The 51,011-nt window shown below is 69.7% G+C and carries 51 protein-coding genes; 21 read left to right on the forward strand and 30 right to left on the reverse strand.

Annotated features, from left to right (window positions below):
- Positions 1-123 precede the first annotated feature (123 nt).
- From H5J31_RS27185 to H5J31_RS27195, 3 genes are all read left to right on the forward strand, one after another.
- Positions 124-810: a VOC family protein gene (locus tag H5J31_RS27185; protein WP_181775495.1), complete on the forward strand. Its 687-nt coding sequence runs from the start codon at positions 124-126 to the stop codon at positions 808-810.
- A 10-nt stretch (positions 811-820) separates the two neighbouring features.
- A complete protein-coding gene (locus tag H5J31_RS27190; protein WP_236005410.1) occupies positions 821-1,900 on the forward strand; it encodes a hypothetical protein in 1,080 nt (359 codons plus the stop codon).
- A gap of 125 nt (positions 1,901-2,025) precedes the next feature.
- Positions 2,026-4,410 carry a chitinase C-terminal domain-containing protein gene (locus H5J31_RS27195; protein ID WP_181775496.1) on the forward strand — a complete coding sequence of 795 codons (2,385 nt, stop codon included), beginning with the start codon at positions 2,026-2,028 and terminating at the stop codon, positions 4,408-4,410.
- 305 nt (positions 4,411-4,715) lie between these two features.
- On the opposite strand, the gene H5J31_RS27200 is transcribed toward H5J31_RS27195, so the two are convergent.
- The 21 genes from H5J31_RS27200 to H5J31_RS40260 form a co-directional block, all read right to left on the reverse strand.
- Entirely contained in the window at positions 4,716-5,294 is a 579-nt protein-coding gene (locus tag H5J31_RS27200) for a 1,2-dihydroxy-3-keto-5-methylthiopentene dioxygenase (RefSeq protein WP_181775497.1), read from the reverse strand.
- Between the two features lie 22 nt (positions 5,295-5,316).
- Positions 5,317-5,928 carry a methylthioribulose 1-phosphate dehydratase gene (gene mtnB / locus H5J31_RS27205; protein ID WP_181775498.1) on the reverse strand — a complete coding sequence of 204 codons (612 nt, stop codon included), beginning with the start codon at positions 5,926-5,928 and terminating at the stop codon, positions 5,317-5,319.
- Positions 5,925-6,641, reverse strand: a complete 717-nt coding sequence (gene mtnC, locus H5J31_RS27210; protein WP_181775499.1) for an acireductone synthase — start codon at positions 6,639-6,641, stop codon at positions 5,925-5,927. Before mtnC ends, mtnB begins: the two co-directional genes overlap by 4 nt.
- Positions 6,638-7,654, reverse strand: coding sequence for a s-methyl-5-thioribose-1-phosphate isomerase (locus H5J31_RS27215; protein ID WP_181775500.1), 1,017 nt, complete (start codon positions 7,652-7,654; stop codon positions 6,638-6,640). The genes mtnC and H5J31_RS27215 overlap by 4 nt, the downstream gene beginning before the upstream one ends.
- The gene (locus H5J31_RS27220) at positions 7,654-8,784 is read right to left on the reverse strand and encodes an acyl-CoA dehydrogenase family protein (protein WP_181775501.1); all 1,131 of its coding nucleotides are present in this window, start codon (positions 8,782-8,784) and stop codon (positions 7,654-7,656) included. Before H5J31_RS27220 ends, H5J31_RS27215 begins: the two co-directional genes overlap by 1 nt.
- A complete protein-coding gene (locus H5J31_RS27225; RefSeq protein WP_181775502.1) occupies positions 8,781-9,509 on the reverse strand; it encodes a nucleoside phosphorylase in 729 nt (242 codons plus the stop codon). Before H5J31_RS27225 ends, H5J31_RS27220 begins: the two co-directional genes overlap by 4 nt.
- Positions 9,506-10,363 (reverse strand): ABC transporter permease, encoded by an 858-nt coding sequence (locus tag H5J31_RS27230; RefSeq protein WP_181775503.1) that lies wholly within the window; start codon positions 10,361-10,363, stop codon positions 9,506-9,508. The genes H5J31_RS27225 and H5J31_RS27230 overlap by 4 nt, the downstream gene beginning before the upstream one ends.
- Complete coding sequence (locus tag H5J31_RS27235) at positions 10,360-11,364, reverse strand: ABC transporter permease (protein ID WP_181775504.1); 1,005 nt, start codon at positions 11,362-11,364, stop codon at positions 10,360-10,362. The genes H5J31_RS27230 and H5J31_RS27235 overlap by 4 nt, the downstream gene beginning before the upstream one ends.
- The gene (locus H5J31_RS27240) at positions 11,361-12,878 is read right to left on the reverse strand and encodes an ABC transporter ATP-binding protein (RefSeq protein WP_181775505.1); all 1,518 of its coding nucleotides are present in this window, start codon (positions 12,876-12,878) and stop codon (positions 11,361-11,363) included. The genes H5J31_RS27235 and H5J31_RS27240 overlap by 4 nt, the downstream gene beginning before the upstream one ends.
- On the reverse strand, positions 12,859-13,896 hold the full coding sequence (locus H5J31_RS27245; RefSeq protein ID WP_236005411.1) for a BMP family ABC transporter substrate-binding protein: 1,038 nt from the start codon (positions 13,894-13,896) through the stop codon (positions 12,859-12,861). Before H5J31_RS27245 ends, H5J31_RS27240 begins: the two co-directional genes overlap by 20 nt.
- A 264-nt stretch (positions 13,897-14,160) precedes the next feature.
- A complete protein-coding gene (locus H5J31_RS27250) occupies positions 14,161-15,252 on the reverse strand; it encodes an ALF repeat-containing protein (protein ID WP_236005412.1) in 1,092 nt (363 codons plus the stop codon).
- Between the two features lie 165 nt (positions 15,253-15,417).
- Entirely contained in the window at positions 15,418-16,785 is a 1,368-nt protein-coding gene (locus H5J31_RS27255) for a replication-associated recombination protein A (protein ID WP_181775506.1), read from the reverse strand.
- A gap of 43 nt (positions 16,786-16,828) precedes the next feature.
- A complete protein-coding gene (locus H5J31_RS27260) occupies positions 16,829-17,677 on the reverse strand; it encodes an SGNH/GDSL hydrolase family protein (protein ID WP_181775507.1) in 849 nt (282 codons plus the stop codon).
- 75 nt (positions 17,678-17,752) lie between these two features.
- Positions 17,753-18,940 carry a phosphotransferase gene (locus tag H5J31_RS27265; RefSeq protein WP_181775508.1) on the reverse strand — a complete coding sequence of 396 codons (1,188 nt, stop codon included), beginning with the start codon at positions 18,938-18,940 and terminating at the stop codon, positions 17,753-17,755.
- Positions 18,941-19,019: 79 nt separating this feature from the next.
- Positions 19,020-19,961 carry a DUF389 domain-containing protein gene (locus tag H5J31_RS27270; RefSeq protein WP_181775509.1) on the reverse strand — a complete coding sequence of 314 codons (942 nt, stop codon included), beginning with the start codon at positions 19,959-19,961 and terminating at the stop codon, positions 19,020-19,022.
- Positions 19,961-21,733, reverse strand: a complete 1,773-nt coding sequence (gene aspS / locus H5J31_RS27275; RefSeq protein ID WP_181775510.1) for an aspartate--tRNA ligase — start codon at positions 21,731-21,733, stop codon at positions 19,961-19,963. Before aspS ends, H5J31_RS27270 begins: the two co-directional genes overlap by 1 nt.
- A gap of 111 nt (positions 21,734-21,844) precedes the next feature.
- On the reverse strand, positions 21,845-22,426 hold the full coding sequence (merB, locus tag H5J31_RS27280; protein WP_181775511.1) for an organomercurial lyase: 582 nt from the start codon (positions 22,424-22,426) through the stop codon (positions 21,845-21,847).
- Positions 22,427-22,703: 277 nt separating this feature from the next.
- Positions 22,704-24,611 carry an intein-containing Rv2578c family radical SAM protein gene (locus H5J31_RS27285; RefSeq protein WP_181775512.1) on the reverse strand — a complete coding sequence of 636 codons (1,908 nt, stop codon included), beginning with the start codon at positions 24,609-24,611 and terminating at the stop codon, positions 22,704-22,706.
- Between the two features lie 133 nt (positions 24,612-24,744).
- Positions 24,745-25,692, reverse strand: a complete 948-nt coding sequence (locus H5J31_RS27290; RefSeq protein ID WP_181775513.1) for a sucrase ferredoxin — start codon at positions 25,690-25,692, stop codon at positions 24,745-24,747.
- Positions 25,693-25,777: 85 nt separating this feature from the next.
- Positions 25,778-26,959 (reverse strand): cupin domain-containing protein, encoded by a 1,182-nt coding sequence (locus tag H5J31_RS27295; protein WP_181775514.1) that lies wholly within the window; start codon positions 26,957-26,959, stop codon positions 25,778-25,780.
- Positions 26,960-27,091 (reverse strand): hypothetical protein, encoded by a 132-nt coding sequence (locus tag H5J31_RS40260; RefSeq protein ID WP_268880756.1) that lies wholly within the window; start codon positions 27,089-27,091, stop codon positions 26,960-26,962.
- A gap of 171 nt (positions 27,092-27,262) precedes the next feature.
- Between H5J31_RS40260 and crcB (H5J31_RS27300) the strand changes: the two genes are divergently transcribed.
- Both crcB (H5J31_RS27300) and crcB (H5J31_RS27305) read left to right on the forward strand, forming a co-directional pair.
- Positions 27,263-27,673 carry a fluoride efflux transporter CrcB gene (crcB, locus tag H5J31_RS27300; protein ID WP_181775515.1) on the forward strand — a complete coding sequence of 137 codons (411 nt, stop codon included), beginning with the start codon at positions 27,263-27,265 and terminating at the stop codon, positions 27,671-27,673.
- Complete coding sequence (gene crcB, locus H5J31_RS27305; RefSeq protein WP_181775516.1) at positions 27,670-28,044, forward strand: fluoride efflux transporter CrcB; 375 nt, start codon at positions 27,670-27,672, stop codon at positions 28,042-28,044. Before crcB (H5J31_RS27300) ends, crcB (H5J31_RS27305) begins: the two co-directional genes overlap by 4 nt.
- A 1-nt stretch (position 28,045) precedes the next feature.
- Here crcB (H5J31_RS27305) and H5J31_RS27310 read toward each other — a convergent pair whose 3' ends face one another.
- A complete protein-coding gene (locus H5J31_RS27310) occupies positions 28,046-28,471 on the reverse strand; it encodes a MarR family winged helix-turn-helix transcriptional regulator (RefSeq protein WP_181775517.1) in 426 nt (141 codons plus the stop codon).
- An 86-nt stretch (positions 28,472-28,557) separates the two neighbouring features.
- On the opposite strand from H5J31_RS27310, the gene H5J31_RS27315 reads away from it, so the two are divergent.
- A complete protein-coding gene (locus tag H5J31_RS27315; RefSeq protein ID WP_181775518.1) occupies positions 28,558-29,634 on the forward strand; it encodes an NAD(P)/FAD-dependent oxidoreductase in 1,077 nt (358 codons plus the stop codon).
- A gap of 80 nt (positions 29,635-29,714) precedes the next feature.
- On the opposite strand, the gene H5J31_RS27320 is transcribed toward H5J31_RS27315, so the two are convergent.
- Genes H5J31_RS27320 through H5J31_RS27330 form a run of 3 tightly spaced genes read right to left on the reverse strand, consistent with a single transcriptional unit; the run spans position 29,715 to position 33,654 of the window.
- Positions 29,715-30,668, reverse strand: coding sequence for an LLM class F420-dependent oxidoreductase (locus tag H5J31_RS27320; protein ID WP_181775519.1), 954 nt, complete (start codon positions 30,666-30,668; stop codon positions 29,715-29,717).
- Positions 30,665-32,779, reverse strand: a complete 2,115-nt coding sequence (locus H5J31_RS27325; protein ID WP_181775520.1) for a S9 family peptidase — start codon at positions 32,777-32,779, stop codon at positions 30,665-30,667. The genes H5J31_RS27320 and H5J31_RS27325 overlap by 4 nt, the downstream gene beginning before the upstream one ends.
- A gap of 20 nt (positions 32,780-32,799) precedes the next feature.
- Positions 32,800-33,654: a PPK2 family polyphosphate kinase gene (locus H5J31_RS27330; RefSeq protein ID WP_181775521.1), complete on the reverse strand. Its 855-nt coding sequence runs from the start codon at positions 33,652-33,654 to the stop codon at positions 32,800-32,802.
- A gap of 156 nt (positions 33,655-33,810) precedes the next feature.
- On the opposite strand from H5J31_RS27330, the gene rocD reads away from it, so the two are divergent.
- Together rocD and H5J31_RS27340 are read left to right on the forward strand one after the other, a co-directional pair.
- Positions 33,811-35,013, forward strand: a complete 1,203-nt coding sequence (rocD, locus tag H5J31_RS27335) for an ornithine--oxo-acid transaminase (protein WP_181775522.1) — start codon at positions 33,811-33,813, stop codon at positions 35,011-35,013.
- A 31-nt stretch (positions 35,014-35,044) separates the two neighbouring features.
- A complete protein-coding gene (locus tag H5J31_RS27340; protein WP_181775523.1) occupies positions 35,045-36,406 on the forward strand; it encodes a DUF2252 domain-containing protein in 1,362 nt (453 codons plus the stop codon).
- A 202-nt stretch (positions 36,407-36,608) separates the two neighbouring features.
- Here the strand turns inward: H5J31_RS27340 and H5J31_RS27345 are convergent, their stop codons facing one another.
- Positions 36,609-37,517, reverse strand: coding sequence for an FAD-dependent oxidoreductase (locus H5J31_RS27345; RefSeq protein ID WP_236005413.1), 909 nt, complete (start codon positions 37,515-37,517; stop codon positions 36,609-36,611).
- Positions 37,518-37,603: 86 nt separating this feature from the next.
- Here H5J31_RS27345 and H5J31_RS27350 point away from each other — a divergent pair, with 86 nt between their 5' ends.
- Positions 37,604-38,212 (forward strand): phosphatase PAP2 family protein, encoded by a 609-nt coding sequence (locus tag H5J31_RS27350; RefSeq protein ID WP_181775524.1) that lies wholly within the window; start codon positions 37,604-37,606, stop codon positions 38,210-38,212.
- Here the strand turns inward: H5J31_RS27350 and zapE are convergent.
- Entirely contained in the window at positions 38,166-39,200 is a 1,035-nt protein-coding gene (gene zapE / locus H5J31_RS27355) for a cell division protein ZapE (protein ID WP_181775525.1), read from the reverse strand. The genes H5J31_RS27350 and zapE overlap by 47 nt on opposite strands.
- A 98-nt stretch (positions 39,201-39,298) precedes the next feature.
- Here zapE and H5J31_RS27360 point away from each other — a divergent pair, with 98 nt between their 5' ends.
- The 10 genes from H5J31_RS27360 (at position 39,299) to H5J31_RS27405 (ending at position 46,230) form a co-directional block, all read left to right on the forward strand.
- Positions 39,299-40,045: a pyrimidine reductase family protein gene (locus tag H5J31_RS27360; protein ID WP_181775526.1), complete on the forward strand. Its 747-nt coding sequence runs from the start codon at positions 39,299-39,301 to the stop codon at positions 40,043-40,045.
- Positions 40,042-40,599 (forward strand): RNA polymerase sigma factor, encoded by a 558-nt coding sequence (locus tag H5J31_RS27365; RefSeq protein ID WP_181775527.1) that lies wholly within the window; start codon positions 40,042-40,044, stop codon positions 40,597-40,599. Before H5J31_RS27360 ends, H5J31_RS27365 begins: the two co-directional genes overlap by 4 nt.
- Positions 40,599-41,024: an Asp23/Gls24 family envelope stress response protein gene (locus tag H5J31_RS27370; RefSeq protein WP_181775528.1), complete on the forward strand. Its 426-nt coding sequence runs from the start codon at positions 40,599-40,601 to the stop codon at positions 41,022-41,024. Before H5J31_RS27365 ends, H5J31_RS27370 begins: the two co-directional genes overlap by 1 nt.
- Before the next feature lie 309 nt (positions 41,025-41,333).
- Positions 41,334-41,795 (forward strand): Asp23/Gls24 family envelope stress response protein, encoded by a 462-nt coding sequence (locus H5J31_RS27375; protein ID WP_181775529.1) that lies wholly within the window; start codon positions 41,334-41,336, stop codon positions 41,793-41,795.
- A complete protein-coding gene (locus H5J31_RS27380) occupies positions 41,795-41,971 on the forward strand; it encodes a hypothetical protein (RefSeq protein WP_005157087.1) in 177 nt (58 codons plus the stop codon). The genes H5J31_RS27375 and H5J31_RS27380 overlap by 1 nt, the downstream gene beginning before the upstream one ends.
- On the forward strand, positions 41,968-42,351 hold the full coding sequence (locus H5J31_RS27385; RefSeq protein ID WP_181775530.1) for an Asp23/Gls24 family envelope stress response protein: 384 nt from the start codon (positions 41,968-41,970) through the stop codon (positions 42,349-42,351). The genes H5J31_RS27380 and H5J31_RS27385 overlap by 4 nt, the downstream gene beginning before the upstream one ends.
- Before the next feature lie 13 nt (positions 42,352-42,364).
- On the forward strand, positions 42,365-42,901 hold the full coding sequence (locus H5J31_RS27390) for a DUF6286 domain-containing protein (protein ID WP_181775531.1): 537 nt from the start codon (positions 42,365-42,367) through the stop codon (positions 42,899-42,901).
- Complete coding sequence (locus H5J31_RS27395) at positions 42,898-43,485, forward strand: Asp23/Gls24 family envelope stress response protein (protein WP_181775532.1); 588 nt, start codon at positions 42,898-42,900, stop codon at positions 43,483-43,485. Before H5J31_RS27390 ends, H5J31_RS27395 begins: the two co-directional genes overlap by 4 nt.
- Before the next feature lie 28 nt (positions 43,486-43,513).
- Positions 43,514-44,593 carry an ATP-dependent DNA ligase gene (locus tag H5J31_RS27400; protein WP_181775533.1) on the forward strand — a complete coding sequence of 360 codons (1,080 nt, stop codon included), beginning with the start codon at positions 43,514-43,516 and terminating at the stop codon, positions 44,591-44,593.
- A 71-nt stretch (positions 44,594-44,664) separates the two neighbouring features.
- Positions 44,665-46,230, forward strand: coding sequence for an alpha/beta hydrolase (locus H5J31_RS27405; protein ID WP_181775534.1), 1,566 nt, complete (start codon positions 44,665-44,667; stop codon positions 46,228-46,230).
- 112 nt (positions 46,231-46,342) lie between these two features.
- Here H5J31_RS27405 and H5J31_RS27410 read toward each other — a convergent pair whose 3' ends face one another.
- Positions 46,343-46,585, reverse strand: a complete 243-nt coding sequence (locus tag H5J31_RS27410; protein ID WP_181775535.1) for a DUF2630 family protein — start codon at positions 46,583-46,585, stop codon at positions 46,343-46,345.
- A 93-nt stretch (positions 46,586-46,678) separates the two neighbouring features.
- Between H5J31_RS27410 and H5J31_RS27415 the strand changes: the two genes are divergently transcribed.
- A complete protein-coding gene (locus tag H5J31_RS27415; RefSeq protein ID WP_181775536.1) occupies positions 46,679-47,035 on the forward strand; it encodes a thioredoxin family protein in 357 nt (118 codons plus the stop codon).
- An 89-nt stretch (positions 47,036-47,124) separates the two neighbouring features.
- On the opposite strand, the gene H5J31_RS27420 is transcribed toward H5J31_RS27415, so the two are convergent.
- Positions 47,125-48,054, reverse strand: coding sequence for a proline dehydrogenase family protein (locus H5J31_RS27420; RefSeq protein ID WP_181775537.1), 930 nt, complete (start codon positions 48,052-48,054; stop codon positions 47,125-47,127).
- An 18-nt stretch (positions 48,055-48,072) separates the two neighbouring features.
- Complete coding sequence (gene pruA, locus H5J31_RS27425; RefSeq protein WP_181775538.1) at positions 48,073-49,710, reverse strand: L-glutamate gamma-semialdehyde dehydrogenase; 1,638 nt, start codon at positions 49,708-49,710, stop codon at positions 48,073-48,075.
- Between the two features lie 129 nt (positions 49,711-49,839).
- Between pruA and H5J31_RS27430 the strand changes: the two genes are divergently transcribed.
- Positions 49,840-51,011: PucR family transcriptional regulator (locus tag H5J31_RS27430; RefSeq protein WP_181775539.1), on the forward strand; the 1,172-nt coding region annotated here is incomplete at its 3' end.

The raw sequence follows: 51,011 nt of genomic DNA on the forward strand, positions 1-51,011 counted from the left end.
CACACCAGCAGTCACGCCGACCGCGCGTGAAGGGCCAGGGTGCCGCGCCGTAGTCGGTCAAGGGGCTCGTGAGTGGTAAGGGCGGTTAGAACCGTCCTTACCACTCACGAGTTAGGGTCGCGTATGACCGCCACCTTGCACGCGCTCTGTTTCGACGCGAACGACCCGCGCGGTCTCGCGCGGTTCTGGGCGGGAATCCTCGGCTGGGAAACGGACGGCGCCGAACTGGTCCCGACCGACGGCACCGGTTTCCGGATCCGCTTCGTCGCCACCGAGGAACCGAAAGCGGGCAAGAACCACGCGCATTTCGACCTGACGAGCGAGTCAGGCGAAGACCAGCGGAACACCGTCGCGAAGGCGCTCGACCTCGGTGGCCGTCACATCGACATCGGGCAGAGTCCCGAGGAAGAACACGTGGTGCTCGCCGACCCCGAGGGCAACGAGTTCTGCGTTATCGAGCCGGGCAACGACTTCCTCGCCGAATGTGGCTTCGTCGGCGCCCTCGCCTGCGACGGTTCGCAGGAAGTCGGCTACTTCTGGAGTAAGACGCTCGGCTGGCCGCTGGTCTGGGACGAAGACCAGGAGACCGCGATCCGTTCACCGCACGGCGGCCCGAAGATCACCTGGGGTGGCCCGCCGTTCGACGCCAAGACCGGAAGACGCCGGGTGCGTTTCGCACTCGACGGAACACTGACGGAAGTGGAGCGCCTCGTCTCGCTCGGAGCGACGCGTCTCGGCGCGGAAGAGAACGGCAGCGTGGAAATGGCCGATCCCGACGGAAACGAGTTTTCTGTCGTGGTTTCTCGATAACCTCCGCCGTATGGACATGAGAGCCGCGGCCGAGACCTTGGCCGCCGGGGAACGTTTCAGCGCCTGGGATCTGGACGAGGCCGGCCCGGAGGATCTCGCCGAACTGCGCGAAATCCGGCGAACCGGAGGACCGGCGCTGCGCAACGCGGTACGAGCGCTGCTCTATGCCGTGGGTGGGCCGGAGGGGCTCGGCGCGTACGACCTCGCGCTCGTCCGCCGCCTGATCCGGAGCAAACTCGCCGACGACGTCCCGGTCCCGATGGACTGCTGCGAGGTCTGGTACGCCATCCCGACCACCGATCAGGCGGCGGTGCTCGACGCGTTCGGCCTCTCCGACGCGGAACCGGTGACCATGTCGCTCGGCACCGAGATCTGGGCACAGCACTATTCCGCCGTCGGGCACCAGCGGTGCGCCCAGGTCTACGTCAGCCCGGCCCTCGACGGCTGGACTCTCGTCTTCGGCTCCGCGTCACAGGATCAGCATCCTCCCGGCATCGTGCAAGAGCAGGCCTGGGACACCGAGCCCCGCGACATGTACGCGAACATCCTCGCGAACGAGGCCGTCTGGCGCCGGGTGACCCAGGAGCGATGCGTCGAACTGAGCCGCCGATTCGGGACGGCACATTTCTACTTCAACAGTCACGGCGACTCCAGGACGTCCTGGTGTATCGCGGAAAAGGGCGAGCCGGTCCGGTTCTACGACGTCTCCGTCCCCGAGGAATCGGTCGGCGAACTCGCGGCCGAGAACGGCTACCTGCTCCCCCATGAAGACACGCCGTTGCCCAAAGGGTGGGCCGACGACATCGAGCACACCGAAAATCCCCTGGACTGGCAACGGGAATGGCTCCGGCGGTACCGGCGGCTGACCACGGAACTCGGAATCCCGGAACACTGCGGCGCGGAAACGCTCGCCGAGGCGCTTTCGGTGTATCCCGGCAAGATCGGCCCGCACACCCGCGTCGAAGGGCACGGGGTCATAGCACTCACCGGATGTGGCCGGGAGTATGGCCATCCGCGAACCTTGTTGACCGGCCTCGCTTACACGCCGCCACCCGAACGGCCCTCGATCTTCGACGAGGACCAGACCTGACGAAGCGCAGGTACGCCCGGTCTTACGGCACCGGATGGAAATTGGTCTACACCTATTGACGCGCGCCTGGTGAGCGGCCAAAGCTGCTGGGACCGAGGGCCATCTTCCACTGTCGGAGGTTCGGCGTGCCAAGGAGAACCAGGAAACTACTCCCGCTGCTGGCGTCGCTCATCGCGCTGGCCGGACTCATGATCGTCGTCATCACCCCGTCCACGTCGAGCGCGGCAGGCCATGAGGACTGTCGCCCCGACGGGCTGTACCGGACACCCGGCGTCGATACCCCCTACTGCACCGTCTACGACACGAACGGCCGGGAATCACTGGGAGACGCGCATTCCCGCCGCGTGATCGGCTACTTCACCAGCTGGCGCACCGGAAAGAACGGCGCACCGGCCTATCTGGTCAACAACATCCCGTGGTCGAAGGTGACCCACCTCAACTACGCGTTCGCCCACATCGACGCGCAGAACAAGGTTTCGGTCGGCGAACCGGGCGCGAACAACGAGGCCATCGGCATGGAATGGCCGGGCGTGCCCGGCGCCGAGATGGATCCGTCGTTGCCCTACAAGGGACATTTCAATCTGCTGACCAAGTACAAGAAGCAGAACCCGAACGTGAAGTCGCTGATCTCGATCGGCGGCTGGGCCGAGACCGGCGGCTTCCTCAACCCGGACGGCACGCGCAACGCGTCGGGCGGGTTCTACAAGATGACGCAGAGCCAGGCGAGTATCGACGTCTTCGCGGATTCCGTCGTGAAGTTCCTGCGCGACTACGGATTCAACGGCGCCGACATCGACTACGAGTACGCGACCTCGGCCAGCTACGCCGGAAACCCGGACGACTACTGGATCGCGCAGGCCAACCGCGGCACCCTGTGGGCGGGCTACGAGAACCTGATGCGCACGCTGCGCGAGAAGATCGACCGGGCCGGTGCCGCCGACGGCAAGCACTACCTGCTGACCGCGGCGGTGCCCGCGTCCGGCTGGCTGCTGCGCGGCCAAGAGGTCTACGGCGTCACGCGGTATCTCGACTACGCCAACATGATGAGCTACGACCTGCACGGCGCGTGGAACCAGTTCGCCGGGCCGAACGCGGCGCTCTACGACGCCGGGAACGACGCGGAACTCGCGCACTGGCAGGTGTACACGACACCGCAGTACGACGGGCAGGGCTATCTCAACACCGACTGGGCCTATCACTACTTCCGAGGCGCGATGCAGGCCGGCCGGATCAACATCGGCGTCGGGTTCTACACCCGCGGCTGGCAAGGCGTTTCCGGTGGCACGAACGGGTTGTGGGGCAAGGCTCCCCTGCCGGACCAGAAACAGTGTCCACCGGGCACCGGATCCCAAGTCGGCTCGACGGTGCCGTGCGGTAACGGCGCGATCGGCATCGACAACCTCTGGCACGACCTCGGTCTGGCCGGCGGCGAGGTGCCCGCGGGCGCGAACCCGATGTGGCACGCCAAGAACCTCGAGAACGAGATCACCCCGGACTATCTGGAGGCGTACGGACTCACCCCCAAGACCGACCCGACGGACCGGGTTTCCGGTACCTACAACCGGCACTACGACAACACGATGGTGACACCGTGGCTGTGGAACAACGACAAGAAGGTGTTCCTGTCCACTGAGGACGAACAGTCGCTCGCCACGAAGGCCAAGTACGTGGCCGACAAGGGCATCGGCGGCGTCATGATCTGGGAGCTGGCCGGCGACTACGCCTTCGACGAGGCCAAGGGCCAGTACTTCATGGGCGACACGCTGATCACGAAGATCAACGACGGCCTGCGCGGTGCCGCCCCGTACGGCAACACCAAGTCGTCGCGTCCCGCACCGTCGTCGGTGCTGAACGCGAACGTCAACCTGACCGGATTCGCGCTGGGCGACGCGAACTACCCGATCACCCCGCGGATGCGCATCACCAACAATTCGACCACCACCATCCCCGGTGGGACGAAGATCGAGTTCGACTACGGCACGAGCGCACCCGGCAGCATGTCCGACCAGTCCGGCTTCGGCCTGACGGTCACGAGCAAGGGCCATAGCGGGCCCAACGTCGGCGGGATGAAGGGAGACTTCCAGCATGTCGCGGTGACCGTGCCGACCTGGCAGACCATCGCGCCGGGCGCCACGGTCGAGATCCGGCTGAACTACTACATGCCGATCGCGTCGCCGTCGAACTTCACGTTCACCTTCGGCGGGACGACCTACGCCATCGCGTCGGACTACCCGCGCGGCGGCGCCCCGCCGACGACCACCACCACACCCACCACCGGCACGACGACCACGACACCCACCACGACGACCAGTCCGACGACGACGCGGACGACGACCACCACGCCCACGACGACGACCACGGCGCCTTCGGACGCCTGGAAGCCGGACACCACCTACGCCACCGGCGCACGGGTGACCTACAACGGCACGGCCTACGTATGCCGTCAGGGTCACCGATCCCTGCCCGGCTGGGAGCCGCCGAACGTACCGGCTCTCTGGACACCCGCCTGACCGAAGGCGGTGCGGCCCTGGGTTCGTCCATGAAGGATTCAGGACACTCGACGTCCCAATTCCTTCATGGACGCGGGGCAGCGAACCGAGAACCCGGACAGCAAGCTCTCACGACCACCGCCGCAAGTCCGTGAAGGCCTCCTTGAGGGACCCAGAGTCCCTCAAGGAGGCCTTCACGGACTCGGGACACTCGGCTGCGGCCGCAGAAACTCGACCTTCCCCAGTACGCGGCACCGAGTGCGTCAAGCTGGTCGTGAGTGGCGATTCGGGTTCTAACCCGAATCGCCACTCACGACCCCGAGGCGTCAGCGGCGTCCGGCGGTCAGCGTGTCGAAGTCCGGGAAGTCGTCGGCGAGGGTGGCGCCGGTGAAGTTGCCGACCCAGCCGCCGTCGTCGTGGAAGAACCGGATCGACACGTAGTCGGGCCGCGTCCCCATGTCGAACCAGTGCGTGGTGTTCGCGGGCACGCTCAGCAGGTCGCCCGCCTCGCACAGCACGGCGTACACGCGCCCGCCGACGTGCAGGTAGAACACTCCGGAACCGCGGGCGAAGAAGCGGTCCTCATCGTCGTCGTGCGTGTGCTCGGCGAGGAACTTCTGCCGGGCTTCGGCGGCCTCGGCCGTCCAGCCGGGCTCGTCGGACGGCGTCATGCGGACGGCGTCCACGAAGGTGTAGCCCTCGGCCGCCGAGACCTTGCCGATCGGCTCTTCGTAAGCGGCCAGCACCTGCTCCGGCGTCACGTCGCGCGGCAAACCGGAGACGAGCTCCCACCGTTCGAACCGGACGCCGAGCCGCCCCAGTTCCGCGGCGATCACGGCCGCGTCCTCGGTCCTGAGCGCGATCTCGTCGGGCCGGTCGTCCGGCCACACCGTCAACAGGGTCATCGCACTCCCCTTTCTTCGCCCATCAGCGGAGTCTCGTCTCTACCCGGAACCGGAGCAACCACTCCAAACATTCCAGACGATGACGCGCGTGGCGCAGGTCATCGCCCCAGACGTAGATCCCGTGCCGCGCGACGATCACCGCCGGCGTGTCGGCCCGGAACCCGGCCTCGAACGCGTCGCCGAGCACGCGCATGTCCTGGCTGTTGGCGATCACCGGGATGGTCACCAGGTCGTCGTGCGCGGCGCGGCCGAAGCCCTTGAGCATCTCCAGGTCCCGCAGCTCGACGCCGTCCGGCCAGTGTTCGGCGGCCACCACCGGGGCGAGCGCGTGCACGTGGAGCACCGCGCCCGCACCCGACACCGCCGCGATCCGGGCGTGCAGCCCGGCCTCGGCCGACGGCACCTTGTCCGGATGCGGTTGCTCGGGCACGGCCAGCCCGTCCTCGCCGACCACCACGACGTCGTCGCTGGTCAGCTCACCCTTGTCCCGTCCGCTGACGGTGACGGCGACCCGCAGCGGATCGCGGCCGAGCACCACCGAGAGGTTGCCCGACGTCCCCCGCATCCAGCCCAGCCCGGCGAACCGAGCGGATTCCTCGGCGAGCGCGCGGCCGGCGAGTTCAAGGAGAGTCATCGAGGAACGACCTTCACCTCGTCGAACGTCCGGATCGCCCGATGTGTCCCGAAATCCGCGTCTCCGAACGGTTCGCCGTCGCGCGCGAGCCCGACGGTCTGCCAGCCGTCGGCGGCGGCCCCGTCGAGTTCGGCCGGGACGTCGGAGAAGAACACGACGTCTCCCGGCTCGGCCTCCAGCGCGGAAGCGATCGCGCGATACGACGGCGCCTCCCGCTTCGGCCCGGCGTTGACGGTGTCGAAATGCTTCTCGAACAGGCCGGTGACGTCGCCGTCGGTGGTCCGCGAGAACGACGCGACCTGCCCGGCGACCGAGCCGGACGAGAACACCGCGAGCCGCAGCCCCGATTCGTTCCAGGACCGCAGGGCCGGCGCGACGTCGGCGAAGAACTCCGTCGTGAGGTCACCCTCGGCGTACCCGCGCTGCCAGATGAGCCCCTGCAACGTCTTCAGCGGCGCGATCTTCTGGTCCGCGTCCATCCAGCCGTGCAGCACCCGCACGACGTCCACTGTGGACGCCGCCGCGGGAAGCCCGCCGAGCTCCTTGATCCGGGCGACGGCGTCGACGACCTCGGGGTCGTCCGGGTGTTCGTCGATCCACGGGCCGAGGCGCGGGCGCGCGTAGTCGTAGAGGGTCACGTGGACGTAGCTGGTGGCGGTCAGCGTGCCCTCGATGTCGAGGACCACCCAGCGGGCGGTCAGCGTTGCGGTCACTGGTTCGCTTCCCCTTCTGCGTAGTACTCGCGGAGCCGTCCGGGTTCGAAGGCCCCGCGATCGGTCACCACCGTGGTGACGAATCGCGGTGGTGTCACGTCGAAGGCCGGATAGTGCCCCCGGACGCGTTCGCCGGCGACGCGGTGGCCGAGCGCGCTCAGCACCTCGTCGCCGTCGCGGTATTCGATCGGCACGTCGGCGCCGGTCGGCGCGGCCTGGTCGGGTGCCTGGACCATCGCGTGGAACGGCACGCCGAACGCGTCCGCCGCCACCGCGAGCCCGAGGGTGCCGATCTTGTTGACGACGTGGCCGTCCATGGTGACCCGGTCGGCCGCGGTCACCAGCGCGGCGACCTCGCCGGAGGCCAGCACCGCGGCACCCATCCCGTCGGTGATCAGCCGGGTGTCGGCGCCCATCTCGGCGAGGGTTTCGGCGGTCAGCCGCGCACCCTGCAGATAGGGCCGGGTTTCCGTGCAGAAGAAGGAGAACTCCTTGCCCTGCCTTCGCGCGGCCAGCACCAGTTCGACCAGGTAGAGATCCGCCCAGCAATGCGTCAGGACGGTCGCCTTGTCCGGCACCAGCTCGGCCGCGTGGGTCCCCAGCGCACGGCTGCGCGAGCGGTACAACTCGTCGCCCGCTCGCGCGCCCGCCGTCGCGGCTTCGACCGGATCCCCTGCCGATTTGTCTACTTCGGACAGTACGGCGGCGACGGCCTTGCGCAGGTGGTTGTTCGTCCTGCGGGTCGCGATGATCCGCTCCCCCGCCCGCTCCAGATACGCGCGGGCCTCGGCGGGCGCGAGCCCGGACGCCTCGCGGGCGGCGAGCACCATCGCGCCCAGCGCGGCGAAATACGGACCGGACGACTGGGTGACCATATCCTCGATGGCCACCGCGACCTCTTCCGAAGTCCGGCACCGCACCCATTCCCGCGCGAACGGGAAGACACGGCGGTCGAGGATGTGCACTCCGTCGTCTTCGAGGCGGACGCTTTCGGCGAGGATGGGCAGCGTCATCAGCTGTACCCCGAAAGGCACGGCGGGATCCCGTTGAGGAAGTGGTCGCCGACCTCGCGTGCCTTGTAGCTCACGGGATCGTGCAGGGTCAGCGTGCGGGCGTTGCGCCAGAAGCGGTCGAAGCCGTACTTGGTCGCCGTGGCCCGAGCGCCGGTGAACTCGAAGACCTTGCTCGTGGTCTCGACGGCCGCCCGGCTCGCGACGATCTTCGCCGACGAAATGGCGATCGCCGCTTCGGCACGTTCGGCCGGGGCGAGGTCGAAACCGCGCTCGTCCGCCTCGCCGAGCGCGGCAACCGCCGCGTCGACGGCGAATCCGGCCGCTCGCGCCGTCGCGACCAGCTCACCGTATCCGGCCAGGATGTACGGATCCTGCGTCGCTTTGTCTACATCGGACAGTGTCCAGGCCCGCGCGGTCTCCCGCGTGTAGACCGCCGCGGCGTCGAGGGCGCCGGACGCGAGGCCGACGTAGACCTGCGCCAGCATGAGCTGAAACCCGATCGCCGCCAGGGAGATCCGGGGCACCTTCGGGTCCGCTTGATCCTCCGGCTGGACGCCGAGGACGTCGTCGTGCGCGATCCGGACGGCCTCGAACCGCACCGCGCCGCTCGCGGTCAGCCGCTGGCCGATGTTGTCCCAGTCACCGGGGAAGGTGATCCCGTCGGCTCGCGCGTCGACGACGAAGGTGAGCTTGTCGCCGTTGTCGGTCCTCGTCGCGCTGACCACCAGGCGATCGGCGACCGCCGCTCCGGTGGCGAAGGTCTTGGTGCCTTCGACGGTGAACCCGCCGTCCACCGGGGTCAGCAGCAGGGCGGCGTCGAGCGGATTGCTCACGCCCGCCCAGAACCAGCCCGGTTCACTCGCCGCTCGCGGCCCGAACAGCCCGGTACGCCACAGCTGTAGGTAGTGGTAGCCGAGCAGGTGCCCGACCGACGCGTCCGCGGCGGAGACGATCCGGGTGGCCTGGTTCGCGGCAGCCCAGCCCGCCGTGTCGAGCAGGGACAGCAGGCCGGATTCGCGCAGCAGACCGACCTCGGCGACCGGGAGACGTCCGGCGAGATCCCGCTCGGCCGCGTCAGCCGTCAGAGTGTTCGCCAGCTCGATCGCCGCTTTGCGCCACACTTCGGTCATTCCGCCCCTTCCGACTCCACCAGCGCGTCCAGCGCCACCCGGGTCGCCCTCGCCACCCCGGCGGCCACGACTTCGCGATGCGGGTCGTAGGCCGACGGATCGGGGTGCTCGGGCCGCGCGTCGCCGTCGATCACGAGCACACCACCGGCCCGCAGACCGCGCAATGCCGCGAACACCAGCAGCGTGGAGAGTTCCATCTCAATGGCGATCACCCGTGCGGCCAGGTAGTCGGCCATCGGGAGGGTGAGCACCAGCGGGCTGAACGCGGCCCGTGTCCACACCACGCCCCGGTGCGCTTCGGGAGCCGCGCGGCTCAGCGCCACGACGGCCTCCGGGGTGGCGAACGCCGGGTATTCGGGGTAGATCAGCTGCTGGGTGACACCGTCATCCCGGACCGCGGCCTCGGCGATGACGAGGTCGCCGTCGGTGATCCCGTCGGCCAGCGAGCCGGCGGTGCCGAGCCGGAGGAAGGTGCGGACGCCCGCTTCGGCCAGCTCGCCGAACTGGCACAGCGCGCCGGGACCGCCGACGCCGTGCGAGGACACGACGACCGGGACGCCCTTCCAGGTGCCGGTGTAGCTGCGGTACTCGCGGTTCTGCCCGACGAGGACGGAATCCTCCAGCGACTCGGCGACCGCGGTCGCGCGGTCCGGGTCGCCCACGACGAGGGCACGCGGCGGCAGTCCGTGCCGGGGGATCTTGGTGATGGGCAGGACGTCGCTCACGCGGGCTGTCCCTTCTTGCGTTTGAAATTGGACAGGAACAAGGCCACGAGCGTGACGACGTAAGGCGCGGCGTCGGTGGCCTGCTGCGGGAGGCCGATGCCCTGGAGCCGGAAGCCGAACGCTTCCGCGAGGCCGAACAGCAGCGCCGCGAGGAGCACCCCGAGCGGATGCGCGCGGCCGAGCATGACCGCCACGACGGCGATCCAGCCACGTCCGGCGGTCATGTTCTCGGCGAACAACGTCACCGAGCCGAGCGCCAGTTGCGCCCCACCGAGACCGCACAGCGCTCCCCCGGCGAGGATCACTCCGTAGCGGTACTTGGTCACGTCGACACCGAGACTGGACGCGGCCTCCGGTCGTTCGCCGACGCCGCGCAGCCGTAGTCCCCACGGGTGGCGGTAGAGCAGCACGGCGAGCGCGGGCACGGCCAGCCAGGACAGGTAGACCAGCGGCGACTGGCCAGGAATCGGGCCGAACTGTCCCAGGCCCTGGAGGGTGGGGTCGCTGAACGAGCCCTCGGTGCCGAAGACCGTACGGATGAGGAAGCTGGTCAGCCCGACCGCGAGCAGATTGCTCGCGACGCCCAGCACGATCGGGTCGCCGTCGAAGGTGATCGAGCCGATCGCGAGGATCAGCGAATACGCCGTCGCCGCGAGCACCGCCACGACGACGCCGATCCAGGCACTGCCGGTGTACCAGCTGCCCGCGACGGCGCCGAAGCAGCCGACCAGGAGCGAGCCTTCGAGGGAGATGTTGAAGACCCCGGCCCGCTGGCAGAGCGCGCCCGCGAGTGCGGCGAACAGGATGGGCGTCAGCGCGGTGAGCGCCGAGGAGAACAGGCTCGCGTCGATCATGCCCGCCTCGCCTTCCGCTTGAAGACCCCCGAGGTGGCCGCCAGGAAGATGATCAGCACCGCCTGCAGGACCGCGGTCAGTTCCCGCGGGACCTGGGTGGCGCGTTCCATCGCGAACCCGCCGCTGGTCAGCGCCGCGAAGAAGACCGCCGCGAGCAGCGTCCCGAGCGGGCTCGCCCCGGCGAGCAGCGCCGCGAGCAGGCCGATCCAGGTGTACTGCGGCGTGATCAGCGCGCCGTCGATGAACCGGTACGGGAAGCCGAGGACGGCGATCGCGCCGACCAGTCCGGCCGTCCCGCCCGAGAGGGCCAGCAGCCGCACCGTGAGCTTCGGCCGGTCGATGCCGGCGTAGGTGGCGAATCGTGGCGCCCAGCCGGTCACCTTGGTCTCGAACCCGGCGGGGGTGCGGGCGTCGATCACGGCGTAGACCGCGATCACCGCCACCACCAGGAAGATCCCGGTCGTCACGCCGTCCAGTTCGGGCAGTCGCGTGCCTTCGGGCAGTTGCGGGCTCTGCGGCAGGCTGGAACCGGCGTCCTTCAAGGGGAACCGCACCAGGTATCCGGCAAGTGACATCGCGGGGTAGCTCAGCAGCAACGTGCTGATCAGCAACGGAACGCCGAAGCGGTTCTCGCAGACCGCGGCCAGCGCGGCATACGCGGCTCCGGCGACGACACCCGCGAGCAACGCGAGGACGACCTTGACCGGCCCCGGGCCGGGGACGTACAGCCCGACGGCGAGCGCGCTGATCGCGCCGAGCACCAGTTGTCCCTCACCGCCGAGGTTCACCATGCCCGCGCGCAGCGGGATCGCGAGCGCGGTGGCCATCCCGGCGACGGGGACGGCGTAGGCGAGGGTGTCGCCGATGCCGTCCGGGCCGAACGCGCCCGAGACGATCGCACCGTACGCGGCCAGCGGGTCGGTTCCGGTGGCCAGCAACAAGATCGCGCCGAGTAGCAGCGCCGCGGCGACCGGGACGGCGACGAGGCGGACGCGGGTCATCCGGCACCTCCGGCCATCGCCAGGCCGACCGTGTGCCGATCGGCTTCGTCCTTGGTGAACTCCGCGACGATCCGGCCTTCGAACAGCACCAGCACGCGATCCGACAACGCGAGGACCTCGCTGAGTTCGGCGGAGATCAGCAGGACCGCGTGTCCGGCGTCGCGATGGGCGACCAGCCGCGCGTGGATGTTCTCGATCGCGCCGACGTCGACTCCGCGGGTGGGCTGCTCGACCAGCAGGAACGGGGCGTCGTGGGTGAGCTCGCGGCCGAAGATCGCCTTCTGCTGGTTACCACCGGACAGCGTGCCCATCGCGGCGGCGGGACCTGCCCCTCGGACGTCGTAATCCTGGATGATCGCCGACGCGTGGTCGTCGATCGCCTTACGCCGCAGGAATCCCTTGCGCACCAACGGCTGCTTGCGGTGGAAACCGACAGCCAGGTTCTCCCGGAGGCTCGCCGTGGGCGCCGAACCGACCTCGGCACGGTCTTCCGGGACATGCGCGAGCCCGGCGTCTCGTCGCGCGCGAACCGACAGCCCGTCGAGGCTCTGTCCCTTGAGGACGATATCGCCGTCCGTTTTCAGGAGACCGGTGATCGCGCCGGAAAGCTCGGCCTGGCCGTTGCCCGCGACCCCGGCGATGCCGACGATCTCCCCCGCGCGCACGGTCAAGGACACGTTGTCCAGCAAGGGTTTCCCTTCCACACCAGGCACGGTCAAGGCGCGGGCTTCGAGGACGGCGTCGCCGGGCGTCCCGGCCGGATGGATCCGGCCGAGGTCGATCTCACGTCCGGTCATCGCCGTGGCGAGCCCGGCGGCGGTCTGCTCCGCCGTGCGCCCGCGAGCACTGACGCGACCATCACGCAGCACCGTCACGTGGTCGCTGACGGCGAGGACTTCCTGGAGTTTGTGCGAGACCAGCAGGATCGTGCGGCCTTCCCCGGCGAGCGTGCGCAAGACGCCGAACAGCCGCTCGGTCTCGGGCGGGGTCAGCACGGCGGTGGGTTCGTCGAGAATGAGGACATCGGCCTCGCGGTACAGGAGTTTGAGGATCTCGACGCGTTGCCGGAGCCCGACGGGCAGGTCGCGGACGCGGTCGCCGGGACGCAGGCGCAGTTCGTGCCGTTCGATCAGCTCGGTGACGCGGGCGGTCGCCGCCTTGCGATCGAGCAGGCCGCGCCGGGTCGGCTCACTGCCGAACACGACGTTCTCGGTGACGGTGAGTTCGCCGAACAGCGCGAACCCCTGCTGCACCATGCCGACACCGGCGTCGATGGCCCGCGCGGGCGAACCGAAGGAGACTTCCTCGCCGTGCAAGGAGATCGTGCCCTCGTCGGGGCGGTGCAGGCCGTACAGCACGGACATCAGCGTCGACTTGCCCGCGCCGTTCTCACCCATCAACGCGTGGATCTCGCCCGCGCCGACGTCGAGGTCCACGTGGTCGTTCGCGAGCACTCCGGGGAACCGCTTGACGATCCCCCGGAGTGAGACGGCGTCAGGATTCGGCGGGGTCATCGACGACGATCGCGCCCGAGATGATCTGGTCCCGCAGTTCGCCGACCTTCGCCAGCACGTCGGGATGCTTCGCGACGACGCACTGCGATGTCGACGCGTCCGGTTCCAGCCCGGTCAGGGAGATGCCCTTTTCCTTGACGCCGTAGGACTTCGTCTCGCCGGCCTTGCCGCCGAGGATCGCCTCGACCCCGTCGCCGATGACTACGTTGGTGCGTTTGATGACGTTGTCCACGACCTGGCCCGGGCTGGCCGGGCACTGGTTGGCGTCGACGCCGAACGCGAAGAACCCGCCCTGCTTGGCCGCTTCGAAGACGCCGAGGTTGCCCGCCGCGGAGGCCGCGCCCATGACGTGGTCGACACCCTGGCCGGCGAGCGTGGCGGCCAGCGCCTTCGCGCGGGCCGGGTCGTTGAACGGGTTCGCGCCGCCGATGAACAGCGGGGCGAGCGTGGTGCCGGGCTTGGCCTTCTCCGCACCCTGTCCGAACGGGATCGAGTACCGGTGGAACTGGGGCGCGTCGAGCACGACGACCGCGCCGACCTTGCCGGACCTGCTCAGCAACCCGGCTTCGGCGCCGGCGAGGTAGGTGCCCTCGTGCTCGCGGAACACCGCGCAGGTGACGTTCGGGAACGGCTTGGTGGTGCAGGAGTCCACGAACAGGAACTTCTGCTCGGGATTGCGCTCGGCCTCGGCCGCGATCGCGTCGGCGAAGTTGAAGCCGACGGCGACGATCACGGCGGGCTTCTCGCGCACCGCGGCGGCGAGGTTCTGCTGGATCGACGCCGGATCGGTGCTCTGGAACACCTTCTGCGTCCCGTTGTGCTTCTTGGCCGAGTCCTCGATGCCCTGGACCGCGAGCTTGAGGAAGTCGTTGACCCCGACCGGACTCGGCGTGATCAGGACCAGCGCGGGCCCGGCGGCGTTCTGGGCGGCCGGATCCTTGGCCGAGGCGTTGCACGCGGCGAGGAGCGCGACGGCGGAAACGGCCATGACGGCCCGCAGGAGGGTTCTCGGCGACATGTCCCGGACCTTATGTCGGTCGTCCACGATATGGCACCGAGTCCCGCCCCTTGAGAAATGGCTGGCGGAAGCCAGAACCGGTAAGGGCCACAGCGTCCAGGCACCTACCGGCCGGCGGGTCGGGATCACAGGTCCGTGAAGGCCTCCTTCCCTACCTTGAGAGTAGGGAAGGAGGCCTTCACGGACTTCGAAACGCCACCTTGCCCCGGCCACGACGCGGTGACGTATAGGCCGTTATACGTCAGGCGTTGCGGGGTGAACCCGTCAGGGCTTGTCCGCGGCGGCGGCGGTGAAGATGTCCGTCTCCAGGAAGGTTCGCCACTGGGCGGGCGATCCGCTCTGCAGGGCACGGTAGGCCGCGGCCTGGACCTGGCTGCCGGACCTCGCCCTGTTCCGGATCTCCCGGATCAAGGCGTCTTCCTGGAGGTACTTGGCGTATCCGGCGTCGATACCGACGACGGCGGCGGCCCGCACCTTGATGGCGTTCACCTTGTCCTTCGCCGCGGCCTCGAAGATGCCGGTGTCGATGAAGGCCCGCCACTGTTCCGGCGTCCGGCTCAGGTACGCCTGGTACCACACCTCGGAGTCCTGAGGTGCGAGGCCGCCGGTCCAGATCTGCTCCACGAAGTACTCGTCCGTCAGGTACGCGGCCAGTGCCGGGTCCATGCCGACGACGGCGCCGGCCTTCACTCGCGCCTCGCGAAGCTTCTTTTCCGCGGCCTCCTTCTCCGCCGCCTCCTTCGCCGCGTCCAAGTCGCGCTGGTGCTCGACGAAGATGCCGCGAAGGATGAACTCCTTGTGCTCCACGGGCGTTCCGCTGTAAACGGTGCCCGCGGCGGCCTTGACGAACGAACCCTTGGCGGCCCGCTCCCACAGCGCGAAGACGAAGTTCTTGTCATCCTGGGCCAGCAGGATCGTGGTCAGCTCGAATCCGAGCAGTGTCGCGGCGGGCTGCCGCTCCCCACGCCGGACCTGGTAGACCGCTTCACGGTCCAGATCCCGCTGATGGGCCTCGTAGATCCAGGTGCTGAGGAACGACGAGGTCCTGCCGCTGTTGTAGGCGTCGAGCGCCTCGAACTGAACCTCCCGCGCGATATCGCCTTGCTGCTTCGCGGCCTGGTAGATCGCGTAGACGAAGTCGCGTTCACTGATCCGCAGCAGGTCCGGGGTGATCGTGAGCCCGACGACGGCGGCGGCGTTGGTGCGTAACTCTTCGGGCGTCTGCGCCGCGGAAGCCGAAGTCCCGGCCGGAGCAGCGGTCGCCACCGCCGGGGCGAGAACCCCGGTCATCACGGTCACCGCGGCAAGAACGGCGACGGAGGAGGACAACAGGTTGCGTACCTTGGAATTGACCATAGTCGTCATAGTTGAGGCTGTCAGTTTCGTGCTGCTCGCCGACGTGGTCGAGCACGAGGGACCCCCCACCCAGATCGACAACCCGGTGATCCCCCCGCCACCGGGGATATAGCCCCATGATCGACGAACGTTACCGATTTTCCCGGCGTTGCTCCGAACGCGAAACTAACGTTCCCCACGGACGGTTCGCCGCAGCTTCGGCACCCGCTCGTGCAAGGTGCGTTCCGCGCCTCGCTGCGTCGGTTCGTAGTAGTCCCGCCCGACCAGTTCGTCCGGCGGGTACTGTTGCGCCAGAACACCTTCCGGCACTTTTTGCGGATGCCGGTAACCCTTCGCGTTCCCGAGTTTCTCCGCACCCGCGTAGTGCCCGTCGCGTAGATGCGGTGGCACGGTCCCGATCCGCCCGGACCGGACATCGGACAGGGCCGCGTCGATCGAGGTGACGATGGCGTTCGACTTCGGCGCGGTCGCCAGGTGCACGGTCGCCTGCGCCAAGGCCAGTCGTCCCTCGGGCATCCCGATGAACTGCACCGCGTGCGCCGCGGCGATGGCGGACTGCAGCGCCGTCGGATCGGCCATCCCGATGTCCTCGCTCGCGTGCACGACCAGGCGCCGGGCCAGGAACCGCGGGTCCTCCCCCGCCTCGATCATCCGCGCCAGGTAATGCAGCGCGGCGTCCACATCGGACCCTCGGATCGATTTGATGAACGCGCTGATCACGTCGTAGTGCTGATCGCCGTCGCGGTCGTAACGCACCGCCGCTTTGTCCACTGTGGACTCGACGATGGCGAGGTCGATCGTCTTGTGCTCGGTCGCGCTCGCGGCGTCGGCGGCGGCTTCCAGCGCGGTGAGCGCGCGCCGGGCGTCGCCGGTGGCCAGCCGCACCAGATGCGCCCGCGCCTCTTCGGTCAGGGTGAGCTCACCGCCCAGACCGCGTTCGTCGGTCAGCGCGCGCTCGATCAGCGCGACGATGTCGTCGTCGGTCAGCGGCCGCAGCTGCAGCACCAGCGACCGCGAGAGCAGCGGGGCGACGACGGAGAACGACGGGTTCTCGGTGGTGGCCGCCACCAGCAGCACCGTGCGATCCTCGACCGCGCCGAGCAGGGCGTCCTGCTGGGTCTTGGAGAACCGGTGGACCTCGTCGATGAACAGGACGGTGTTCTCGGCGTTGTAGTTGCGGCGGCGCCGGGCCTCTTCGATGACCCCGCGCACCTCCTTCACGCCCGCCGACAACGCCGACATCGCCACGAACCGGCGTCCGGTCGCGGCCGAGACGAGGTTCGCGAGCGTGGTCTTGCCGGTCCCCGGCGGGCCGTAGAGCAGCACGGACGCGGGAGCGGCGCCCTCGACGAGCCGCCGCAGCGGCGCGCCCTCGCGCAGCAGGTGCTGCTGGCCGACGACCTCGCCGAGCGTCCGCGGCCGCATGCGCACGGCCAGCGGCGATCCCGCGGGTACGGCGGGCTCCCTCGGCTCGTCCGCTTCCGGAGGCGGCCCGAGATCGGGGTTCACGGTGAAGAGTTCGTCCTGTGCCACGGTGTCGACGGTAGCCGTAGCCACCGACGGTTCCGGCCACAGGTCAGCGCAGCCGCTCCCGGAACGAGTGCCACATGATGACGGCCGCGTACGGCAGGAACTCGCGGCCCCGCCGCCACACCCACGGGACGCCCTTCAGCACCAGCCAGCCGACGTGCCCGGCGGCGCTCGGCTCGACCCCGCCCGCGCAGGTCAGGCTGACCGGACGCGGCACCGCGAACCCGGCTTCGGCGAGCCGTTCGGTGAACCCGGTCGCCAGCATCCGGTGGCCGAGTTCCGACGGGTGCAGCCGGTCGACGCTCCACGCGGTGAGGTCGTAAGCGCCGGGCAGCAGCTCCAGGTCGAGACAGGGAACGCCCTCGCGTTCGACGACGCCGGCGACGGCCTCGTTCAGTTCGGCGACCCGGTCGCTCAGCGCCCGCCGCAGCGACCGCGGGAGCCGGAACACCTTGCCGTGGTCGTGGTAGCGCACCGGCACCACGGTGGTGCCGACGGCCGCCAGCGACCGGATCACCTCGGTGAGGTCCGCGGCGATCTTCTCGGCGCTGAAATCGGGGCGCAGTGTGTCGTTCATTCCCGCCACCAGCACCGCGACGTCCGGGCGATGCGCCACGGCCGCGGGAAGCTGCTTCGTCAGCACGCACCCCATGCGCGCCCCGGCGAACGACGGATTCAGGTAGCCGTCCGGTTCGACGCCGAGCGCGTCGGCGACGAGCGGGCCGACACCACGCCAGCCGCCCCGGCCCGGCAGCGGGTCGCCCAGGCCCACCGCCGTGGAATCGCCGAGAACGACCATTCTGCGAGCGAGCCGGGATGCGGCTGGAGCAGGAGGAAGGAGGGGTTCGGGACTCGGAGTGACTTCGACACTGATCACGGTCACGGTAGACACCATCGGCCACGCAGACTCACCTGCGGTGATGCCTGGGTAACGCGACGAGGACAGGCGAGCGAAAAGTCCGTGCGGCGGTTACCGGAACGCGGGATAGAACGCCAGGTCCGCGTGCGGCCCCAGCCGGGCACCCAGCGCCGCGGCGACTCGGGTGGCGTGCTCGGAGATATCCGTCAGGCGGGCCCGAAGCGAGTGTTTTGCCAGCTCACGCCACCAGGTCACCAACGCGGCCTCGCGGCTGATCGGCGTCGCGTGCCGGGTCAGGTCCAGCTCCGGAAGGATCTCCCAGGTGACGATCCACAACAGCAGCAACTGACCGTCCATCAGATGCTCGGCCAGCGCGTCCTCGTCCGAGAGCCCCGGCCAGACCGAAACCACCTCGGACCGCCAGGCCGCGATCATCGCCTCGCTCATTCCGGGCGGCAGCGCCAGCGCGTCCGCGCTGGAGGCGAACGGCAGCCGCAGGTACGCCGCGTCGACCAGCGCGCTGCGCACGCGGCCGCGTTCGAAATCGAGGAACCGGACTCCGCCGCTGGTCACGAGGTTGTTGTCCGGGGTGAGGTCGACCGGGCTGAACGCGCGGTACGACGGCGTCCCGGCCCGTTCGGCGACCTCCATGACCCGTTGCTGCACCGGCTCCGGCGTCTCGACGTCGAGCAGTTCTTCGAGCAGCCCGGGCAGTTGCGCGCAGACCGCGGGCAGCGGCGCGTCCTCGTTCTTGACCGGTCCGCCGAGACGGCGCAGCAGTGCGTTGAAATCGGCCTCGCGGCTCGCGGTGCTCGCGTGCAGCCTGCCCAGCGACCGCGCCCAGGACAGCAGTGCCCGTTCGGCGCCGCGGGCGTCGCGCGCGTGGAGTTTGTCGTGCAACGTCGGAACGCGGCCCAGGTCCTCGATCACGAGGACGCGGTCGCGGCCGTCGTGCGCGAGCAGTTCCGGGCACATCCGGTCTTCGGGCGCGAGCGCGGTGAACAGCTGGTAGCTGACCGCCTCCTGCGCGAACGGGTCGGCCCGGCCCGGCTCCGGTGGATCGGGGTAATGCTTGATGACGAGGGTGCGCGGCAGCGCGAACGGCGACGACGCCACCCGCGCCCGCACCACCGTCGCCGGACCACTGCCGGCGAGGTCTTCGGGGGCGACGAGGGTGATGGCGCTGCCGAATCGACGGGAAAGAACCGTCTCACCGGCAGCTACCGCCGCTGCGACGGCGAGGGTTTCGGCTCCAGCTCCGACTGTGGAATCGTCGGCAGAGGAGGTATCGACTGTCATTGCCACCGACCCTACTCGTGACTGAGCAACCATGACCACTGAGATCCGGGCAATCGCGCGCACTGACGCGATATGGGACTCATCCGCGTGAAAGCGGACGTTCCGTTACCCTCGTACGTTGCCCACGGCGGCGCAATGTCAACACAATGGCCGCAGCTGCAACGATTCCGATGAGATTGACCAGCAGCTGACCGGCGGAGTAGAGACACCGGTCCCACTGACCGGCAACGGCCGCGACCACGGCGTAACCCGCCGCGGGCACCGTCGTCACCGAGATGAAGACGCCCACGAGTGCGGCGGATTTGGCCGAAGTCATGGAAAGCATCCCCGCCGCGCCCGCGAGCAGTGCGACGATCAGCGACGCGATTCCCACCTGATAAACGAAATCGACCTCGTGGTTGTCCGCGAGTTTGCTGACCTCGAGGGTCCCGGTCGCGTTACCCACCAGCACCACACCGAGCGTGATCACCATGGCGATCGGGAATCCGCCGAGCAGCGCGATTCCGCCCTGCTTCACGAGATCTCCCCGCCGCAGCACCAGCCCGACCGCGATCGCCGCCAGCGGGCCGAATTCCGGCCCGACCACCATCGCGCCGACGATGGTGACGGACGAGTTCGTGATCACGCCGACCGAAGCCAGCAGGCACGCGATGGTCAGGAACGCCTGAAAGGTCCAGGTGAGCCGGGACTCCTCGCCGCTGCGGCCGACCAGTTCCTGCCACACCACCGCGTCCGCGGCCTCGCCCGGGGCGTTCTCCTCGGCCTCGTCCGCGGCGTCGGACACCGCGGTGTCGAGCGCCTCCAGCGTGATCCCGCCGGTGTGGTCGAGGTCGAGACCGCACAGCGACTCGATGATCTCGTCCGCCGCCTCGCGGGCGATGTCGGCTTCGAGCAGGTCGCCCTCGGGGGAGACCGCCACCCCGTGATGCACGACGAGGTGCGCGGTCCCGGCGTGTTCCCGCAGGATCCGGATCGCTTCCTCGGTCCGGTCCGGCGGGCACACGGCCCTGAGATGGAGCATCAGTTCTTCACGGGCGGCGCGGGCTTGGCGTCGATGCCCGCCTCCTTGCGCTGCTCCGGCGTGATCGGCGCCGGAGCCGCGGTCAGCGGGTCGAACCCGCCACCGGTCTTCGGGAACGCGATCACGTCACGCAGCGATTCGGCCTTGGCCAGCAGCATGACGATCCGGTCCCAGCCGAACGCGATACCGCCGTGCGGCGGCGGGCCGAAGGCGAAGGCGTCGAGCAGGAAGCCGAACTTCTCCTGCGCCTCCTCCTCGCCAAGGCCCATCAGCTCGAAGACCTGCTTCTGCAGTTCCTGCTGGTGGATACGGATCGAGCCGCCGCCGATCTCGTTGCCGTTGCAGACGATGTCGTAGGCGTAGGCCAGCGCGTTGCCGGGGTCGTCGGCGAGTTTGCCGATCCACTCCGGGGTCGGCGAGGTGAAGGCGTGGTGCAGGGCCTTCCACTTGCCGCCGCCGACGGCGACGTCGTCGGACTCGTCGGCCGAGATGAACATCGGGAAGTCGACGACCCACACGAACGACCAGGCGTTCTCGTCGATCAGGCCGAGACGGCTGCCGATCTCCAGCCGCGTCGCGCCGAGCAGCGAACGCGCGTCGGAGGGCTTGCCGGCGGCGAAGAAGACGCAGTCGCCGGGCTTGGCGCCGACGGCGTCGGCGACGGTCTCCCGCTCCTTCTCCGACAGGTTCTTCGCGACCGGCCCGCCGAGCGTGCCGTCCTCGTTGACCAGGATGTAGGCGAGACCGCGGTGACCGCGCTGCTTGGCGAAGTCCTGCCAGGCGTCGAGGGTGCGGCGCGGCTGGTCGGCCCCGCCCGCCATCACGACGGCACCGACGTAGGGCGCCTGGAACACGCGGAACGGCGTGTCGGCGAAGAACGCCGTCATATCCGTGAGTTCGAGGTCGAAGCGCAGGTCCGGCTTGTCCGAGCCGTACTTCTCCATCGCCTCGGCGTAGGTGATGCGGCGGAACGGCCGGGGGATCTCGGCGCCGATCAGCTTCCACAGCGCGGTGACGATGTCCTCGCCGAGGGCGATGACGTCGTCCTGTTCGACGAAGCTCATCTCGATGTCGAGCTGGGTGAACTCCGGCTGCCGGTCGGCGCGGAAGTCCTCGTCCCGGTAGCAGCGCGCGATCTGGTAGTACCGCTCGAGCCCGCCGACCATGAGCAGCTGCTTGAACAGCTGCGGCGACTGCGGGAGCGCGTACCAGGAGCCGGGCTTGAGCCGCGCCGGGACCACGAAGTCGCGGGCGCCCTCGGGGGTGGAGCGGGTCATGGTCGGGGTCTCGACCTCGACGAACTCCTGCGCGTGCAGCACCTCGCGGGCGGCGCGGTTGACGTCGCTGCGCAGGCGCATCGCGGCGGCGGGGCCGCTGCGGCGCAGGTCGAGGTAACGGTGCTTGAGGCGCACCTCTTCACCGACGTCGACGCGGTCGTCGATCGGGAACGGCAGCACGGCCGCCTCGGAGAGCACCTCGAGCTCGGTGGCCAGCACCTCGATCTCCCCGGTGGGGATCTCGGCGTTGGCGTTGCCGTCGGGACGCTTCGAGACCTCGCCGACGATGCGGAGGCAGTATTCGGAGCGCAGCTGGTGGGCGCGCTCGGCCATCTCGCCCTCGCGGAAGACGACCTGGCTCACGCCGCTGGCATCGCGCAGATCGATGAAGATGACGCCGCCGTGATCGCGCCGCCGAGCCACCCATCCGGTGAGGGTGACCGTCTGACCGGCGTGCTCGGCACGCAAGGTGCCGGCTTTGTGGGTGCGAAGCACTGCGGGTGCTCTCCTTCGGCATCACGTTCTGCGATTCGACGGCTTTTCGCCGACGTCAAAGGCTAACGAATCGCCACGGATGCCTCGCGACCAGGTGCGAGCCGCGTGTCGTCAGATCGTCGGCCATGCCTCCAGCGCGGCGACCATGCGCCGGGTGTGGGCCAGGTAATCGGGTACGGACAGCACCCGGCCGTCGATGTTCTCCAGCAGCCAGCCTGCCGCCGCCTCCTTGGAGGCGAAGAACTGGGTGCAGACCAGTGCCTCGACGTAATCCGCTCCGAGGGTGAGGTCGATGCCGGACAACCGCGACGCGGCGACGACGGCGTGCGGAGGATCGACGCTCAATACCCTGTCGCGGGTGAAGTGGACGCGGACGCGTGCTCCCGTCGCCGGGCAGGTCGAATCCGCGTGCACGGGTTCACCGGTCGCGATGGCCAGCAGGAACAGGTCGACGCGGTACCGGTCGGAACCGGCCCGGTCGGCCGTGCCGGGACGCGAGCCGCGGTCCATCAGGACGAGGCCGTCACGGATGACGAAGCCCATCAGGTCCATCAGCCGGTGCGCCTCGTCCGGGTTCATCCCGACGGTCGCGGCGAGTCTGCCGATGGCGATGGGGTGTCTGCCCGCTCTGGTCAGCTTGGTCGCCGCCCAGGCGATGCGAACAGCGGCGGTGCGATCCGTCCGGGTGGTCAACAGGCACCTCCTCGCCTTCCTCTTCTTTGAGATTAAGCACGAAACGGAATTCAGCCAAGTGACTGGGCCGAACGGCCGAATCCGTTGTTACGTAAGAAGATTCACAGTGCGCGGAGTGCATCGGCGAGGGATTTTCCGGAACCGCCCGAAAAGCGGCGGGCTTTCGGACGCGTGCGTCGAAAGTGGCGGGGTGAGGAGCGGACCGGCTGGTCGTGAGCGGGGATTCGGATGAGAACCCGAATCCCCGCTCACGACCAGGCCTTTCAGTGCCGGCGACTCACAACAACTTGAGTTGTTCCGCCGCCGGGACGACGGGCTCCCCGGTGCGCTGCACGGGCATCGTCACCTGCATTCGTTCGCCGTCATCCGCACGGGCGGCGAAACCGTGCCTGCGCAGCAGAGGACCGACGCGTGCACCCAACCGTCGGCGGTACGACTTCGGGAGATACGCACCGCGCGAATACAGCTCGCGGTACTTCGGCACCAGCTCCGGGTACTCCCGGCCGAGCCAGCGCGCGAACCATTCCCGCGCACCCGGCCGCAGATGCAGCGGCAGGACGGTGACCCGCGTGGCGCCCGCGTCGGCGAGCCGCGCGAACAGGGCGTCGAGCGCTTCCACCGAATCGGTCAGCCACGGCAGCACCGGCGCGACCAGTACCGAACACGGCAACCCGGCGTCGCGCGCCTTGCGGATCAGTTCGAGCCGGGCTCGCGGGCTCGGCGTCCCCGGTTCGAGGCGGCGCTGCAGATCCTCGTCGAGCAGCGCGAGCGAGATCGCGAGACCGGCGGGCACGTCCTTCGACACCGATTCCAGCAGCGGCAGATCCCGCGCCAGCACCGTCCCCTTGGTCAGGATGGACAGCGGAGTACCCGAGTCCGCGAGCGCGGTGATGATGCGCGGCATCAGCTTGTACCGGCCTTCGGCGCGCTGATACGGATCGGTGTTCGTGCCCATCGCGACGTGCTCCCGTGTCCAGCTCGGCCGCCGCAACTGCGCGGCCAGCACCTCGGGCGCGTTGACCTTCACGATCACCTGCGTGTCGAAGTCCCGCCCGGAATCGAGGTCCAGGTACGTGTGGGTGTTCCGCGCGAAGCAGTTGTGCGTGACCATCCCGTCGGCGATGAAGTCGCCGGTGCCGGTGGTGATGTCGAACAACGGCAGCTCGATCCCGAGCGGTTCGATGGCCGCGACCCGGCGCCGGGTCCGGCCGATCGCGAGGCCGTCGAGCGAGCGTTTCCAGCCGACGGCGGGATCGGCGAGATGGAAGAACCGCATCTCCTCCGACGGCCCGCCGAGCAGCTGAACCGTCCACAACGGACGGAACTTGACGTTTTCGGTCCGTACGTATCGGAAACCGAAATTGTCGAGCGCGGAGCAGAAGGTCGAGACGATGTCCTTCTCGTCGTGGGTGACGCGCAGCGCGCCATGCCGGTAGCTGCCCGCGAGGTCGAACAGTCCGGCGAGGAATCCGCGCTGCCAATGGGAATCCGGCGACGGCGGCACCTGGACGAAACCGACCGACGCGCCGAAGTCCGGCAGGTACTTGAGCGCGCGGTCCGCGGCGTCCTGCTCGGCCGAGAATCCGCCGGAACGCAACATTCCGCAGAGGAATCCGGCGCGATAGCCGATGGTGTCGTCCGGGGTGCGGGTGACCTTGCCGACGCCGACGAGTTCGGTGCCCCCGACCAGATGCGGCCGTTGTGCCGCGCCGAACCTGCTGCCGGTGACATGCTTCCAGCCGCGTCCGGTGAGGAACCGATGGTCGCCACTGGCCACGATGGACGTTCCGTCGTCCAGTGTCAGGCGGTAGGCGGGTTTGAGCGTCGACCAGTGCGCGAGAACGGTGGTGGGCACCAGCCTGCGCCCCGCGCCGCGCCCCCGGGTCCCGTAGATCGCGTCGCCGGGCGCCAGGTCGGCCAGCGGTTTCGTCCGGCCGTCGGCCATCAGGACCGGGGTCGCTCCCTCAAGGCAGTACGTGCACGCGTGGGAACAGCCGCGGTAGGGATTCACCGTCCAGCCGAACGGGACCCCCGATCCCTCGGGCACCTTGTTCAGTACCGATTTGGCGTGCACCTCGTGAAAGGTGACGCCGTCGAACTCGGGTGCGCGCACCGAACGCAGCACCCCGTCCAATCCGGGCAGCACCGGCTCGCCGCCGTCCGCCCGCTGTCGATCCCATCGCACCCGGCCAGTCGAACACACGTTCTAACCACGTGTCAAACAGGTGTTCGAACGAGGGTGATCTTTCCCGCATTTAGTCCTCTGGTTGCGGTAGTTGCACACGCAACTACCGCAACCAGAGGACTAAATGCAGAGGTCAGAGCTTGGTGATGTTCTCCGTGACGTACCCGGCGGGCTGGATCAGGCCGGAGCAGCGGCTCTCTCCGCGCGGCGTCGCCGACCGGCGGCGCACCGTCACGGAGTAGAAGTCCTCGCCGCCGCGCACGGTGACCACGCGCGCGTCGGATTCGAGCAGCGGCTCCTCCTGGACGGCGATCACGTCGTCCAGGCCGGACAGGTTCGTCTGCCGCCGGATCGCGATCTCGGCGAACTGCGACCACGCCGTCCGGGCCGACGTCCGGCCGCGGAGCTGATCCGGCTCGACCTGCCCGCGCAACGCGGATTTGGCGACGAGCGCCGCCTCGGCCGGGTTGAGCTGGCCGTGGAGGAAACCGTCGGGGACGACGAGGAGGTTGCCCGCCCAGCGATCGCCGCCGACGTGGCTGACCTCCCAGGATCGGCCCGGGTGGTTGGTGTTGAGCGCCGCGGCCAGCGGCCGGCCCAGTACCGCGCAGCACATGTCCTTGGTGCCGTGCGTGCAGACCAGGAACAGCGGCCCGAGCACGGGTTCGCCGAAGCCGCCGAGCCCGTCGGCGACGGCTTGGAGGTCCAGCTCGGCCAGTTCCGCGAGGTCGCGGATCTCCAGGCGTTCCAGCCAGCGGTTGCCCGGTTCGCCCCCGCCGACGTAGACGACGCGGGGACGGTCCGGGTCACGCTGATGCTTGCCGGGACGCCGGATCAGCAGCGGGCGGAGCCCATGGGACCGTCTCAGGTTCTCGAGCAGCTCGCGGCGCTCGGCGGGGAATGCCTCGTCGAGAATGTTTTCCAGCGCGTCCGCGGGCCAGGGGCCCGGCTGCTCGATCAGCAGCCAGCAGCGCATGTCGGCCGCGGTACCGGCGGGGCTCGCGCCCAGCATGCGCGCGACGGTCGCGCAGCCCGGCAACGCGGCGGGCGGCGCTTGCGTGTCCGAGAGCTGAGCGGTCATCGGCTGACCACTCCGGACTTGACCTTAGGCATGCCTTAGCTTACCCCGCCCGGTCTCCCTTCACACTCCTCGTCCCTTGTGACATTCAGCCGATCGAGAGAAGTCCCTGCGTGGCGAGCTCACCGAGAAGCGCGCGCACGGTCCCCCGATCGAGTCCGGACACCTCGGCGAGTCGCTTGACCGCCCGCGGAGTGCCGTCGAGCAACGCCTTCAGCACCGGGCTCGCGGCGTCCGCGAAGACGAACCGGTTCCCGGCCGCGAGCAGGGTCACCCGGCCATCGCCTTCTTCGAGCACCGCCCTCGGGACGAGGAACCGGACCTCGGTCTCGTCACCGTCCGGCAACAGGCCGGGAGTCGCCGCCCAAGGAAGTCCGACGCGCGGATGCGCCGGGGCCGAGGAGTCTCGATCGGCGAGGAACCTGGCGACGACGTCGGAGGTCAGTGCCGCGTCGAGTTCCTTCCGAAGCGCTTCGGACCGGGCTTCGCGCTCCGCGTCCGTCGCAAACCTCGGCAGGTCCTGGCGGAACGTGGCGCTCGCACGCAGCTTGTCGGCGAGCCAGGCCACCAGATCGACCCCGGTCGCCGGACTGAACCCGAGCGTGAGGTGCAGCGACATCTCCCCCACCGCCGTGACGTCGTGCCAGTGCCCTCGCGGGACATAGAGGACGTCGCCGTCTTCGAGGATGAAGTCGTCGATCGGCTCACCGGGCTGCTCCGGCTGTTCGACGTCGCGGTGCAGCGGAGCGGTCCTGGTCGGGCCGTGCATCCGCCAGCGTTTGCGGCCGGCCACCTGGATGATGAAGGCGTCGTGGTCGTCCCAGTGCACGTCGAAGCCGTGGGTCACGCCCCAGCCCGCGTACAGGTTGACCTGGACGCTCTCGCGGAGGTCGTGCTCCAGGCTCCGGGCGAGGTCTCCGATCGGGTCGCTGAGTTCCTGGATGGCGTCGAGCACCATGGTCGCGCCGCCTCGGAGGTGCTCCGTGAACGGAGCGGCCTGCAGACGGGGAACGGTGCCACTGCGGCGAGTGGGGACGAGGTCGGTGTAGCTCTCCATGGGCACCGGCTGCCCATCGAGTGCCAGGCGCAGCCGCGGGAACTCCAGGCGGTGCTGCCGGAGGATCGCGTTCAGCGCCGGCCACGGCAGCAGGTCGGCGAACCGGCCCGCGCCGCCTTCGAAACGGCGGTAGGTCTCGCCCTGGACGTCTTGGAAGAACTGGCTGACCCCGAGCGGAGCCACGAGGTCAGCCAGTGTCGGCGTTCCGGGCACTCAGCCGTCGTTGCCGTCGTTGTCGGCGGCGGCGCCGTTGGCCTTCCCGCGATCCGTCGCGGTCGGGATCTTCTCGACCTCCAGCAGCAAACCGCTGACGGGAGCCTGCGTACCTGACTGTTCCTGAGCCATCCTGCCACCTTCGGTTAGACGAGCGGACGGACCGAAAATCGGTCTGGAGCGTCGCCAAGCCTACGACACGTTTCGAGAAAATTCACCGCTCAGCAGGGAAAAACGGCCTTGTGAGCGATCTTCGACACCGTCGTCGGAGTTCACCCGGACAGCGGTTCTAAGCTGCTACCCATGGCTGAACCGGCATCCGTCCCCGCCACCCGGTGGGACGTCCTGGCGGCCATCGGCGCGGGCGGCGCGCTGGGCAGTCTGGCGCGCTACGGCCTCTCCGTCGCACTCCCCCATTCCCGGGGCCAGTTCGCGTTTTCCACCTTCGCCGCCAACGTTTCCGGCTGCCTGCTGATCGGCGTCCTGATGGCACTGCTGACCGCGGCGGCCGACCCGCACCGGTTGCTGCGGCCGTTCCTCGGGGTCGGGATCCTCGGCGGTTACACCACGTTTTCGACCTACGCGACGGACACACTCGATCTTGTGACGACGGGCCGTCCGTTCACCGGATTGTCGTACGCGCTCGGCACGGTGGCCTGCGCACTGTTGGCGACCTTCGTCGGACACGAAGTCACCCGCGCGGTGCGGAAATGACCGTTCTCTTCGTGGCTTTCGGTGGCGGCCTCGGTGCGATCCTGCGCTATCTGACCGACCTGCGCGTGCGGGAACGGCGAGGGTCCGCGTTCCCCTGGGGCACGGTGACGGTCAACATCGCCGGCTCGGCGATCCTCGGGGTCCTGACCGGCTGGGCGCTGCACGGCGGCCAGCCGGACGCGGTCCGCTCGCTGCTGGCGATCGGTTTCTGCGGCGGGCTCACGACGTTCTCGACGTTCGGGTACGAAACGCTGCGGCTGTTCACCGAAAAGGCGCGCCCGCGGGCCGTGCTGAACGTCGTCCTCACGGTGGTCGCCGGGCTGGCCGCGGCGACCGCCGGACTCCTGCTCGCCGCCGCCGTCTGGCACTGACTCAGTCTTCGGGCGCCATCCGCCACGCGGCCGCCGCGATCGCCTCCCGCTGTTCGACCGGGAGACCGGCCGCCATCTCCTCCAGCTTCTCGACGACGCCTTCGTGAGCGGCGTTCGCGAGCCGGAGCCCTTCCGCGGTCAGCGTGATCTTCAGCGCGCGGCGATCGCAGGAATCCGCGACGCGCTCGACGAGTTCCCGCCGCTGCACGCGGTCCACCAGGCCGGTGACGCTGGATTTCTCCAGGTTCAGCATCCGGCCGAGATCGGTCATCCCGACCCCGGTCTCGCCCTGCGCCAGCACGCAGAGCAGCTGCGCCTGCTGCGGCGTGAGGTCGTACGAGCGGCCGACGTCGATGAACGCGCGCTGCACGAGATGCGAAAGGCGTACCAGCGCGGTGGCGAACCCGAGGTCTTCGGCCGTGGTCATGACCGAAGTCTACTTGACGGTGGTTCGGAGTACGAACTAATGTAGTTCGCAGTACCAACATTCCGTACTACGAACTAGGGGGTACCATGACCACGACAGTGGCCGTCATCGGCGGGGGATACGGCGGCACGACCGTCGCGAAGGAACTGGACGCGTTCGCCGACGTCGTCCTCGTCGAGCCGCGCGAGGACTTCGTCCACCACGTCGCCGCGTTGCGCGGGCTCGTCGATCCCGAGTGGACGGACCGGCTCTTCTACCCGTACGCGCGGCTTCTCGACCGAGGCCGGGTGATCCGTGACCGCGCGGCGCGCGTGGACCAGGGCGGCGTCACCCTCGGCTCGGGTGAGCGGCTGACACCGGACTACACCGTGCTCGCGACCGGCTCGGCGTACCCGTTCCCGGCGAAGATCGATTTCGAGGACAGCGCCGCGGCGAAGGCCAAGATCCGTGCCACGCGAGAAGACCTGGCGAGCGCGGAGAAGGTGCTGCTACTCGGCGCGGGTCCGGTAGGGCTCGAACTGGCAGGCGAGATCAAAGCGGTGTGGCCGGAGAAGGGCGTGACGATCGTCGACCCGGCGACGGGAATCCTGCCCGGCTTCCCGGACGAGTTCCGTGCCGAAGTCCGCCGGCAGCTCGACGAATTGGGCGTCGAACTGCTGCTCGGGACCTCGCTGACCGAGTCGCCGGTCTCCGAACCGGGGCAGGCGAAGACGTTCACCGCTTCGTTGACCTCGGGCGGCGAGGTGACCGCCGACCTGTGGTTCCAGTGCTTCGGCGGCGCGCCGCACACGGCGTACCTCGACGGCGACCTGTCCGCCGCGCGCCGGCCGAACGGCCAGGTGGAGGTGACCGCCGAACTGCTGGTGCCCGGACAGCGGCGGGTGTTCGCGCTCGGCGACATCACCGCGCTGCCGGAGGCGAAACTGGCGAAGTCGGCCGGTGACCACGCGGAGGTCGTCGTGGCCAACATCCGGGCGCTGGCCGAGGGCGGCGAGCTGCGGACGTACACGCCGGGCGGGCCGATGATCTCGCTCCCGCTCGGGCCTTCCGGAGGCGCGACCTACGCGGAGGAGGTCGGCGTCCTGGACGCGGCGACGACGTCGGAGATCAAGGGGTCGCACATGATGGCTTCGCGGTACGAGGAGCTCTTCGGTCTCAAGTGAGTGCCGTCGCGCGTGCAATGAACGACCCGTTACTTGCAAATTTTGCGAGTAACGGGTCATTCATTGCACTTAGGGACGCGTCAGGAGCGCGGAGCCAGACCCCGAACGTGAGCGAAGGGATCCTCACCCGTCGGAAGCAACGCGATGATCGGCGTCGTCAGCCCGTTGTCCACATAGGACTGCACCTGCTCGCGGCACGAGTCGAGGCTGCCGTGGACGATCAGGTCGTCGACGACCTCGTCCGGGATCACCTGGTTGGCCTTCTGCCGGTCGCCCGCGGCCCACGCCTCGTGCATGGGGGCCAACACCTCGCCGCGGCCGAGCCAGTCGTGGAACGCCGCGTACACCGGGACGGTCAGGTAGCTCGAAATGAGCATCCGGCCGAGTCCGCGCGCGGCGGCCTTGTCTTCGGTGGGGCAGACGAAGATCCGCGCGGCCAGCTCCGTGTCCGGCCCGATCTCCTCGCGCACCTTGGGCACGTCGGAGGCGGCGAGCCAGTTGGTGATGGCGCCGTCGGCCTCCTTCGCGGCCAGCCGCAGCATGCCCGGCCGCAGCGCGGCGAGCATGATCGACGGCGGCGGGTCGGTGGGCCGCTCCAGCCGGAACTTGCTGACGGAGAACGACTCGTAGTCCTCGGTGACCTTCTCCCCCGCCAGCGCCGAACGCAGGAACCGCAGGGTGTCACGGGATCGCGCGAACGGGGCCTCGAACTCGGCGGCGTTCCAGTTCTTCACGATCACCGGCGACGACGCCCCGATGCCGAGGACGAACCGGCCGGGCGCGAGTTCCGCGACGGTCGCCGCGCTCATCGCCAGCAGACCGGGGCCACGCGTGTACACCGGCACGATCGCGGTGCCCAGCCGCAGCTGCGGCGCCCACTGCGAGGCCAGCACCAACGGGGTGAAGGCGTCGTTGCCCGCCGTCTCGGCCGACCAAGCGTCGGTGTAGCCGAGGTCGGGCAGCTGCTCGACCATCTCCTTGTGCGCCGCGAGCGGCACCCCGGTCAGCGGAATGGTGATGCCCCACCGTTTCATGCGTTCTCCTCGCTCTTCACCGCGTCACCGGACAGCTCACGCACGATCCAGTCCACCTGCGTGCGCATCAGGTTCTCCGCGACCTCTTCGGCTTGCGGCGTCATATGCGTCGCGCCGGCCAGCGGCAGGAACACATGCGTGCGTCCCTTGGCCAGCAGTGCCGACGACAGGCGCAACGAGTGGGCGACGAAAACGTTGTCGTCGGCCAGGCCGTGCACAATGAGCAGTGCCCTGGACAGGTCACCGGCGCCGGCGATCAGCGAGTTGTGCTCGTACGACGCGGTTTCCTCCTGCGGCAGCCCGAGGTAACGCTCGGTGTAGTGCGTGTCGTACAGCGACCAGTCGGTCACCGGCGCACCCGCGATACCGGCGTGGAAGACGTCGGGACGGCGCAGCACGGCCAGCGCGGACAGGTAACCGCCGTAGGACCAGCCGCGGATCGCGACCCGCTCGGTGTCGAGTTCCGGATGCAGCGCGGCGGCCGCCTGCAGGGCGTCGACCTGGTCGGCGAGGGTGACGTCGGCGAGTTTGCCCGCGATCTCCTTCTCCCACGCGGATCCGCGTCCCGGCGTCCCGCGCCCGTCGGCGACGAGCACCGCGAAGCCCTGGTCCGCGAGCCACTGCGGGGTCAGGAACGCGTTGCGGGTCTGCAGGACGCGCTGGGCGTGCGGGCCGCCGTACGGGTCGAGCAGCACCGGCAGTTTGCCTTCGCTCGCCTCGTACCCGGTCGGCAGCACCAGCGCCGCACGCAGGCCCCGCTCCCCCAGCGTCAGCCAGACGAGGTTCGGCACGACGTCGGGATCGACGGTGTGGGAACCGATACGCGCCACGGTCTTCTCGCCGGACACGACGGTCACCACCGGGCCGCTGCGCTCCAGGCTCCACGACGAAAGCACGGCCAGGGCGGCGTTTCCGGCGCCGACGTGCACGCCGTCCTCAGTGGACAGACGACGCAGTTCGCCGCCCTCGGTGCGGAAGACGTGGATCTGCGTCGGGTCGGCTTCCGACGCGCTGAACAGCACCTCGTCGCCGACGCTCAGGATCGAGCGCACCTGCAGGCCCGCAGGAGTGACCGCGACCCCGTCGACGACCAGGCGGTGATCGCCGTCGGCGGCGCTCTCGCGCACCAGGCGGCCGTCGGTGGTCCACGCCGGGACGCCCGCCGCGATCTCGACCCAGTGCTCGTCGGTCTCGGTGTGCAGGACCTCGACGGAACCGTCCGCCGGGTCGACGGCCTGGATCTCCAGGGTGCGCTGGTCCCGCGACTGCACGGACAGCAGCGGTTTGCCCGCCGCCGACCAGTGCACCGCGGCCAGGTACTCCCAGCCGGTCTTCACGACGTCGACCCGGGAGCCGTCGAGGCCGATGATCGCCAGCGTCACGTCGACGTTCTTCTCGCCCGCCGCCGGGTACGCGACGACGTTGGCCGGTGTCTGCGGGTTGGCCGGGTCGGCGATCGTCCAGCGCGGCACGGCGGCCTTGTCGGACCGTTCGACCAGCAGGCTCCGCCCGTCCGGCGCCCACCAGTAGCCCCGCGTGCGGCCCATCTCCTCGGCCGCGATGAACTCCGCGAGCCCCCAGGCGATGTCGTCACCCTCTTCTTCGACGACGACGCGGTCCTCGCCGGTGGCCCGGTCGATCACCCGCAGCCGCCGGTCGCGGACGTAGGCGACGCGGCCGCCGTCCGGGCTGGGCCTCGGGTCGATGACCGAGCCGTCGACCAGCACGGACACCGCACCGGTGGCCAGGTCGAGGGTGTGGAGCTTGCCCGACAGGGAGAACGTGGCGACGGTGAAGGCGTCGTCGACCGCGTAGCCCACGACACCGCCGCCGGTCTCCCGGCTGCGCTCGCGGCGAGCGCGCTCCTCGGGCGGCAGGTCCTCTTCGCCGGGCAGCAGCTCCGCGGCGTCGACCAGCTTCGTCTCCTCACCCGAAGCGACGTCGAACGACCACAGGCTGTGCCGGGGGTCCGTGCCGGACTCGGTCCGCAGGAAAAGGATGCGAGAGCCGTCGGGCGCGACCTTGAACTGTTTGGGCGCGCCGAGGGTGAAGCGCTGGGTGCGGGCCTGACGGCGGAGGAACGGGAGATCTTCGAGGCTGGTGTCGGTCACGTCCGCACTCTCTCAGACGGTCAATCGGGTACGCCAACGCCTTCCAGCTTCTTCAGTTCCGTCTCAGGATCGAAATCGGCCGCCGGGAACTTCGGGTCCATCCCCTCCAGGGTCTCGATCAGGAGCCGCGCGACCAGCCAGTTGCGGTACCACTTGTGGTCGGCCGGAACGGCGTGCCAGGGCGCCGTCCCGGTGGAGGTCTTGGCGAAGACGTCGGCGTAGGCCTTCTGGTAGTCGCTCCACTGGGCTCGCGCGTCGAGGTCGGCGGGGTTGTACTTCCACCACTTCGCCGGCGTCTCCAGCCTCGCCTTGAGCCGCCTCAGCTGCTCCTCCGGCGAGATGTCGAGGAACACCTTCACGATCGTCGTGCCGGCGTCGGTCAGTTCCTTCTCGAACGCGTTGATCTCGGCGTACCGCTTGCGCCACTCGGCGGCGGGGACGAGCTTCTGCACGCGCGGGACCAGGATGTCCTCGTAATGCGAGCGGTCGAAGACACCGATCTGCCCCGGTACCGGGAGCTGCTTGCGGATCCGCCACAGGTAGTGGTGACGTCGCTCGGTCGCGTTCGGCTTCTTGAACCCCGAGTAGCGCACGCCCATCGGGTTGACCAGGCCGAGGACATGCCCGACCGTGCCGCCCTTGCCGGAGGTGTCCATCCCCTGCAGGACCAGCAGGAGACTGCGGTTCCCGCCGCCGACGCCCTCCGCGTAGAGGGCCTCCTGCAGCTTCGCGAGCTTGCCGCTGGACTCGGCGAGTTCCTTGAGTGCTTTGGGCTTCTTGTGCGGCCCGACCGGGAAGGACCCCGGATCGTGCCGCTCGGTTCCCTTGCCGATCCTCAGCGCTTCGCGGACGGAGACGCGGTCCTTTTTCGCCATCCGGCGACGATAACCGCGGTCCGGGCGGAGCGCCTGCGGTGATCGAGTACCCCGATGCATGATTTCGCCACTCGAAGGAGTCGATACGCAACGAACAACGGGTCAAAGCAACGTTTCCCGGATGAAGTCCCTTGGATGGGCATCTAACCTGAACGCATGACGACCGCCGACTTCATCGCGCTCGACGAGCAGTGGAGCACGCACAACTACCACCCCCTGCCCGTGGTGATCGCCACCGCCGAAGGCGCCACGGTCACCGACGTCGAGGGCAAGACCTACCTCGACTTCCTCTCCGGGTATTCCGCGCTGAACTTCGGGCATCGCCACCCCGGCCTGATCGCCGCCGCGATCGAGCAGTTCGGCCGGGTCACGCTGACCTCGCGCGCGTTCCACCACGACCAGCTCGGCCTCTTCTGCCGGGAGCTGGCGGAGCTGACCGGCACCGAGATGACGCTGCCGATGAACTCCGGCGCCGAAGCCGTCGAATCCGCGGTGAAGATCGCCCGGAAATGGGCGTACCGGGTCAAGGGCGTGCCCGACGGGACCGCCGAGATCATCGTCGCCGGCTCGAACTTCCACGGCCGCACGACCACCATCGTGTCCTTCTCCACCGACGAGACCGCACGCGCCGACTTCGGCCCGTTCACGCCGGGCTTCGTCACCGTCAAGTACGGCGACGTCGACGCGCTGCGCGACGCCATCACCGAGCGGACCGCCGCGATCCTCCTGGAGCCGGTGCAGGGTGAGGCCGGCGTGATCGTGCCGCCCACGGGCTACTTCGCCGAGGCGCGGCGACTGTGCGACGAGCACGACGTCCTGCTGATCGCCGACGAGATCCAGTCCGGCCTCGCCCGCACGGGCACCGTCCTCGCGCTCGACCACGAGGGCGTCCGCGCCGACGTCTACACCCTCGGCAAGGCGCTCGGCGGCGGCATCATGCCGGTGTCGGCCGTCGTGGGCGGCAAGGACGTGCTCGGCGTGCTGCAGCCTGGCGAGCACGGGTCGACCTTCGGCGGGAACCCGGTGGCCTGCGCGATCGGACGGGCCGTGGTCGGGCTGCTGAAGACCGGCGAGTTCCAGGAGCGTTCCCGCGAACTGGGCGCCCACCTGCACGCCCGGCTCGGCGAACTGGTCGGCGACGGGCTGGCCGAGGTCCGCGGGCGAGGGCTCTGGGCGGGTATCGACATCGCGCCCGGCGGGCCGACCGGCCGGGAGGCGTCGACGGCGCTGGCCGAACGCGGCGTGCTCTGCAAGGAGACGCACGACCACACCCTGCGGATCGCGCCGCCGCTGGTGATCAGCCGTGAGGAACTCGACCGGGGTATCGACGCGATCACGGAGGTCGTCAAGACCCGGTGAACCTTTCGGACGGCCGGTACGTTGGCTGTCCATGGGAGACGAGCGGGAGTGGGTGGAGCGGCCTCTGGTCGGCGCCGAGACGGTGACGCCGGAGGACTGGTTCGCGAGGGGTAAGGCACTGCGGGACGAGGCGCCGACGTCCGCGCACGATCACGCGGCGGCGGGCGGGAAACGGCCCACCGTGGCGGAGTTCTTCGCGCGGACCAACGAAGGCCGCCTGCCGGAACTGGTGGAACTGCGGCGCGAGCGGATGCTCGCGTCGCCGTTCACCTTCTACCGCGGCGCCGCCGGGCTGATGGCCGCGGATCTGGCGGGCACGCCGGCGTCCGGGCTGACGGCGCAGCTCTGCGGGGACGCGCACGCCGCGAACTTCGGGCTGTACGGCACGCCCGAAGGCGGAATCGTCATGGACATCAACGATTTCGACGAGTCCGTGCCCGGCCCGTGGGAGTGGGACCTCAAGCGGCTCGCCGCGAGCCTCGTGCTCGCCGGACGCGAAGGCGGCATCGGCGAGTCAGGATGTCGCGAAGCCGCCGAAGACTCCGTGAAGTCCTACCGTCGCACGATCCGGGGACTCGCGGAGCTGCCGTTCCTGCGCTCGTGGAACGCGCTGCCGGACGCGTCGGTGCTGAGCAAGGTCAGGGCGCACGACCTGATCGACGACTTCGAAGAAGCGGCCGAGAAGGCGCGGAAGAACACCAGCGCCAAGGTCACCGCGAAGTGGACCCGGCGGATCGACGATCACGAGACCGGCCTCGAACGGCACCGTTTCGTCGAAGACCCGCCCGTGCTCACCCACGTCGACGACGCGACGGCGGACGCGGTGATCACCGGCCTGGTGTCCTATGTGGACACCTTGCGCGAATCGCGGCGGACCCTCATCTCGCGGTACCGGGTGTCCGATGTGGCCTTCCGCGTGGTCGGCACCGGCAGCGTCGGACTCCGCAGCTATGTCGCGCTGCTGCACGGAAACAGCGGCGAAGACCTTGTGCTGCAAGTGAAACAGGCCAATCCTTCGGCACTCGCGCCCTACCTCGGCTTGGCTTCGCCCGAGCACGAAGGCCGCCGGATCGTCGAAGGCGCGCGGCTCGTGCAGGCCGAGTCGGACATCCTGCTGGGCTGGACGACCATCGACGGCGTCCCGTACATCGTGCGGCAGTTCCGGAACCTCAAGGGCGACATCGACCCCGCGGAGCTGAAGAAGGACCACCTCGACGACTACGGCCGTCTCGCGGGTGCCTTGCTGGCGCGGGCGCACGCGCGATCACTGCACCCGCAGATGCTCGCCGGGTACTTCGAGAACGACGAAGACCTCGACGAGGCCATCGGCGCCTACGCGCTGCGGTACGCGGATCAGACCGAAGCGGACTTCGCCGCCTTCGCGGCTCTGTAAACCCGCGCAAGTAGTCGACTAAATGCGGTGGGCCCCAGGAGCGTGCGTGGGGATTTCGGTTCGGGGCGTCCGGGCGATGGCGTTGCGAAAGCCACTTTCGCAACGTTGAAGGTTGCGAAAGTGGCTTTCGCAACGACTCGCCTTGGGCCCGGTCACCGAGAGACGGCACGATTGCCGTACCTCTCACTACGCAAGTAGTCGACTAAATGCGGTGGCCCAGGCGACCTAGCCGCCGTCCGCGAGACCGGCGACGTCCTCCGCGCACCCCCCAAGCCAGCGTGATCCCCGCGCCCCCGTGCCCGTAGCAGTGGATGACGTCCCCGTCGCGGTCCAGCCGGACCTCGGGCCGGAACGGCCGCAGGCCGACCTTCGACCCCAGCACCGCGGCACCGGCCAGCGCGGGTACGAGGTCCCGGCATCGCCGCACGATGTCCGCGGTGACACCGGGATCCGGCGTGACGTCGGTGCGGCCGGGCTCCTGGGTCCCGCCGCAGACGACGTGCCGCCCGTGCGGGATCACGTGGCTCAGCACCGGCGAAGCCCCGTCGACGATCCATTCGGTCAGCCCGGGGTCGGCGAGGTGGACGACCTGGCCGCCGACGGGCACCACGGTGCCGTCCCCCGCCAGCGGTCCGCCGCCGAGACCGGCCGCGTTCACGACGAGGTCCGCGTCGAGGTCGTCGAGCCGTGAGACAACACGGTATTCGGTGCGCGCGCCCAGTGCGGCGACCCGCTCGGCGAGCCAGGTGAGGTACGCCGGGGTGTCGACCACAGCGGTGGTGAAGGTGAGCCGTCCGGGTTCGTGGTCGAGGTCCGGCATCGAGAACGCCCAGGACGGCAGCGGCGCGTCGCGCGGGATGAGGAAGGTTCCGCGGAGCATGCGGACGCCGGGGGCATCGAGGGAGCGGTACTCCTCCACGCTCGTCGCGGTCCAGCGGTCGACGCGGTCCGAGTTCACCGTGAGCGGCGGGAACAGCACGCCGCCGGCGACCGCCGACGTGGTCTCGCCGGGTCGCGTGGCGGTGATCACCGTGACGTCGTGTCCGGCTTCGGTGAGGCGGCAGGCGCAGCTCAGCCCGATCACCCCACCGCCGACGACGCTGATCCGCATGAGAACCCCCTTCGCCACGATCCGTCTTCGCATGGTGACCGATCACCGTGCGCCGCGGCCAACCACCCGTCACGTAATCTCGCGCGGTGAGCACAAAAGGGCCGTACGCGCCGATCGCGGTGACCTGCGCGGTGATCATGATCGTGCTGGGCGTACTGGTGTCCGGCGAAGGGCTTTCCGGCCCCGACGCCCTCGCCGAGAGGTGGGTTCAGCGCACCTTCGGCGCCGACGCCGACCTGCTGCGGCTGCTCGTGCTCCCGACCGAGGCCTACGTCCTGATCCCGGTGGCGCTCATCGCCGCGGGCCTGTGCCTGCTGGCCCGCCGCCGTCCCGAAGCGGCGCTGACCATCGCGGGGCCGCTCATCGCGATTTTCGCCAACACGTGGGTGCTCAAACCGCTCTTCGACCGCTGGAAGAGCACCTGGCTCGCCTATCCCAGCGGACATACGGTCGCCCTCGTCGCGGTGCTGACCGTACTCGTGCTGCTGGCCCGCCCCGGCGTCGCGACGGCCGTCATCGCCGTCGTGGGCGCCGTGGTGCTCGTCGGTGTCACGATCGGCATGATCGGCCTGGGCTTCCACTACCTGACCGACGTCGTGGGCGGCACGCTGTTCGCCGTCTCGACCGTCTGCGCGACCTGGGTACCGCTCAGCTGGGCTGCACGGCGTCGCGCGCCAGCGCCGTCAGACGGCTGACGGCGCGCAGGTACTTCTTGCGGTAGCCGCCGTTCACCATCTCCTCGGTGAACAGCAGTGGCACCGGTTCGCCCGAGACCACCAGCGGGATCGCGCGGTCGTAGAGCCGGTCCGCGAAGGCGACCAGCCGCAGTCCGACGTTCTGGTCGGGTACCGGGTGGATGCCGCGCAGGTGCACCCGGCTCACGCCGTCGAGAAGCCTGCCGTAGCGCGAAGGATGCAGCCCCGCCAGGTGGTCGCACAGCGCGTCGAAATCGTCCACAGTGGACTCGGGATGCGCGGCGGCGGAGGCTTCGAGCTCCTCCGGGCTCGCGGGCGGTGGCGCGTCCGGGAGCCCGCGGTGACGGTAGTCCGGGCCGTCGACGCGGGCGACGCCGAAGCGGGACGAAAGCGACTGGATCTCGCGCAGGAAGTCTTCGGCGGCGAAGCGGCCTTCGCCGAGTTTGTCCGGCAGCGTATTGGAAGTCGCCGCCACGTAGACCCCGGCGTCGGTCAGCTCGCGCAGCAGCCGGGTGACGAGCATGGTGTCGCCCGGGTCGTCGAGTTCGAACTCGTCGATCGCCAGGAACCGGTGCTCGGAAAGACGCCGCACCGCTTCGGCGAACCCGAGCGCGCCCACCAGGTGGGTCAGCTCCACGAACGTGCCGTAAGCCTTGGGTGACGGCGTTTCGTGCCACGTCGAGGCGAGCAGGTGGGTCTTGCCGACGCCGAACCCGCCGTCGAGGTAGAGCCCCATCGGCCCGGCGGGCGCGTCGTCCCCGCCGCCGAACAACGCCCGCAGCTTCGACTTCGGCTTCCGGTTCGCCGCCTCCGAAACGCGCGCGGCGAAAGCGCCGCAGTCGACCACGGCCGCGGCCTGGCTCGGCTCGTCCGGGTTGGGCACGTAGGTGGAGAACCGGACCGCGTCGAACCGGGGCGGCGGGACGAGCGCGGTGATCAGCTCGTCGGCGGACAGCTCCGGACGGCGATCGATCAGGCGGGCGGGCATTCGCCGAGAGTAACGGCACCGGCGGCGGCCGTTCACCCTCCCTGAACGGGCGTATCCCCCGCTCAGCGGTGCCGTCGGCCCCGTGCTGGGATAGGGCCGTGCAGCTTTTGTGGCCAACGACACCAGCGGACGCCGTCACCGACGCCGACCTCGAGCGGCTCTACGGCTATCCCGAGGATCTGACCCGCCCGTGGGTCCAGGTCAACTTCGTCAGCTCCGCGGACGGCGCGGCGGCGGTCAACGAGCTGTCCGAGGGCCTTTCGCATCCGGCCGACAAACGCGTCTTCCTGATGGGGAGGCTGCTTTCCGACGTGATCCTGGTCGGCGCGGGCACGGCCCGCGCCGAGGGGTACCGGGGCGCGCGCATCAACGCCGAACGCACCGCGCGCCGGGTCGCGCTCGGGCTTTCGGAGGTCCCGCCGATCGCCGTGGTGACCCGGTCCGGTGAACTCGATCCCGCGGGTCCGCTGTTCACCGACACGAAGGTGCCGCCGATCGTCATCACGACCGAGAAGGCGCCGCGAGCCGAGCTGGAGCGCGCGGGTGCCGACGTCCTCGTCGCGGGCACCGACGACGTCGACCTGGGCCACGCCCTCGAACTCCTCGGGAAACGCGGGCTGCGCCGGATCGACTGCGAGGGCGGGCCGATGCTGTTCGGCGACCTGATCGCGGCCGACCTCGTCGACCAGCTGTGCCTGACCGTCGCTCCCCTGCTGGCCGGCGCCGGCGCGCGCCGGATCGCCCACGGCCGTCCCACCCCGGACCCGCGGCGGATGGACCTCGCCTCGGTGCTGTTCGAGGACGGTTTCACCATGCTGCGCTATCGCCGCCGGGAGGGCGGGTGAGCGACCCGGCGCCGGTTCCGGACGAGGAGCTGGCGGCCCGGGCCGCCGCCGGGGACCATGGCGCCTTCGACACCTTGGTGCGACGGCACACGGCCAAGATGTACCGCGTGGCGCTGCGGATCACCGGCAGTGCCTCCGAGGCCGAGGACGTCGTCCAGGAGGCCTGGCTTTCCGCGTGGCGCGCGCTGCCCGGGTTCCGGTACGAGTCCGCGGTCTCGACCTGGCTGTACCGGGTGACGACGAACGGCGCGCTCGGCCAGGTCCGCCGCCGGAAACCGACGGTGCCGCTCGACGAGGGCGATGCCGGCGTCGTGCCTGGTCCGGAGGGTCAGGTGGTGAGCGCGGAGCAGGTCGGCACGGTGCTGCGCGCGATCGCCGAACTCGACGTCGGCCAGCGGATTCCGCTGGTTCTGCGAGAATTCGAAGGGTTGAGTTACGAGGAGATGGCCGAGGTCCTGGAGGTGAGCGTGCCCGCTTTGCGCGCTCGCCTGCACCGCGCCAGGGTCGCGCTGCTCGCGAAACTCGGCGACAACCTCCGACCCGGGGAACGGTGATGAGCGAGGATCCGCGCGACGACCCCCGGTGGGAGCAGGTGCGCGCCGCCGCGAGCCGTCCGGTGCCGACCCCGCCCGGGCTCGTCGAACGCGTGCTCCGCTCGGTCGGCGGCGTTCGCGGCGGGCACACCACGGCACCGCTCGACCTTCCCTCGGCAGGCGGCAAGACCCAGGTTTCGGAACGCGCGCTGGTGCTGATGACCAGGCGGCTCGCCGCCGAGATCGGCCGCGACCTCGGTGGCGTGTACATCTCGGCCGTCGCACTCGAAGACGACGAACTCCAGGTACTGGTGACGGTCCGGTTCGGTGTGGAGGCGTCGGCGGCGGAACTGCTGCGGCACCGCGTCCGGGCCGCGCTGACCGGCCAGCTCGGCTCGCCGCCGCCCGCGATCAACGTCCACGTCGTCGACGTGCACCCGGACTGAGGACCCGTTCACCCGGGCGGCATGACCGGTTACCGCACTCGGATGTACGGCGCCGCGCCCGCGAGATCCGTCTCCGAGCACGCGAGCGCGCCGCCCACGCCACCACGTCGCCCGAGACAAGACCCGTTCGACTCACCCCTCGATGGATCCCGTCCATTCCACAGTGGACGGACGAACCCCCGGAAGTGATTACCCCATTCGGGGGACACCACGTGACGACTCGGCATGCGCGCGTGTCCAGGTCGGTGAGAGCGTAGGGATCGCCGCGCGCGCAGGTCGCGCGGCACCGGCCGAGAAGGAGCGAACTTCATGGCGCAGCCGAGCGCGAGCAAACCAGGAACCGCCTTGGCGGGGGTCGGGGCGGGGTCGACCCTCAACGAGGAAGGAGCCGCCGGCAAGACCACCATCTCGTCGGTGGTCGTGCAGAAGGTGGCCGGGCTGGCCACCCGTGAGGTGACCGGGATCCACGCGCTGGGCGGCGGGGTCTCGCGGGCCTTCGGCGCGATCCGCGAACGTATCCCCGGCTCCGGCACCGTCACCACGTCCGGCGTTTCGGTCGAGGTCGGCGAGAAGCAGGCGGCGATCGACCTCGACGTGGTCGTCGAGTACGGCGCTCGCATCGTCGACGTCGCGCGGGCGGTGCGCCGCAACGTGATCGGCCAGGTCGAGCAGATCACCGGCCTCGAGGTGATCGAGGTCAACATCTCGGTCAACGACATCCACCTGCCCGACGAGAACGGCGGCGAGACCGAGACCTCGCGGGTCGAATGATGAACGGGACCCAGACCGGCCTGCTCGCCGGCCTCATCCTCGGCCTCGCCGCGACCCAGGGGTTCACCGCGTTCCTGGTGACCCTGGCCGTCGGCGTCATCGGCCTCGTCCTCGGCCGGGTACTCGACGGCGAACTCGACCTCGGCGACCTGTTCGGCCGGGGCCGCGACAAATGACCGTCCCGCCCGACCCCGGCGATCCCGCCGACTCCGCCGATTTCGAGGATCGCGGCACCCTCACCATCGCGCCGTCCGTGGTGCGCAAGATCGCGCAGCACGCCGCGGACCAGGTCGAGGGGACCACTCGGGCCGAGCGGCGCGTCGCCGGGCTCGGGCTGGGCAGCCACGGCGCGAGCGCGAAGGTCGGCGGTGAGGGCAACGACGTCGACCTCGTACTCGACGTGGCCTTGAAGTACCCGGCACCGGTGCGGCGGATCGTCGGCGATCTGCGCGCCCGGGTCACCGAGGAGGTCGAACGGATCACCTCGTACCAGGTCCGCGACATCTCGGTGACGGTCTCCGCGCTCCTGCCCGACATCGCGCCCCGCGTCCGCTAGAAGGAGCACTGGCATGCGTCTGTTCGTCCGCCTGCTGTCCGCCCTGATCGGGCTGGCGCTGGCCGCCGCCGGGGTCCTGCTCGCGCTCGAAGTCGGCTGGGGCTGGTGGAGGCCGGGGCGTGGGCCGCTGTTCGTCCCGTGGGACGACTGGCGCGACAGGCTCGCGGAACTGTCCTGGAGTGCTCCCGTGGTCCGGTACATCGCGATCGCCGTCGCGGTCGTGGGGCTGCTGCTGATCCTGGCGGCGGCCTCGGCCGGGCGGCGCGCGATCCGGCTGACCGACCCGGCGAACGAGGTCAGCGTGACCACGTCGCCGCGATCGCTGGCCCGGCTGGTGGGGGTGACCGTGCGGGCGCAGGAGAACGTCGCCGGCGCGAAGGTCACCGCCACGGCCAAGAAGATCCGCGTCCGCGCGACCAGCCGGTTGGAGACCGAAGGGCAGCTGCGCCCGCGGCTGCTGGAGACGGTCTCCGGCCTGCTCGACGAAGTCCCCCTGGTGCGGCGGCCGAAGGTGTCCGTCGTCGTCGACTCCCCGAAGGACCGCCGATGACCCGTTCGGTCTCCGCCAAGGCACTCGGCCGTTCCACCGGCACGGAACGGACCCTGACCGTCCTCATCGGACTCCTCGCGCTGCTGGGCGGGGCCGCGGTGGTGGCGATCGGCGCCGGCTGGCTCGGCACCTACCGCGGCCGCCGTCCGCTGGCCGACCCCATCGCGCTGGACTGGCTCGCCCAGAACGCGCTCCCCGCCCGGACCGGCGCGATCGTGCTCGGCGTGCTGCTGCTGTGGCTGGGCCTGTGGTGGTTCTTCCGGTCGCTGCGCACGGAAGGCCGTCCCGACCTGGAACTCGACGACGACCTCGTGGTGACGTCCTCGGCCATCTCCGAAGCCGTCCGCCTCGACGCCGAAACGATCGACGGGGTCGGGCGCGCCCGGGTCCGCGCCGTCGGCGACACCGAGAACCCGGCGCTGAGGATCACGCTCTGGCTGAGCGAGGGCACCGACCTCAAACGAGTCTGGGAGCAACTCGACCTCACCGTGCTGGCACGCGCGCGGGAATCACTCGGGGTCGAGGTGCTGCCCACCGCCGTCCGGCTCGAACTCGACACGGCCGCACCTCAACGGGTGCGCTGAGCGCTTCGTTAGGGCAAGAATGGCCGTCATGTCGCTTCCCTTGACGCCGCCGATCAAGCCGATGCTCGCCAAACCGGCGAAGGCGATCCCCGATTCCGGCGGTCTGCTGTTCGAGCCGAAATGGGACGGGTTCCGCTGCCTCGTCTTCCGCGACGGCGACGAGCTGACCCTGCAGTCGCGGGCCGAGAAGCCGCTCAACCGGTACTTCCCGGAGGTCGTCGAGCGGCTGAAGGCCACCCTGCCGGAGCAGATCGTGCTCGACGGCGAACTGGTCGTCGGCAAGGACGGCAAGCTGGACTTCGACGCGCTGACCGAGCGGATCCACCCCGCCGAAAGCCGCGTGCAGCTCCTTTCGACGCAGAACCCGGCCGAGTTCGTCGCGTTCGACCTGCTGGCGCTCGGCGACGAATCCTATCTGGACGAACCGACGTCGCGGCGGCGGGAACGGCTGGAAAAACTGGCGTCCGAGGGCGTCCACCTGACCCCGGCCACGTCGGATCCGGGCATCGCGCGGCACTGGTTCGAACTGTTCGAGGGCGCCGGGCTCGACGGCGTCATCGGGAAACCGCTCGACGAGCCGTACACCCCCGGAAAGCGCGTGCTGCTCAAGTACAAGCACTCGCGGACGGCCGACTGTGTGCTGGCGGGCCTGCGCTGGCACGTCGACGGCGAAGCGGGCGAGATGGTCGGCTCGTTCCTGCTCGGGCTGTACGACGAGAACGGCGTGCTGCACCACCCCGGCGTCGTCGGTTCGTTCCCGGTCACCCGGAGGCGTGAACTGGCCGAGGAACTGGCACCGCTGATCACGGACGGGACCGATCACCCCTGGCTGGGCGACAACGTACAGGAGCACCAGCGGATTCCCGGCGGCATCACCCGATGGAAGTCCAAGGAGGCTCCGTGGGTGCCGCTGAAGCTGGAGAAGGTGGTCGAGGTCGGCTACGAGCACACCGAAGGCGGATACCCGTCGCGATTCCGCCACACCGCGCAGTTCAAGCGCTGGCGTCCCGACCGCGAACCGGACTCCTGCACCTACGCCCAGCTCGACGAGGTCGCCCGGTACGACCTGGACGCGGTGTTCCGCGGCGAGGTCAAACGCACCCGCTAACCGTGTCCTGACATCCGACCTGCGAAGCTCTCCTCAGAGTTTTGTCATGCCCGGAAAGTGAGGACCAGCCCGTGCGCCCCGCCAGCACCGTACGCCGCAGGCCACGGCTGATCCTGATGACGACCCTGGTCGCGGCCGTGGTCGCGGGCTGCACCGCAGGGCCGTCGGTCCGGCCGGCGGTGATCGACAACGACGGCAAACCCACCTCCGGCACCCCACCGGTGGCGCAGCAGGTGCCGCTTCCGCCGCTGACCGAACCGCGGTCGCCGTCCATCAAATGGGAGGACTGCGACGACGCGACCCGGCAGCGGCTGGGCCAGCCGTCCGTGCCGGACACGCTGAAGTTCTCCTGCGCCAGGGTCCCGACCACGCTCGACGCGCCGGACCTGCCCGGCCGCGGCCTCTCTCGGCTCTCGGTCGTCAAGGCAGGCGACGGGCCGATCCCGCTGGTCGTGGTGAACGACGTCGACGGCGAACCGGGTTCGCTCTACGCCGCGCGACTTGCCGCGGCGCTGCCGCCGGAGTACCTGCAGAAGTTCTCCCTGATCGGCGTGGACCGGCGCGGGACGGGCAACTCCGCCCCGGTCCAGTGCATCCCGGCGGAGATCCGCACCGACCTGCTCGGCGGCGACCCGGCGGCGGGCGACCTCGAAGCCGTGGTCGACGCGGCGCGCAAGGCGGGCCAGCAGTGCGCGATCGAACTGGACGACTCGCAGGTCGCGATGGACAGCTGGCGCGCCGCGGGCGATCTCGAGGAACTGCGGGAACAGCTCGGGCTGGACCGGCTGCACGCGCTCGGCCGCGGTGACGGTTCGAAGGTCCTCGCCGAATACGCCGTTCGGTTCCCCGGGCAGGTCGGCCGGGTCATGCTCGACGGACTGCCCGACCCCGGCGCCGACGCGACCGCCGTCATGGAGTCCGTCGCCGCGAGCGCACAGGCCACCCTCGACGCTTTCGGCGCCGACTGCATCGCCAGGGGCTGCCCGATCGGCGACGCCCGCTCGGCCGTGAGCGCCGTCGCGGACCGGCTCCGAGGCGCGCCCGCGACGACCACCGACGGGGTGGACATCACGCCGGGGATCGCGCTGTACGCCGTCTATTCGGGGCTGGCACAGCGCTCACGCTGGGTGGAACTGGCCGAGGCGCTCAAAACCGCGCAGACCGGCGACGTCACGCCGCTGGCCGCGTTCGCCGAACCGGTCCTGAAGGACACCCGCGCGCGGCCGTCCCGGTTGGACGGCACGCTCGCGACCAAATGCAACGACAGCGCGACGCGGCTCTCGGCCGAAGAACTCACGCGCGTCACCACGACCCTGCGCGACAAGTACCCGCAGTTCGGTGTCTTCGCCGCGCAGCAACTCGCGTGGTGCAGCCCGTGGCCCGTGCGCCGCGAACCGCTCCCGCCCGCCGGCGCCCCCGGCGCTCCGCCGATCCTCGTCGCGGGCACCGCGACCGACCCGGTCACCCCCGAACAGGGCACCGGCCGGGCCGCCGACCAGATGCCGAGCGCGGTGACGATCACCTGGCAGGGCGCCGGGCACGGGGCGCTTCCGCTGTCTCCCTGCGTCACCGACGCGACGAGAGCCTTCCTGATCGACGGGAAGATCCCGGTCGACGGGACGCTCTGCCCCGCTTGAGGCTTACCCCTAAGTCAGGCGACCAGGGCCCCGGTACCGAGTGGGGTCGCGCTGGTCGTGAGTGGCGATTCGGGTTAGAACCCGAATCGCCACTCACGACCCCGAAGCGCCACTACTGCCGGTAGGACTCCACCTCGGAGATCGGCCTCGGCGCGGCCTGGTCCGGGTCCTCGTCGAACTCGACCCGCGCCCGCCGCTGCCGCAGCAGGTCCCAGCACTGGTCCAGCTGCTGCTCCACACTGGCGAGCCGGGACCGGTCGTCCGAGCTCAGCCCGGTGCCGATCGCCCGCGCGCGGAGCTCGTGCTCCACGCTGACCAGCTCGTCGATCCGGCTGAGGATGTCCCCGTCGGCCATCTGTGCCTCCTGCGAAGCTCTCCTGGACTGCTCCGTTCCGACGCTACGCGCAAACGCGGGAATGCGCGTCCCCCGTCATTCGTTACGCCGGGCATGAGCACAGTGGAGCTGACCGCCGCCAACTTCGATCAGGTCGTTTCCGAGAACGACTTCGTGATCATCGACTTCTGGGCGGGCTGGTGTGTGCCGTGCCGCCAGTTCGCGCCGACCTACGAGAAGGTGTCGGGCAACCACGAAGACATCGTGTTCGCGAGTGTCGACACCGAAGCCGAGCAGCAGCTGGCCGCCGCGTTCGACGTGCGCTCGATCCCCACGCTCGCGGTGATCCGCGACAAGACGGTCATCTACGCGCAGCCCGGGGCGCTCCCGGAGAAGACGCTCGAAGACCTGATCCAGCAGGCCCGCGACATCGACATGGACAAGCTCAAGGAAGAGGCCCAAGAGGCCTGAGCCCGGTACGAAGAAGGGGCCCTTCCCGGCGGATTTCGCCGGAAAGGGCCCCTTTGTACTTCAGCGGAACAGTGCCACCTGGGACCGGGTCAGCCCCGGGTGGCGAGTCCGCGCAGGAAGAACGCCAGGTTCGCCGGGCGTTCCGCCAGCCTGCGCATGAAATAGCCGTACCATTCGTCGCCGTAGGGGACGTAGACGCGCATCGTCTCGCCGTCGCCCGCGATCCGGCGCTGCTCTTCGGGACGGATCCCGTACAGCATCTGGAATTCGTGGTCGTCCGCCTTGCGGCCCGCGTCCATCGCGATCTTCTCGGCGATCGCGATCATCCGCGGGTCGTGCGAGGCGACCATCGGATAACCCTTGCCCTGCATGAGGATCTTCAGGCAGCGCACGTAGGACTTGTCCACTTCGGACTTGTCCTGGAACGCGACCTCCGCGGGTTCGGCGTACGCGCCCTTGCACAGCCGGACGCGGGAGCCCTCACCGGAGAGGTCGCGGCAGTCCTGTTCGGTCCGTCGCAGGTAGGCCTGCAGCACCGCGCCGACCCACGGGTACTCGGTGCGCAGTTCCCGCAGGATGCCCAGCGTCGAGTCGGTGGTGGTGTGGTCCTCCATGTCGAGGGTCACCGTGGCACCGACCGCTTCGGCCGCGGCACAGATCTTGCGGGCGTTCTCCAGCGCGACCTTTTCCCCGTCGGCGGGCAGGAACTGGCCGACCGCGGACAGCTTCACCGAGACGTCCGCGCCGAACGCGAGGCCGTCGGCCGCCAGCGCGGACAGCAGTTCTTCGTAGGCGCGGACGGTCGTCGCGGCCTGCTCGGCGTCGGTGGTGTCCTCGCCGAGGTGGTCGAGGGTGACGCGCAGACCGTCGTCGGACAGTTCACGGACCACCCGGACGGCGTCGGGCGTCCCGTCACCGGCGACGAACCGGCTCACCACCGATCGGGTGGCGGGGACGACCTCGACCAGCTCGCGCATGCGCCGGGATCGGGCGGCGGCGAGCAACGGGGCACGCAACATCACGGACTCCTGGAGAACTCAGCCCTGGTGGGGGTAGCGGACGCTGGTGGGCGGAACGAACGTCTCCTTGATCGAGCGCGGGCTCGTCCAGCGGAGCAGGTTGAACACCGAACCGGCCTTGTCGTTGGTGCCGGAAGCGCGGGCACCGCCGAAGGGCTGCTGGCCGACGACGGCGCCGGTCGGCTTGTCGTTGACGTAGAAGTTGCCGGCGGCGAAGCGCAGCGCTTCGGCGGCCTTCGCGACGGCGGTGCGGTCGTTGGCGATGACAGCGCCGGTGAGGGCGTAGTCGGCGGTCTCGTCGACCAGCTTCAGCACGTTGTCGAACGCGTCGTCGCTGTTGTCGTCGTAGACGTGGATCGACAGGATCGGGCCGAAGTACTCGGTGCGGAAGATCTCGTGCTTCGGGTTGTCCGAAACGAGGATCGTCGGGCGCACGAAGAAGCCGACGCTGTCATCGGCGGTACCACCGGCGATGACCTCGACCTCGGCGTCCTCGGCGGCGCTCTTCAGGACGGCGGCGTGCTTGTCGAAGGCGCGGCGGTCGATCACGGCGCCACCGAAGTTGCTCAGGTCGTTGACGTCGCCGTAGGTGATGGCCTCGGTCTCGGAGACCAGTTCGTCCTTCAGCTCGGTCCAGAGCGAACGCGGGACGTAGGCGCGGGACGCGGCCGAGCACTTCTGGCCCTGGTACTCGAAGGCACCGCGGATCAGCGCGGTACGCAGGATGTCGACGTCGGCCGAGGAGTGCGCGAGCACGAAGTCCTTGCCGCCGGTCTCGCCGACCAGACGCGGGTACGTGCGGTAGTTGCCGATGTTGGCGCCGACCGTGCCCCACAGGTGCTGGAAGGTCGCCGTCGAACCGGTGAAGTGGATCCCGGCCAGGTCGCGGTGGGTCAGGGCGACCTCGGAGACGGCCTTGCCGTCACCCGGCAGCAGGTTGATCACGCCCGGCGGCAGGCCGGCCTCTTCGAGCAGGCGCATGAGCAGGTGCGCGGCGTAGCTCTGCGTCGGCGACGGCTTCCACAGCACGACGTTGCCCATCAGCGCGGGCGCGGTCGGCAGGTTGCCGGAGATCGCGGTGAAGTTGAACGGCGTGATGGCGTACACGAAACCCTCGAGCGGGCGGTGCTCCATCCGGTTCCAGATACCGGGCGAGCTGACCGGCTGCTCCGCGAGGATCTGACGGCCGAAGGCGACGTTGAAGCGCCAGAAGTCGATGAGCTCGCAGGCGGAGTCGATCTCGGCCTGGAAGGCGGTCTTCGACTGGCCGAGCATGGTGGCGGCGTTCAGCTTGGCGCGCCACGGGCCGGCCAGCAGGTCGGCGGCACGCAGGATGATCGCGGCGCGGTCGTCGTAGGACAGCGCGCGCCAGCCGGGGGCGGCGGCCTTCGCGGCGGCGATCGCGTCGTGGGTGTCCTGCGCGGTCGCGCTGTGGATGACGCCCAGCACCGCCTTGTGGTTGTGCGGCTGGACGACCTCGATCTTCTCGCCGCCGCCCTTGCGCTGCTCACCGCCGATCGTGGCGGTGATGTCGATGGGGTCGGCGCCGCCCAGCGACTTGAGCGCGCCCTCGAGTTCAGCGCGCTCGGCGCTACCCGGTGCGTAGTTCAGCACCGGCTCGTTCTTCGGGGCGGGGGTCTGGGTCACGGCGTCCACTGACTGCTCCTGACTTCACTTCGCCGGCTAGAGGTCTCTCCCCGAACGGTAGCCCTGACGACTCGGCTGCGGCTTGTTCAACTGGCTAGAATCAGGGTGACCATCTTGTCCGATCGGCTTAATTCGGTGATGTCAGTAATTACAGAATCGCCCACTGGAGCGCCCGGCGCATCGCTGAGGCACGTCCTCGCCACGCTCGGGGAACCGCTGGTCAGGGTGCTCGCGGCGCCGGGCGGCCTCGGCGTCGAGGTGGAGGACGTCGTGATCCACGACCCGGAAGACCCGCCTGACGCTCATCCGGGTGATCTCGTCCTGGTGATCGGCGCCCGGGGACGGTCGGCCGCCGGAGCGATCAGGGCGGCGGCGCGTTCCGGCGCGGCCGCCGTGGCGGTGAAGGCCGGCTCCGCCGTCGTGAACGTCGCGACCGATGCCGGGATCGCGCTGATCGAGGTCGGCCACGAGGCACGCTGGGAGCAGGTCGAGGCCCTGGCCAGGGGCGTCGTCGACGCGGCGCGGGCGGGTGGTGAGGCGGACAGCGGTGAGGTACTGGGCGATCTGTTCTCGCTCGCGCAGACCATCGCGACACTGACCGGCGGACTGGTCAGCATCGAGGACACCGCGAGCCGGGTGCTGGCCTATTCGCGGGCGGGAGACGAGGTCGACGAACTCCGCAGGCTCTCGATCCTCGGCCGCGAAGGCCCGGAGCGATACCTCGCGATGTTGCGCGAGTGGGGTGTCTACCAGCGACTTCGCGCCGGTGAAGGCATCGTGCGCATCGACGAGCGGCCCGACCTGGGCATCCGACGGCGGATCGCGGCCGGGATCCACGCCGGGTCGCAGCCGCTGGGCACGATCTGGGTCCAGGAGGGCGCGCATCCGCTCACCGAAAGCGCGGAGGTCGCGCTGCTCGGTGCGAGCCGGGCGCTCGCCCCGCAACTCATCCGGCACCGCACCCTGCCGAGCCCGGAACTCCGGCTGCGCGAAGACCTGCTGGCAGGCCTGCTCGACGGACGTCTCGACGTGGAGTCCGTCGCCGACGACATCGGTGCCGACCCCGGGAAACCGGCGGTGGTGCTGGCGTTCTCCCTCCCCCGCGACCGCGCGGCGACCGACCGGCAACTGCGGCGCGCGGAACTGGTGCACCTGATCACCGTGCACACGGCCGCGTATCGGCGGAGCGCGCTGGTGAGCGTGATCGGCGGCCGCGTCTACGCGCTCCTGCCGGATCTCCCCGAGCAGGCCGAGACGCGGATCCTGGCGCTGGCCAAGGAGATCGTCGGCGCCGCGCAACGGCATCTCGA

It is taken from the genome of Amycolatopsis pittospori (assembly GCF_013870525.1).
GTDB classification, from domain to species: Bacteria; Actinomycetota; Actinomycetes; order Mycobacteriales; family Pseudonocardiaceae; genus Amycolatopsis; species Amycolatopsis pittospori.

Excerpts from the sequence above, each read along its gene's own strand:
- H5J31_RS27185 (WP_181775495.1), top strand. The coding sequence starts at position 124 with ATGACCGCCACCTTGCACGCGCTCTGTTTCGACGCGAACGACCCGCGC.
- H5J31_RS27190 (WP_236005410.1), top strand. The coding sequence starts at position 821 with ATGGACATGAGAGCCGCGGCCGAGACCTTGGCCGCCGGGGAACGTTTC.
- H5J31_RS27200 (WP_181775497.1), bottom strand. The coding sequence starts at position 5,294 with ATGACCCTGTTGACGGTGTGGCCGGACGACCGGCCCGACGAGATCGCG.
- mtnB (WP_181775498.1), bottom strand. The coding sequence starts at position 5,928 with ATGACTCTCCTTGAACTCGCCGGCCGCGCGCTCGCCGAGGAATCCGCT.
- H5J31_RS27215 (WP_181775500.1), bottom strand. The coding sequence starts at position 7,654 with ATGACGCTGCCCATCCTCGCCGAAAGCGTCCGCCTCGAAGACGACGGA.
- H5J31_RS27220 (WP_181775501.1), bottom strand. The coding sequence starts at position 8,784 with ATGACCGAAGTGTGGCGCAAAGCGGCGATCGAGCTGGCGAACACTCTG.
- H5J31_RS27230 (WP_181775503.1), bottom strand. The coding sequence starts at position 10,363 with ATGATCGACGCGAGCCTGTTCTCCTCGGCGCTCACCGCGCTGACGCCC.
- H5J31_RS27235 (WP_181775504.1), bottom strand. The coding sequence starts at position 11,364 with ATGACCCGCGTCCGCCTCGTCGCCGTCCCGGTCGCCGCGGCGCTGCTA.
- H5J31_RS27240 (WP_181775505.1), bottom strand. The coding sequence starts at position 12,878 with ATGACCCCGCCGAATCCTGACGCCGTCTCACTCCGGGGGATCGTCAAG.
- H5J31_RS27245 (WP_236005411.1), bottom strand. The coding sequence starts at position 13,896 with ATGTCGCCGAGAACCCTCCTGCGGGCCGTCATGGCCGTTTCCGCCGTC.
- H5J31_RS27250 (WP_236005412.1), bottom strand. The coding sequence starts at position 15,252 with ATGGTCAATTCCAAGGTACGCAACCTGTTGTCCTCCTCCGTCGCCGTT.
- H5J31_RS27260 (WP_181775507.1), bottom strand. The coding sequence starts at position 17,677 with ATGGTGTCTACCGTGACCGTGATCAGTGTCGAAGTCACTCCGAGTCCC.
- H5J31_RS27265 (WP_181775508.1), bottom strand. The coding sequence starts at position 18,940 with ATGACAGTCGATACCTCCTCTGCCGACGATTCCACAGTCGGAGCTGGA.
- H5J31_RS27270 (WP_181775509.1), bottom strand. The coding sequence starts at position 19,961 with ATGCTCCATCTCAGGGCCGTGTGCCCGCCGGACCGGACCGAGGAAGCG.
- H5J31_RS27290 (WP_181775513.1), bottom strand. The coding sequence starts at position 25,692 with ATGACCGCTCAGCTCTCGGACACGCAAGCGCCGCCCGCCGCGTTGCCG.
- H5J31_RS40260 (WP_268880756.1), bottom strand. The coding sequence starts at position 27,091 with ATGGCTCAGGAACAGTCAGGTACGCAGGCTCCCGTCAGCGGTTTGCTG.
- crcB (WP_181775515.1), top strand. The coding sequence starts at position 27,263 with ATGGCTGAACCGGCATCCGTCCCCGCCACCCGGTGGGACGTCCTGGCG.
- crcB (WP_181775516.1), top strand. The coding sequence starts at position 27,670 with ATGACCGTTCTCTTCGTGGCTTTCGGTGGCGGCCTCGGTGCGATCCTG.
- H5J31_RS27310 (WP_181775517.1), bottom strand. The coding sequence starts at position 28,471 with ATGACCACGGCCGAAGACCTCGGGTTCGCCACCGCGCTGGTACGCCTT.
- H5J31_RS27315 (WP_181775518.1), top strand. The coding sequence starts at position 28,558 with ATGACCACGACAGTGGCCGTCATCGGCGGGGGATACGGCGGCACGACC.
- H5J31_RS27320 (WP_181775519.1), bottom strand. The coding sequence starts at position 30,668 with ATGAAACGGTGGGGCATCACCATTCCGCTGACCGGGGTGCCGCTCGCG.
- H5J31_RS27330 (WP_181775521.1), bottom strand. The coding sequence starts at position 33,654 with ATGGCGAAAAAGGACCGCGTCTCCGTCCGCGAAGCGCTGAGGATCGGC.
- rocD (WP_181775522.1), top strand. The coding sequence starts at position 33,811 with ATGACGACCGCCGACTTCATCGCGCTCGACGAGCAGTGGAGCACGCAC.
- H5J31_RS27340 (WP_181775523.1), top strand. The coding sequence starts at position 35,045 with ATGGGAGACGAGCGGGAGTGGGTGGAGCGGCCTCTGGTCGGCGCCGAG.
- H5J31_RS27345 (WP_236005413.1), bottom strand. The coding sequence starts at position 37,517 with ATGCGGATCAGCGTCGTCGGCGGTGGGGTGATCGGGCTGAGCTGCGCC.
- zapE (WP_181775525.1), bottom strand. The coding sequence starts at position 39,200 with ATGCCCGCCCGCCTGATCGATCGCCGTCCGGAGCTGTCCGCCGACGAG.
- H5J31_RS27370 (WP_181775528.1), top strand. The coding sequence starts at position 40,599 with ATGAGCGAGGATCCGCGCGACGACCCCCGGTGGGAGCAGGTGCGCGCC.
- H5J31_RS27375 (WP_181775529.1), top strand. The coding sequence starts at position 41,334 with ATGGCGCAGCCGAGCGCGAGCAAACCAGGAACCGCCTTGGCGGGGGTC.
- H5J31_RS27380 (WP_005157087.1), top strand. The coding sequence starts at position 41,795 with ATGAACGGGACCCAGACCGGCCTGCTCGCCGGCCTCATCCTCGGCCTC.
- H5J31_RS27385 (WP_181775530.1), top strand. The coding sequence starts at position 41,968 with ATGACCGTCCCGCCCGACCCCGGCGATCCCGCCGACTCCGCCGATTTC.
- H5J31_RS27390 (WP_181775531.1), top strand. The coding sequence starts at position 42,365 with ATGCGTCTGTTCGTCCGCCTGCTGTCCGCCCTGATCGGGCTGGCGCTG.
- H5J31_RS27395 (WP_181775532.1), top strand. The coding sequence starts at position 42,898 with ATGACCCGTTCGGTCTCCGCCAAGGCACTCGGCCGTTCCACCGGCACG.
- H5J31_RS27400 (WP_181775533.1), top strand. The coding sequence starts at position 43,514 with ATGTCGCTTCCCTTGACGCCGCCGATCAAGCCGATGCTCGCCAAACCG.
- H5J31_RS27410 (WP_181775535.1), bottom strand. The coding sequence starts at position 46,585 with ATGGCCGACGGGGACATCCTCAGCCGGATCGACGAGCTGGTCAGCGTG.
- H5J31_RS27415 (WP_181775536.1), top strand. The coding sequence starts at position 46,679 with ATGAGCACAGTGGAGCTGACCGCCGCCAACTTCGATCAGGTCGTTTCC.
- H5J31_RS27420 (WP_181775537.1), bottom strand. The coding sequence starts at position 48,054 with ATGTTGCGTGCCCCGTTGCTCGCCGCCGCCCGATCCCGGCGCATGCGC.